This is a genomic window from Streptomyces justiciae (assembly GCF_015163075.1).
Classification (GTDB): Bacteria; Actinomycetota; Actinomycetes; order Streptomycetales; family Streptomycetaceae; genus Streptomyces; species Streptomyces justiciae.
Map to the genome: position 1 here is coordinate 1 of NZ_JADDXU010000026.1, position 57,671 is coordinate 57,671.

Annotated in this window: 47 protein-coding genes and 2 pseudogenes (1 of these 49 running past the window's edge); 10 read left to right on the plus strand and 39 right to left on the minus strand. The window is 71.1% G+C overall.

What is annotated here, in order from left to right; genetic code table 11:
• Positions 1–157 precede the first annotated feature (157 nt).
• From IQ210_RS42535 to thyX, 3 genes are all read right to left on the minus strand, one after another.
• On the minus strand, positions 158–1,843 hold the full coding sequence (locus tag IQ210_RS42535) for a ribonuclease J (RefSeq protein ID WP_194084629.1): 1,686 nt from the start codon (positions 1,841–1,843) through the stop codon (positions 158–160).
• A 156-nt stretch (positions 1,844–1,999) separates the two neighbouring features.
• Positions 2,000–2,899 carry a 4-hydroxy-tetrahydrodipicolinate synthase gene (gene dapA / locus IQ210_RS42540; protein ID WP_194084630.1) on the minus strand — a complete coding sequence of 300 codons (900 nt, stop codon included), beginning with the start codon at positions 2,897–2,899 and terminating at the stop codon, positions 2,000–2,002.
• Positions 2,900–3,110: 211 nt separating this feature from the next.
• Positions 3,111–3,851 carry an FAD-dependent thymidylate synthase gene (gene thyX, locus IQ210_RS42545; protein WP_194084631.1) on the minus strand — a complete coding sequence of 247 codons (741 nt, stop codon included), beginning with the start codon at positions 3,849–3,851 and terminating at the stop codon, positions 3,111–3,113.
• Between the two features lie 172 nt (positions 3,852–4,023).
• On the opposite strand from thyX, the gene IQ210_RS42550 reads away from it, so the two are divergent.
• Positions 4,024–4,263 (plus strand): hypothetical protein, encoded by a 240-nt coding sequence (locus IQ210_RS42550; protein WP_194084632.1) that lies wholly within the window; start codon positions 4,024–4,026, stop codon positions 4,261–4,263.
• 124 nt (positions 4,264–4,387) lie between these two features.
• Positions 4,388–4,942 (plus strand): hypothetical protein, encoded by a 555-nt coding sequence (locus tag IQ210_RS42555; protein WP_194084633.1) that lies wholly within the window; start codon positions 4,388–4,390, stop codon positions 4,940–4,942.
• A 70-nt stretch (positions 4,943–5,012) separates the two neighbouring features.
• On the opposite strand, the gene IQ210_RS42560 is transcribed toward IQ210_RS42555, so the two are convergent.
• The 5 genes from IQ210_RS42560 to rpsO form a co-directional block, all read right to left on the minus strand.
• Positions 5,013–5,465, minus strand: coding sequence for a tetratricopeptide repeat protein (locus IQ210_RS42560; protein ID WP_194084634.1), 453 nt, complete (start codon positions 5,463–5,465; stop codon positions 5,013–5,015).
• A gap of 7 nt (positions 5,466–5,472) precedes the next feature.
• On the minus strand, positions 5,473–6,225 hold the full coding sequence (gene dapB / locus IQ210_RS42565) for a 4-hydroxy-tetrahydrodipicolinate reductase (protein ID WP_194084635.1): 753 nt from the start codon (positions 6,223–6,225) through the stop codon (positions 5,473–5,475).
• Positions 6,226–6,257: 32 nt separating this feature from the next.
• On the minus strand, positions 6,258–7,637 hold the full coding sequence (locus IQ210_RS42570; RefSeq protein ID WP_194084636.1) for a M16 family metallopeptidase: 1,380 nt from the start codon (positions 7,635–7,637) through the stop codon (positions 6,258–6,260).
• Complete coding sequence (locus tag IQ210_RS42575) at positions 7,634–9,853, minus strand: polyribonucleotide nucleotidyltransferase (RefSeq protein WP_079312019.1); 2,220 nt, start codon at positions 9,851–9,853, stop codon at positions 7,634–7,636. The genes IQ210_RS42570 and IQ210_RS42575 overlap by 4 nt, the downstream gene beginning before the upstream one ends.
• 333 nt (positions 9,854–10,186) lie before the next feature.
• Positions 10,187–10,474 carry a 30S ribosomal protein S15 gene (gene rpsO, locus IQ210_RS42580; protein ID WP_059197935.1) on the minus strand — a complete coding sequence of 96 codons (288 nt, stop codon included), beginning with the start codon at positions 10,472–10,474 and terminating at the stop codon, positions 10,187–10,189.
• Positions 10,475–10,742: 268 nt separating this feature from the next.
• Here rpsO and IQ210_RS42585 point away from each other — a divergent pair, with 268 nt between their 5' ends.
• The gene (locus IQ210_RS42585; RefSeq protein WP_194084637.1) at positions 10,743–11,030 is read left to right on the plus strand and encodes a DUF397 domain-containing protein; all 288 of its coding nucleotides are present in this window, start codon (positions 10,743–10,745) and stop codon (positions 11,028–11,030) included.
• 43 nt (positions 11,031–11,073) lie between these two features.
• Here IQ210_RS42585 and IQ210_RS42590 read toward each other — a convergent pair whose 3' ends face one another.
• A complete protein-coding gene (locus IQ210_RS42590) occupies positions 11,074–12,573 on the minus strand; it encodes an outer membrane protein assembly factor BamB family protein (protein WP_194084638.1) in 1,500 nt (499 codons plus the stop codon).
• 483 nt (positions 12,574–13,056) lie between these two features.
• On the opposite strand from IQ210_RS42590, the pseudogene IQ210_RS48580 reads away from it, so the two are divergent.
• Both IQ210_RS48580 and IQ210_RS42595 read left to right on the plus strand, forming a co-directional pair.
• Positions 13,057–13,137, plus strand: a pseudogene (locus tag IQ210_RS48580) (SCO5717 family growth-regulating ATPase); the annotation flags it as partial.
• 876 nt (positions 13,138–14,013) lie between these two features.
• Complete coding sequence (locus IQ210_RS42595; protein WP_194084639.1) at positions 14,014–17,337, plus strand: AAA family ATPase; 3,324 nt, start codon at positions 14,014–14,016, stop codon at positions 17,335–17,337.
• Positions 17,338–17,416: 79 nt separating this feature from the next.
• Here the strand turns inward: IQ210_RS42595 and IQ210_RS42600 are convergent, their stop codons facing one another.
• The 9 genes from IQ210_RS42600 to rimP all read right to left on the minus strand — a co-directional run bounded on the left by IQ210_RS42600 (position 17,417) and on the right by rimP (position 29,855).
• Entirely contained in the window at positions 17,417–18,364 is a 948-nt protein-coding gene (locus IQ210_RS42600) for a bifunctional riboflavin kinase/FAD synthetase (RefSeq protein ID WP_194084640.1), read from the minus strand.
• A gap of 124 nt (positions 18,365–18,488) precedes the next feature.
• Positions 18,489–21,962 carry a trypsin-like peptidase domain-containing protein gene (locus IQ210_RS42605; protein ID WP_194084641.1) on the minus strand — a complete coding sequence of 1,158 codons (3,474 nt, stop codon included), beginning with the start codon at positions 21,960–21,962 and terminating at the stop codon, positions 18,489–18,491.
• Between the two features lie 916 nt (positions 21,963–22,878).
• On the minus strand, positions 22,879–23,784 hold the full coding sequence (gene truB / locus IQ210_RS42610) for a tRNA pseudouridine(55) synthase TruB (protein WP_194084642.1): 906 nt from the start codon (positions 23,782–23,784) through the stop codon (positions 22,879–22,881).
• Positions 23,781–24,227: a 30S ribosome-binding factor RbfA gene (gene rbfA / locus IQ210_RS42615; RefSeq protein WP_059197942.1), complete on the minus strand. Its 447-nt coding sequence runs from the start codon at positions 24,225–24,227 to the stop codon at positions 23,781–23,783. The genes truB and rbfA overlap by 4 nt, the downstream gene beginning before the upstream one ends.
• Before the next feature lie 37 nt (positions 24,228–24,264).
• Positions 24,265–24,558 (minus strand): DUF503 domain-containing protein, encoded by a 294-nt coding sequence (locus IQ210_RS42620; RefSeq protein WP_018531172.1) that lies wholly within the window; start codon positions 24,556–24,558, stop codon positions 24,265–24,267.
• Positions 24,559–24,709: 151 nt separating this feature from the next.
• The gene (gene infB / locus IQ210_RS48395) at positions 24,710–27,820 is read right to left on the minus strand and encodes a translation initiation factor IF-2 (RefSeq protein ID WP_194084643.1); all 3,111 of its coding nucleotides are present in this window, start codon (positions 27,818–27,820) and stop codon (positions 24,710–24,712) included.
• Between the two features lie 163 nt (positions 27,821–27,983).
• On the minus strand, positions 27,984–28,265 hold the full coding sequence (locus IQ210_RS42630; RefSeq protein WP_079313065.1) for a YlxR family protein: 282 nt from the start codon (positions 28,263–28,265) through the stop codon (positions 27,984–27,986).
• Between the two features lie 97 nt (positions 28,266–28,362).
• Positions 28,363–29,355: a transcription termination factor NusA gene (nusA, locus tag IQ210_RS42635; RefSeq protein WP_194084644.1), complete on the minus strand. Its 993-nt coding sequence runs from the start codon at positions 29,353–29,355 to the stop codon at positions 28,363–28,365.
• Positions 29,356–29,357: 2 nt separating this feature from the next.
• The gene (gene rimP / locus IQ210_RS42640; protein ID WP_194084645.1) at positions 29,358–29,855 is read right to left on the minus strand and encodes a ribosome maturation factor RimP; all 498 of its coding nucleotides are present in this window, start codon (positions 29,853–29,855) and stop codon (positions 29,358–29,360) included.
• A gap of 217 nt (positions 29,856–30,072) precedes the next feature.
• Between rimP and IQ210_RS42645 the strand changes: the two genes are divergently transcribed.
• The 3 genes from IQ210_RS42645 to IQ210_RS42655 are packed head-to-tail and all read left to right on the plus strand — an operon-like array spanning position 30,073 to position 32,032.
• Positions 30,073–30,630, plus strand: a complete 558-nt coding sequence (locus tag IQ210_RS42645) for a hypothetical protein (RefSeq protein WP_194084646.1) — start codon at positions 30,073–30,075, stop codon at positions 30,628–30,630.
• Entirely contained in the window at positions 30,627–31,106 is a 480-nt protein-coding gene (locus tag IQ210_RS42650; protein WP_194084647.1) for a ferritin-like domain-containing protein, read from the plus strand. The genes IQ210_RS42645 and IQ210_RS42650 overlap by 4 nt, the downstream gene beginning before the upstream one ends.
• 26 nt (positions 31,107–31,132) lie before the next feature.
• Positions 31,133–32,032, plus strand: a complete 900-nt coding sequence (locus IQ210_RS42655) for an aminoglycoside phosphotransferase family protein (protein WP_194084648.1) — start codon at positions 31,133–31,135, stop codon at positions 32,030–32,032.
• 33 nt (positions 32,033–32,065) lie between these two features.
• On the opposite strand, the gene IQ210_RS42660 is transcribed toward IQ210_RS42655, so the two are convergent.
• The 15 genes and pseudogenes from IQ210_RS42660 to IQ210_RS48585 all read right to left on the minus strand — a co-directional run.
• Positions 32,066–32,275 carry a ferredoxin gene (locus IQ210_RS42660; RefSeq protein ID WP_194084649.1) on the minus strand — a complete coding sequence of 70 codons (210 nt, stop codon included), beginning with the start codon at positions 32,273–32,275 and terminating at the stop codon, positions 32,066–32,068.
• Position 32,276: 1 nt separating this feature from the next.
• Positions 32,277–33,458 (minus strand): NADH-ubiquinone oxidoreductase-F iron-sulfur binding region domain-containing protein, encoded by a 1,182-nt coding sequence (locus IQ210_RS42665; protein WP_322658147.1) that lies wholly within the window; start codon positions 33,456–33,458, stop codon positions 32,277–32,279.
• Positions 33,455–34,015 carry a ferric reductase-like transmembrane domain-containing protein gene (locus tag IQ210_RS42670; RefSeq protein ID WP_194084650.1) on the minus strand — a complete coding sequence of 187 codons (561 nt, stop codon included), beginning with the start codon at positions 34,013–34,015 and terminating at the stop codon, positions 33,455–33,457. The genes IQ210_RS42665 and IQ210_RS42670 overlap by 4 nt, the downstream gene beginning before the upstream one ends.
• On the minus strand, positions 34,012–35,046 hold the full coding sequence (locus tag IQ210_RS42675) for an FAD:protein FMN transferase (RefSeq protein ID WP_194084651.1): 1,035 nt from the start codon (positions 35,044–35,046) through the stop codon (positions 34,012–34,014). Before IQ210_RS42675 ends, IQ210_RS42670 begins: the two co-directional genes overlap by 4 nt.
• On the minus strand, positions 35,046–35,390 hold the full coding sequence (locus IQ210_RS42680; protein WP_194084652.1) for a hypothetical protein: 345 nt from the start codon (positions 35,388–35,390) through the stop codon (positions 35,046–35,048). The genes IQ210_RS42675 and IQ210_RS42680 overlap by 1 nt, the downstream gene beginning before the upstream one ends.
• 110 nt (positions 35,391–35,500) lie before the next feature.
• Positions 35,501–37,204 carry a proline--tRNA ligase gene (locus IQ210_RS42685; RefSeq protein WP_194084653.1) on the minus strand — a complete coding sequence of 568 codons (1,704 nt, stop codon included), beginning with the start codon at positions 37,202–37,204 and terminating at the stop codon, positions 35,501–35,503.
• A gap of 74 nt (positions 37,205–37,278) precedes the next feature.
• Positions 37,279–37,848 carry a GNAT family N-acetyltransferase gene (locus tag IQ210_RS42690; protein WP_194084654.1) on the minus strand — a complete coding sequence of 190 codons (570 nt, stop codon included), beginning with the start codon at positions 37,846–37,848 and terminating at the stop codon, positions 37,279–37,281.
• Positions 37,849–37,901: 53 nt separating this feature from the next.
• On the minus strand, positions 37,902–38,750 hold the full coding sequence (locus IQ210_RS42695; protein WP_194084655.1) for a GNAT family N-acetyltransferase: 849 nt from the start codon (positions 38,748–38,750) through the stop codon (positions 37,902–37,904).
• Positions 38,751–38,967: 217 nt separating this feature from the next.
• The gene (gene ispG, locus IQ210_RS42700; protein ID WP_194084656.1) at positions 38,968–40,125 is read right to left on the minus strand and encodes a flavodoxin-dependent (E)-4-hydroxy-3-methylbut-2-enyl-diphosphate synthase; all 1,158 of its coding nucleotides are present in this window, start codon (positions 40,123–40,125) and stop codon (positions 38,968–38,970) included.
• A 170-nt stretch (positions 40,126–40,295) separates the two neighbouring features.
• The gene (locus tag IQ210_RS42705; RefSeq protein WP_194084696.1) at positions 40,296–41,588 is read right to left on the minus strand and encodes a M50 family metallopeptidase; all 1,293 of its coding nucleotides are present in this window, start codon (positions 41,586–41,588) and stop codon (positions 40,296–40,298) included.
• An 8-nt stretch (positions 41,589–41,596) separates the two neighbouring features.
• Positions 41,597–42,853 (minus strand): 1-deoxy-D-xylulose-5-phosphate reductoisomerase, encoded by a 1,257-nt coding sequence (gene dxr / locus IQ210_RS42710; protein ID WP_194084657.1) that lies wholly within the window; start codon positions 42,851–42,853, stop codon positions 41,597–41,599.
• An 86-nt stretch (positions 42,854–42,939) separates the two neighbouring features.
• Positions 42,940–44,871: an acyl-CoA dehydrogenase family protein gene (locus tag IQ210_RS42715; protein WP_194084658.1), complete on the minus strand. Its 1,932-nt coding sequence runs from the start codon at positions 44,869–44,871 to the stop codon at positions 42,940–42,942.
• 113 nt (positions 44,872–44,984) lie between these two features.
• Positions 44,985–45,794, minus strand: a complete 810-nt coding sequence (locus tag IQ210_RS42720; RefSeq protein ID WP_194084659.1) for a GH12 family glycosyl hydrolase domain-containing protein — start codon at positions 45,792–45,794, stop codon at positions 44,985–44,987.
• A 63-nt stretch (positions 45,795–45,857) separates the two neighbouring features.
• Entirely contained in the window at positions 45,858–46,178 is a 321-nt protein-coding gene (locus tag IQ210_RS48110; RefSeq protein ID WP_265584755.1) for a hypothetical protein, read from the minus strand.
• Positions 46,179–46,203: 25 nt separating this feature from the next.
• A pseudogene (locus tag IQ210_RS48585) lies at positions 46,204–46,746 on the minus strand (protein kinase domain-containing protein); the annotation flags it as partial.
• 88 nt (positions 46,747–46,834) lie between these two features.
• On the opposite strand from IQ210_RS48585, the gene IQ210_RS42730 reads away from it, so the two are divergent.
• The gene (locus tag IQ210_RS42730; RefSeq protein WP_194084661.1) at positions 46,835–47,842 is read left to right on the plus strand and encodes a LacI family DNA-binding transcriptional regulator; all 1,008 of its coding nucleotides are present in this window, start codon (positions 46,835–46,837) and stop codon (positions 47,840–47,842) included.
• 98 nt (positions 47,843–47,940) lie between these two features.
• Positions 47,941–49,989, plus strand: coding sequence for a glycoside hydrolase family 31 protein (locus tag IQ210_RS42735; protein ID WP_194084662.1), 2,049 nt, complete (start codon positions 47,941–47,943; stop codon positions 49,987–49,989).
• 83 nt (positions 49,990–50,072) lie between these two features.
• Here the strand turns inward: IQ210_RS42735 and aroQ are convergent, their stop codons facing one another.
• From aroQ to IQ210_RS42765, 6 genes are all read right to left on the minus strand, one after another.
• Positions 50,073–50,492 carry a gamma subclass chorismate mutase AroQ gene (gene aroQ / locus IQ210_RS42740; protein WP_194084663.1) on the minus strand — a complete coding sequence of 140 codons (420 nt, stop codon included), beginning with the start codon at positions 50,490–50,492 and terminating at the stop codon, positions 50,073–50,075.
• Positions 50,493–50,591: 99 nt separating this feature from the next.
• The gene (locus tag IQ210_RS42745; protein ID WP_194084664.1) at positions 50,592–50,816 is read right to left on the minus strand and encodes a hypothetical protein; all 225 of its coding nucleotides are present in this window, start codon (positions 50,814–50,816) and stop codon (positions 50,592–50,594) included.
• Between the two features lie 35 nt (positions 50,817–50,851).
• Entirely contained in the window at positions 50,852–51,568 is a 717-nt protein-coding gene (locus tag IQ210_RS42750) for a glycoside hydrolase family 12 protein (protein WP_194084665.1), read from the minus strand.
• Between the two features lie 38 nt (positions 51,569–51,606).
• Complete coding sequence (locus IQ210_RS42755) at positions 51,607–53,784, minus strand: glycosyl hydrolase family 95 catalytic domain-containing protein (RefSeq protein WP_194084666.1); 2,178 nt, start codon at positions 53,782–53,784, stop codon at positions 51,607–51,609.
• On the minus strand, positions 53,781–55,748 hold the full coding sequence (locus IQ210_RS42760; RefSeq protein ID WP_194084667.1) for a beta-galactosidase: 1,968 nt from the start codon (positions 55,746–55,748) through the stop codon (positions 53,781–53,783). The genes IQ210_RS42755 and IQ210_RS42760 overlap by 4 nt, the downstream gene beginning before the upstream one ends.
• On the minus strand, positions 55,748–57,671 hold the 3' portion of the coding sequence (locus IQ210_RS42765) for a sialidase family protein (RefSeq protein ID WP_194084668.1). It continues 284 nt past the right edge of the window; only the last 1,924 of its 2,208 coding nucleotides appear in the window; its start codon lies off the right edge, out of view; the stop codon is at positions 55,748–55,750. Before IQ210_RS42765 ends, IQ210_RS42760 begins: the two co-directional genes overlap by 1 nt.

The following is a 57,671-nucleotide window of genomic DNA, read 5'->3' on the forward strand; positions in this document are numbered from 1 at the left end:
CTGAGTCGGAATTCCCGCCCGCTTCGGGGACTGGTTCCGGCACGCGAGGCGGCCGGGTTCCCGTTCAGGCGGAGCCGTAAACGTACTGGAGCGGGGCGCCCCGATGCAAATCGAGGCGCCCCGCTCCGGGTTCACGCGTACGAGGGCCGACGGACCGTCAGACCTCCACCACCACCGGGAGGATCATCGGCCTGCGGCGATACGTGTCGGAGACCCACTTGCCGAGAGTCCGCCGCACCAGCTGCTGGAGCTGATGGGGCTCGACCACGCCGTCCTGCGCCGAGCGCTCCAGGACCTCCGTGATCCTCGGGATCACGTCGGCGAACGCCGAGTCCTCGATGCCGGAGCCGCGGGCGTGGACATGCGGCCCGCCCGTGATCTTGCCCGTCGACGAGTCGATGACGACGAAGACCGAGATGATGCCCTCGTCGCCGAGGATCTTGCGGTCCTTCAGGGCCGGCTCGCCCACATCGCCGACCGAGAGGCCGTCGACGTACACGTAACCCGCCTGGACCTTGCCGGAGATCTTGGCCTTGCCCGCGACGAGGTCGACGACGACGCCGTCCTCGGCGATGACGATCCGGTCGTGCGGGACGCCGGTCATGGCACCCAGTTCGGCGTTGGCCCGCAGGTGGCGCCATTCGCCGTGGACCGGCATCAGGTTCTTCGGGCGGCAGATGTTGTAGAAGTACAGCAGCTCGCCGGCCGAGGCGTGGCCCGAGACGTGGACCTTGGCGTTGCCCTTGTGGACGACGTTGGCGCCCCAGCGGGTCAGGCCGTTGATCACGCGGTAGACCGCGTTCTCGTTGCCGGGGATCAGGGACGACGCCAGGATCACCGTGTCGCCGGAGACGATGCGGATCTGGTGGTCCCGGTTGGCCATGCGGGACAGGGCCGCCATCGGCTCGCCCTGGGAACCCGTACAGACGAGGACCACCTCGCTGTCCGGGAGGTCGTCCAGGGTCTTCACGTCGACCACCAGGCCCGGCGGGACCTTCAGGTAGCCGAGGTCTCGCGCGATGCCCATGTTGCGGACCATCGAGCGGCCGACGAAGGCGACCCTGCGGCCGTACTCGTGGGCCGCGTCCAGGATCTGCTGGATGCGGTGGACGTGGCTCGCGAAGCTGGCCACGATGATCCGCTTGCGGGCGCTCGCGAAGACCTGGCGCAGGACGTTGGAGATGTCCCGCTCGTGCGGGGTGAAGCCGGGGACTTCCGCGTTCGTGGAGTCCGAGAGAAGGAGGTCGATGCCCTCCTCGCTCAGGCGTGCGAACGCGTGTAGATCCGTCAGACGGTTGTCCAGCGGAAGCTGGTCCATCTTGAAGTCGCCGGTGTGGACGACCATGCCGGCGGGCGTGCGGATGGCGACTGCCAGCGCGTCCGGGATGGAGTGGTTGACCGCGACGAACTCGCAGTCGAACGGGCCGATGCGCTCGCGGTTCCCCTCCGCCACCTCGAGGGTGTACGGGCGGATGCGGTGCTCCTGGAGCTTGGCCTCGATGAGAGCGAGGGTCAGCTTGGAGCCGATCAGCGGGATGTCCGGCTTCTCGCGGAGCAGGAAGGGGACGCCGCCGATGTGGTCCTCGTGGCCGTGCGTGAGCACGATGCCCTCGATGTCGTCGAGGCGGTCCCGGATGGACGAGAAGTCCGGCAGGATCAGGTCGATTCCGGGCTGCTCCTCCTCGGGGAAGAGCACTCCGCAGTCGACGATCAGAAGGCGGCCGCCGTACTCGAAGACCGTCATGTTTCGGCCGATCTCGCCGAGACCGCCGAGCGGGGTGACGCGCAGGCCGCCTTCGGGGAGCGGCGGGGGCGGGCCGAGTTCAGGATGCGGATGACTCAAAAGACTCTCCTCACCACACGCGCCACGTACCGGTAGGGCACGTGGCGCGCATGACGTTCGTGCGTGTAGCAGTTGTCGTTGTGTGGTGCGGGCACCGGTGGCCCGCGTATTCAGTTGTGAAGTCTGTTGCGCGCCGGGGGCGCACGAAGTCTGTTGTCAGAGCTGTACCCCGCCGGCGGCAAGATCGATCTTGAGCTGCTCGATCTCTTCCGGAGTGAGTTCCACCATGGGGGCGCGCAGCGGTCCGGCGGGCAGGCCCTGGAGGGCGAGCGCGGCCTTGGTCGTCATGACGCCCTGGGTGCGGAACATGCCGGTGTAGACCGGGAGCAGCTTCTGGTGGATCTCCGTGGCCTTCTGGACGTCGCCCGAGACGAAGGCGTCCACGAGGGCGCGCAGGTCCGGGGTGACCACATGGCCGACGACCGAGACGAAGCCGACCGCGCCCACGGAGAGGAGCGGCAGGTTCAGCATGTCGTCGCCGGAGTACCAGGCGAGGCCGGAGCGGGCGATGGCCCAGCTGGCGCGACCGAGGTCGCCCTTGGCGTCCTTGTTGGCGACGATGCGCGGGTGCTCGGCGAGCCGGACCAGCGTCTCGGTGTTGATCGGGACGCCGCTGCGGCCGGGGATGTCGTAGAGCATGACCGGCAGCTCGGTGGCGTCGGCGATGGCCTTGAAGTGCCGGTACAGGCCCTCCTGCGGGGGCTTGTTGTAGTACGGCGTGACCACCAGGAGGCCGTGGGCGCCGGTCTGTTCGGCGGCCTTGGCCAGTTCGAGGCTGTGGTGGGTGTCGTTGGTGCCGACGCCAGCGACGACATGGGCGCGGTCGCCGACCGCCTCCAGTACGGCTCGTACGAGGTCCGATTTCTCCGTGTCGCTGGTGGTGGGCGACTCACCGGTGGTGCCGTTGATGATCAGGCCGTCGTTGCCTGCGTCCACCAGGTGGGAAGCGAGCCGCTGCGCGCCGTCGAGGTCGAGTGCGCCGTCCGCCGTGAAGGGCGTGACCATGGCGGTGAGGACCCTCCCGAAGGGGGTCTGCGGAGTGGAGGTCGGAGCCATGGGTAACACGCTACTCGCTGCTCAAGACGTGGTCTGCCCTCGGGGGGCGCGAAAAGTCATGACAAAGGTGGAGCCCGGCACTGCCTGCTCGGGGGTTCAAGCAGTGCCGGGTCCGTTTGATCAGGCTAGATGAACTTCTCCAAATGCCGCAATACGGACACCTCGCGAGGCTGAACCGTACATCTGTGCCCGGTCGGGGAACGCGGGTGCGTTACGGCGCCACACGGCCGTTCGCATTGAAGGCGGCGTACGTGAGCGGCATGAGCTTGGCCCACTCGGCCTCCATCTTCTCGCCGACCATCTCGATCTCGCGCTGCGGGAAGGAGGGGACCTTCGCCAGTTCGTGCTGGGTGCGCAGGCCGAGGAAGTGCATCAGCGAGCGGGCGTTGCACGTGGCGTACATCGAGGAGAACAGGCCGACCGGGAGGACCGCGCGGGCGACCTCGCGGGCGACGCCGGCGGCGAGCATTTCCTGGTAGGAGCGGTAAGACTGGCGGTACGACTCCTCCATCGCCCGTGACACCGAGTCGTGCTGCTCGGGTGTCCCCTCTACGAACACATACTTGCCAGGTCGGCCCTGCTGAACGAGCTTGCGCGATGTGTCGGGCACGTAGAAGACAGGCTGCAGTTCCCTGTACCGGCCGGACTCCTCGTTGTACGACCACCCCACTCGGTGCCGCATGAACTCACGGAAGACGAAGATCGGGGCATTGATGAAGAAGGTCATGGAGTTGTGCTCGAACGGGCTGCCATGCCGGTCACGCATCAGGTAGTTGATCAGCCCTTTGGAACGCTCCGGGTCCTTGCCCAACTCGTCCAGGGACTGCTCCCCAATGGTCGACACACGGGCCGCGAACAGCACGTCCGAGTCTGTCGCACTGTGCTTGACCAGCTCGACGCTGACGTCACTGCGCAAGTCGATCTTGAACTCGTCATCGGGGGTGGGGGTCACGGTTCGAAGGGTCCTTCCATCGCGTCTTTCGGCGACGCCACTCTACGGCCCACCAAACAGGACGTTCGTTGTCGTGACCGAGGAAACTTGGTTAAACCGGGCACCTTTTCTGGAACTCGTGCGTCTGTATCAACAACAGTCACTTATTCGAGCTTGAGAGGAGCGCTCCCCCATGTTCAGCCGGCGTGAGCCCGTCCCGTTCGCCTTCGTCGCCGAGGCCGACAGGTTCCGCAGCAATGTCACTCCCCCGCCCCGGGAGAAGTCCTCCGCCGGGCAGATAGCCGGGCGTTGGCTGCTGGGGGTCACCATCATCGCCGCGCTGGTGGGTTCCCTGGTGCTCGGGATGCCGGCGCTGACCGTCGATCACTCCGCCACGGACACCCAGCAGTCACAGGCGTCCCAAGGACACTGACTCTCCCCCACTGCCCCAAATGGCGTGGGAGGGACCCCCATGAGCCCCCAAAGGTGGCTCGTAGGGACACTGGCGGATAGCCTCACCGGGCACAGCCCACGCATGCATTGAGTGAGGACCAGCCGTGCCCCTGCCCTTCCTGACGGCCGACCGCGCCTTCGAGACAGCCGACGACATCGCGCTGCCCTTCGACGACCGCGACCACTGGCGGCGCCCGTACCGTCCCGGTCCCTGGCGGGTGGGTGCGGCGGCGCTTCTGCTGCTGCTCGCGTCGTACGTGCTGTTCGCGGCGGTCATCATCGCCCTGACCGGTTCGGTGTCCGAGGGTGGTGTGGTCTTCGGGGGCGCGCTGGCCGTCATCGCCGTGTCGCTGCGGCTGTTGCGGATGGGCGTGTGGGTGAGCGCGCGCGGGGTGCGCCATGTCGGGTTCCTCCTCACGCGGACCGTGCGGTGGGAGCAGGTCGTCGCCGTGCGGACGGTGCAGCAGCCGGTGCGCTGGCTGGGCCTGCCGCGGACCGTTCAGGGGCAGGCGCTGACCGTCGTACGGCGTGATCGCGCGGCGGAGGACACCTCGCCGCTGCTGACCACGCACAACGCGGACTTCCTGGGGCGGGCCGAGGCGTTCGACCGGGCCGCGGACTCGGTGGAGGCGTGGGGCGCGGAGTATCAGCGGGGCTGAGTCGCCGACGAAGACGTCGAAGGGGCCGGTCCGCGGTGTGTGCGGGCCGGCCCCTTCGGCGTACGGCGTCTCAGGCCTGGACGGGTTTGCCGTCGTGCAGGGCGATCGCCCTCTGCATCGCCTTGCGGGCGCGCGGGGTGTCGCGGGCGTCGTGGTAGGCGACGGCGAGGCGGAACCAGCTGCGCCAGTCGTCGGGTTCGGCCTCGGTCTCGGCCTTGCGCTTGGCGAAGACCTCGTCGGCCGAGTCGCGGTCGATGCGGCCGCTGGGCAGGCGCTTCAACTCGTCGACGGGCAGGCCGCCTTCGGCGTCGAGTTCGGCGGCGAGCTGGTTGGCCTTGCGGACGAACTCGGTGTTCTTCCACAGGAACCACAGGCCGATGACCGGCAGGATCAGCACCGCCACGCCGAAGGTGACGGTGATGAGGGTGCCGGACTGGATGAGCATGACGCCGCGGCTGCCGACCAGGACGAAGTAGAAGACCAGGACGGCGGCCGTTATGGCGTAGGACAGCTTGGCGCGCATGGTGGTGTCAGCCCAGGTCCAGGAAGTTTTCCAGGCCGAAGGTCAGGCCCGGGGTCGTGACCACCTTGCGGGCGCCCAGCAGGATGCCCGGCATGAAGCTGCTGTGGTGGAGCGAGTCGTGGCGGATCGTCAGCGTCTCGCCCTCGCCGCCCAGGAGGACCTCCTGGTGGGCCAGGAGACCGCGCAGGCGGACGGAGTGGACGGGGACGCCGTCGACGTCCGCGCCGCGCGCGCCCTCGAGGGCCGTCTCGGTGGCGTCCGGCGCCTGAGCCGTGCCCGCCGCGCGCCGGGCCTCGGCGATGAGCTGGGCCGTGCGCGTGGCGGTGCCCGAAGGCGCGTCGACCTTCTTCGGGTGGTGGAGTTCGACGACCTCCACCGACTCGAAGTAGGGGGCCGCGATCTGCGCGAACTTCATGTTCAGGACGGCGCCGATGGAGAAGTTGGGCGCGATGAGGACGCCCGTCTCCGGGGACGCGGCCAGCCAGCCGTTCAGCTGCGCGAGGCGCTCGTCGGTCCAGCCCGTCGTACCGACGACGGCGTGGATGCCGTGGCCGACGCAGTACTCCAGGTTGTCCATCACCGAGGCGGGCGTGGTCAGTTCGACGGCGACCTGGGCGCCCGTCTCCGCCAGGGTCTCCAGCTTGTCGCCCCGGCTCAGGGCGGCGACCAGCTCCATGTCCTCGGCGGCCTCGACGGCCTTGACCGCCTCGGAGCCGATCCGGCCCTTGGCACCGAGGACCGCCACGCGCAGCTTGCTCATCTCTTGCTTCCTTAAGCCAGAACAGAAGGGGGTTAGGCCACGGCCTCGTGCAGTCGGGACGCCTGCTTGTCCTTGAGCGGGCCGATGACCGACAGCGAGGGCCGCTGCCCCAGGATGTCGCGGGCGACCGCGCGGACGTCGTCCGGGGTGACCGAGGCTATCCGGGTGAGCATGTCGTCGACGGACATCTGCTCGCCCCAGCACAGCTCGCTCTTGCCGATGCGGTTCATCAGCGCGCCGGTGTCCTCCAGGCCGAGGACCGTCGAACCCCGGAGCTGGCCGATGGCGCGGGCGATCTCGTCGTCGGACAGGCCGTGCTCGGCGACCTGGTCGAGTTCGTCGCGGCAGATCTTCAGCACGTCATGGACCTGCGAGGGCCGGCAGCCGGCGTAGACGCCGAAGAGGCCGCAGTCGGCGAAGCCCGAGGTGTACGAGTACACGCTGTAGGCCAGGCCGCGCTTCTCGCGGACCTCCTGGAACAGGCGGGAGGACATGCCGCCGCCCAGGGCCGTGTTGAGGACGCCGAGGGCCCAGCGGCGCTCGTCGGTGCGGGCGAGGCCCGGCATGCCGAGGACGACATGGGCCTGCTCGGTCTTGCGGCCGATCAGCTCCACGCGGCCCGCGGTGCGCAGGGCACGCCGGCCGTCGCGCGGGGCGATGGGCGTGGCGTCGGTGTTCTTGAGGGCGCCCGCCTTCTCGAAGGCCGCGCGGACCTGTCGTACGACCTTGTTGTGGTCGATGTTGCCCGCGGCGGCCACGACCAGGTGGGTGGGGTCGTAGTGCTTCTTGTAGAAGCGGCGGATGCGGTCGGCGGTCAGGGCGTTGACGGTGTCGACCGTGCCGAGGACCGGGCGGCCGAGGGGGTTGTCGCCGAACATGGTGTGCGCGAACAGGTCGTGCACGCAGTCGCCCGGGTCGTCCTCGGTCATGGCGATCTCTTCGAGGATCGCGCCCCGCTCGACGTTGACGTCCTCTTCGAGGATGAGGGAACCCGTGAGCATGTCGCAGACGACGTCTATGGCGAGCGGCAGGTCGGTGTCGAGCACGCGCGCGTAGTAGCACGTGTACTCCTTCGCCGTGAACGCGTTCATCTCGCCGCCGACCGCGTCGAGCGCCGAGGAGATGTCCAGGGCGGAGCGGCGCGTGGTGCCCTTGAAGAGCAGGTGCTCCAGGTAGTGCGTGGCGCCGTTCAGGGCCGGGGTCTCGTCGCGGGAGCCGACGTGGGCCCAGATGCCGAAGGTCGCGGAGCGGACCGAGGGCAGGGTCTCGGTGACGATGCGCAGGCCACCCGGGAGGGTGGTCTTACGGACCGTACCGATGCCGTTCTCGCCCTTGATCAGGGTTTGGGTACGGGCGACGGCCCGCGCCTCCGAGGAGGTGCGGGCCGTCGCCGTGGAGCTACTCGACGTCACTTGTCGGTGTCGTCCTTCTTGTCGTCAGCCGACTCCTCGCCCTCGATCACGGGGATCAGGGAGAGCTTGCCGCGGGAGTCGATCTCGGCGATCTCGACCTGGACCTTCTGGCCCACGCCGACGACGTCCTCGACGTTCTCCACGCGCTTGCCGCCGGCGAGCTTGCGGATCTGCGAGATGTGCAGCAGACCGTCCTTGCCGGGGAGCAGCGAGACGAACGCGCCGAAGGTGGTGGTCTTGACGACCGTACCCAGGTAGCGCTCGCCGACCTCCGGCATGGTCGGGTTGGCGATGCCGTTGATCGTGGCGCGGGCGGCCTCGGCGGCCGGGCCGTCGGCGGCACCGATGTAGATGGTGCCGTCGTCCTCGATCGTGATCTCGGCGCCGGTGTCCTCCTGGATCTGGTTGATCATCTTGCCCTTGGGGCCGATGACCTCACCGATCTTGTCCACGGGGATCTTGACGGTGATGATCCGCGGGGCGTTCGGGGACATCTCGTCCGGCGTGTCGATCGCTTCCATCATCACGTCGAGGATGTGGAGGCGGGCGTCACGGGCCTGCTTGAGGGCCGCGGCCAGGACGGAGGCCGGGATGCCGTCCAGCTTGGTGTCGAGCTGGAGGGCGGTCACGAACTCCTTGGTGCCGGCGACCTTGAAGTCCATGTCACCGAAGGCGTCCTCCGCACCGAGGATGTCGGTGAGGGTGACGTAGTGCGTCTCGCCCTCGATCTCCTGGGAGATCAGGCCCATGGCGATACCGGCGACGGGGGCCTTCAGCGGCACACCGGCGTTCAGCAGCGACATGGTGGAGGCGCAGACGGAGCCCATGGACGTCGAGCCGTTGGAGCCGAGGGCCTCGGACACCTGACGGATCGCGTAGGGGAACTCCTCGCGCGTCGGCAGGACCGGGACCAGGGCACGCTCGGCGAGCGCGCCGTGGCCGATCTCGCGGCGCTTCGGGGAGCCGACGCGGCCGGTCTCGCCGGTGGAGTACGGCGGGAAGTTGTAGTTGTGCATGTAGCGCTTGCGGGTCACCGGGGAGAGGGTGTCCAGCTGCTGCTCCATGCGGAGCATGTTGAGGGTGGTGACGCCCAGGATCTGGGTCTCGCCACGCTCGAACAGCGCCGAGCCGTGCACGCGCGGGATGGCCTCGACCTCGGCGGCGAGCGTACGGATGTCCGTGACGCCACGGCCGTCGATGCGCTTCTTCTCCTTGATCACGCGCTCGCGGACGAGCTGCTTGGTCAGGGAGCGGTACGCGGCGGAGATCTCCTTCTCGCGGCCCTCGAACTCCGGCAGGAGCTTCTCGGCGGCGAGCGCCTTGACGCGGTCCAGCTCGGCCTCGCGCTCCTGCTTGCCGGCGATGGTCAGCGCGGAGGCGAGCTCCGGGCGGACGGCGGCGGAGAGCGCCTCCAGGACGTCGTCCTGGTAGTCGAGGAAGATCGGGAACTCGCCGGTCGGCTTGGCGGCCTTCGACGCGAGGTCGGCCTGGGCCTTGCAGAGCACCTTGATGAAGGGCTTCGCGGCGTCCAGACCGGCGGCGACGACCTCCTCGGTCGGCGCCTCGGCGCCGCCCTTGACCAGCTGGATGGTCTTCTCGGTGGCCTCGGCCTCGACCATCATGATCGCGACGTCGCCGTCCTCCAGGACGCGACCGGCGACGACCATGTCGAAGACGGCGTCCTCGAGCTCGGAGTGCGTCGGGAAGGCCACCCACTGGTTGTTGATCAGCGCGACGCGGACGCCGCCGATCGGGCCCGAGAAGGGCAGGCCGGCCAGCTGCGTGGACGCGGACGCGGCGTTGATCGCCACGACGTCGTACAGGTGGTCCGGGTTGAGGGCCATGATCGTGGCGACGACCTGGATCTCGTTGCGCAGGCCCTTCTTGAAGGACGGGCGCAGCGGGCGGTCGATCAGGCGGCAGGTGAGGATCGCGTCCTCGGACGGCCGGCCCTCACGGCGGAAGAAGGAACCCGGGATCTTGCCGGCGGCGTACATCCGCTCCTCGACGTCCACCGTGAGGGGGAAGAAGTCGAGCTGGTCCTTGGGGTTCTTGGAGGCGGTGGTGGCCGACAGCACCATGGTGTCGTCGTCCAGGTAGGCCACGGCGGAGCCGGCGGCCTGGCGGGCCAGGCGGCCCGTCTCGAAGCGGATGGTGCGGGTGCCGAAGGAGCCGTTGTCGATGACGGCCTCGGCGTAGTGGGTCTCGTTCTCCACTAGCGTTTTCTCCTCGTCTTCGTCCCTCCCGCCCGTGTGGCGGGGGGACGGTTGCGGAGAAGCGCTCCGTTCAGTGCGGGCCGGTCTTCGATCGAAGCACCCGGGCTCACTTCCCCCGGGGGCCACTACCGAGGACCGGCGGCGGCGAGGTGCGCTTCTCCTCGTTCGTCTTGTTCTTCTTGTGATGTCGCCATACCCCTACGGGTACGCGCCATCACGCTGTGTCGTACGTATTGCGTTGTGCTACCACACTACAAAGAGGCAGTGACACTCCGCACGTACAGCAAAGGGAGCGGCCCCCGAACAAGTGGGAACCGCTCCCTTCACGGCGTCTTACTTGGCGCCCGCCGCACCACGGCGGATGCCGAGGCGGTCGACCAGCGCACGGAAGCGCTGGATGTCCTTCTTCGCCAGGTACTGGAGAAGGCGGCGACGCTGACCGACCAGGATCAGCAGACCACGGCGGGAGTGGTGGTCGTGCTTGTGGGTCTTGAGGTGCTCGGTCAGGTCGGAGATCCGGCGCGAAAGCATGGCGACCTGGACCTCGGGGGAGCCGGTGTCGCCCTCCTTCTGACCGAACTCGGCGATGATCTGCTTCTTCACTGCGGCGTCGAGCGGCACTCGAAACTCCTCGTAGTCTGAAAATGGCCACCGAGTGCCCCCGGTCTGTGTCTCGGGGGAGCTTCCGTTACTCGGGAGGCGGGGATCCGCTGGGCGCGGCCTCCAGGGTCCTTCGAGGGACTCCGGGGGTGCGTACACAAACGGCCGTCACTCAGGGTACCAGGCACAGGTGGGCACCTTCTCCCGGGTTCCACAACCACCTGGAGCGGGGATGCGGGGCCACTAGGGTGACGGCAGATCGTACGACGTCGGGAAGGGGTCGCTGGGCATGGCGGAGACGGCTGAGGAGATCAAGGCGCGCAAGGAGCGGGAGCGGGACGAGCTCTACGCGCTCGACATCTCCGGCGTCGAGTGGCACTGCGCGCCGGGCACGGAGGAGCACGAGGAGCGGGTCGAGATCGCGTACCTGCCCGAGGGTGCCGTGGCCATGCGGTCCTCGCTCGACCCGGACACCGTGCTGCGCTACACGGAGGCGGAGTGGACGGCCTTCGTGCTGGGGGCGCGGGACGGGGAGTTCGACCTCGATCCGACGCCGGAGGAATCGGCGGAGAAGTGAGAAGAGGGGCGGCACGCGCGCGTGCCGCCCCTCCATCCGTACGTCAGTGCTTCAGCCCGGCGCTGCCGAACGCGATGGCCATCAGCACCGGGTCGGCCGGGGACTTGTCGTCGCGGACCAGCTCGCGCTTGCCGAAGAAGACCCGGCCCTGCTGGTAGAGGATGTCCGACTCGTCCGGGTCGCTGAAGTCGGCGTCGTCCTCCTCCGGGAGGGTGAAGAGGAGGAGCGGGGTCTCCTTGTCCGTGCGCGGGTTCCAGCGCACCACGGCCGCCGGGGCGACGGTGCCCGCGCCGCGGCGGTAGATGAGGAGATCGTCGCCGCTCATGCGGAGGGGATAGACCTTCTGGAACTCGCGGCCCTCGAACTTGCCCGCCGTCTTGCCGGTCGCGAGGTCGAACGCCACGATCCAGTCCGAGGGCTCGCCGGTGGCGATGTTCTCCTCGCTCAGGAGATAGGCCTGGGTGCGGCCGACGACGATGCCGTCGCAGTTCTCGTACATGCCGAAGTACGGCGACCCGAAGTACCGCTCGCCGCATTTCGGGTCGTAGCCGTCGAGGGAGATGGTGGTGCGGTACTTGCCGTTCCCGTCGAGGGTGATGACGTCGGTCGGGAGGCTGTCCCCGGCGGCGACGGCGAGCACCGGCGGATCGGACGAGGGCAGGTAGACGCTCTGGACCCCGTCGGAGACCTTGTACGTCCACACGGGCTTGCCGGTGCGGGGGTCGACCTTCTGCACCTGGTACCTGACGTCGGGCAGCGAGCCGCAGCCGCGCAGGGCCAGCAGGGCGCGGCCGCCGGCGAAGGCCTTGTCCTGGCACTCGTCACCGAGGGCGCTGCTCCACAGCTTCGCGCCGGTCTTCATGTCGTACGCCACCGAGCCCTGCCCCCAGGCCACGGCGACGACACCCTTCGTCAGGGTGAGGTTGGTGTTGGTGACGAAGGCGGAGTTCGCGGCCGGCATCTGCTTCTGCCACAGCTTCTTGCCGGTGTTCAGGTCGAAGAAGACCACCTGGTCGCAGACGCCCGCCTTCTCCGAGCCGTCGGGCTGCGGGGGCTGGATCACGACGGCGGTACGACCGTCGGCGGTGACGTGCCGGCTGGTGGCGCAGAGGTGGCCGTCGAGCTTGAGGGTCCAGGCCTTCTCGTCGGCGTCGAGGGCGATGTTGTAGCCCTCCAGGCGGTTGGCGACGCCCTTGACCATGACCTTGTCGGTGGCCCAGGTGCCGGGGGCGTAGCGGGGAGCGGCGTCGGTGGTCTTGGAGAGGCCCTCCTCGTCGTGTTCCAGCATCAGTTGGCCCTCGGGTGAGCCGGGGACCTTCTCGGTCGTCTCCCTGACGGCGTCGGCGCTCTGTACGACGGGACCCTTGGCGTCGGCGGGGGCGCTGTCGTCGCCGGACGCGAGGTACCAGCCGCCTCCGGCCAGCACGAGAAGGGCCACGACGACCGCCACCGCGCCCAGCAGTTTCGTGCGGCGACGCTTGCGGGCGGTGTCGGCCGCGAGTGCGGATTGGGTGTAGATCGAGGGAGGCGGGCCGAAGCTCACGCGGAAGCGCCCTTTCTGTTTCTGGCCGGAATCTGACCTGATCAAGTTCGGATCGGCCCTACTATGCCCGCCGGCCGGTCGCGGGCCGGGAGTGGGGTGTCTCGCCGTTCCCCTCAACACCCTTGCGGGGCAAGGTGCTTCGGACTGCGTGCGGTGTCGGCCGCCGTCACCTTCCGTTTGTGTTCGGGGTATTCACCGACATCGCCCTTTTTCCTCACCGATGCGAAAGCTGTGTACGCCACTTCTGGGCAGGTTGTGACGCAGCGGACGGTTGCTCGGGGGCGGACGGGCCTGCCGGGGTGGGGCTTGTGGTGATTAGGCTGGTACCGGGCGCGACGCCAGAACCCGTGGACCGGGCGTCGGCGTCCCAGGGGGAGAGCCGGTGGATCGGACGACCTCGAACGACTTCGGACGACTAGAAGACGACAAGAACAGGTCGCCCCTGGCACGGCGTGAGGGTGCTCGACCACACCAGGAGGAATTGTGAGCAGCGATCGGGACGGGATCCGCGGGGGCTGGGCCACACCCGGCGATGACCAGCCCGACGCGGAGTCCGCCAGCGAGATGACGGGCGAGTTCACCATCGACTACGCACCGCCTGCCTGGTACACGCAGAACGCGTCCGCGGGGTCGAACGACGGGGGGAATTCGGGGGGTTCGTCGGGTTCTGCGGGTTCGGGAGGCTCTGCGGGTGCGGGGGGTTCTTCGGGTACGGCGGGGTCGGCGGCCGGGGGTGCGTCCGGTGGCGCTGCTGGTGGCGCTTCTGGTGGCGTTCCCTCCCCTGCCGACTGGGCCGCGTCCTCCTTGCCGGGGCTGACTCCTCCCGCGCATTCGCGTCCGCAGGGTGCTTCTTCGGGGCCGAGTGCTGTTCCGTCGCCGGCGCCTGGGGCTCCGTTCACGCCGCCTGCGCCTGCGTCTGGGCCGGGGGCGGGGCCGGTGGCTGGTCCGGGGGCTCCCTTCACTCCTCCGGCGCCGGCTTCTTCCGGGCCCGGGGCTCCTTTTACGCCGCCCGCGCCTCCGTCGTCGGGGCCGGGGGCGCCGTTCACTCCGCCGGCATCCTCCGGACCGGGGGCACCCTTCACTCCGCCCGCGTCCGCTCCCGGTGCGCCTTTCCAGCCGCCCGCGCCGCCGAACGGTGGGCCGGGGGCGGTGCCGAGGCTTCCGGTCGGCAGCGGGTTCGAGCCGCAGCCGCCGCAGGCTTCGCAGGCCGACGCCCGGACCGAGGCTCCTGCCGCGGACCCCGCCTCTCCCACGGCCGTGCCGAACATCCCGGGACCGCAGGGGCCGTGGGGCGCTCCGGCGTCGGCTCCCTCCTCGTCCCCGGCGAGCTTCACGTTGCCCGCACCGGCGCCGGCGCCTGCGCCTGAGGTGGCCCCTGCCGCTCCCACGGCCGAGGAACCGGAGGAGTCCGGCAACGGTGACCTCGAAAGTGGCGCGACCATGCGGTTCTCCGCTGTCGCCCTGAAGCGTGACATCGCGGAGCGGGCTGCCGCGGCGGAGGCGAAGCTGACGTCGGTCGACGACGAAGTTGAGGAGACCGAGGGGGCGTCAGTGGCGGAGGCCGACGAGGCCGATGCCGAGCTCGACGTGGATGCGGACCGTGTCGCTGACGGCGAGGACGGCGCCGACGAGGACTCCGGCCTCGACGCGGACTCCTTCAGCGACGTTCCGTCCAGCGAGGACGCTGACTTGGGGGCTTCGGTTGCCGAGGCGGAAGATGCCGAGGGCGAGACGGAGCGGGAAGGTGCCGCGCCGAAGAACGCCGCCGCGGTGGACGCGGACCTGACGGACAGCGACTCGACCGACGCCGAGCCTCATGACACCGTCGCGGCGGCCCCGGTCGCCGTGGCTCCGGAAGCCGATGCCGACGTGGGACCGGCGGACGTGCAGGAGTCGGACGCGGGGGCCGAGGACGCTCAGGAGCCTGACGCGGGAACGGTGAACGCGGAGGAGTCGGACGCGGGAGCTGTGGGCCCGGTGACTGCGGACGCGGAGGCGGTGGACACTGAGCGTGGTGCTGCCGCAACTGACGATGTGGAGCCGGTGGATGCGGTTGATGCGGTGCCTGCTGACGCCGAGCCGGTGAACTCCGTACGTGCCGACGCGGAACCGGTGGATGCCGTACCCGCTGACGCTGAGCCCAACGACTCGGGTCTCTCCGACTCCGGCCTCTCCGGCTCGGAACCCGCAGACGCCGTACCGGCTGACGCGAACCCTGAGGAGACTGCGCCTTCCGACGCCGCGCCGTCCGAGACTCCCTCCGACGCCGCGCCGTCCGAGACTCCCTCCGACGCCGCGCCGTCCGACGCCACCCCTGAGGACAGTGCGCCCCAGGACTCCGCCCCACAGGACGCTCCGCAGAACTCCGCCCCACAGGACGCTCCGCCCGCCTGGACTCCCCCGCCCGCGCCGCAGCCCGGCATGCCGCCGCTGCCGCCGTCGTACCAGCCCGCCGCGCCCGCGCCCGCGGCGCAGTGGCCCGCGCAGCCCCAGCCGCAGCAGCCGGCCCCGGCGGCGCCCGCCCAGCCGCAGCCCGCGGTCGCTCAGAACCAGCCGCCCGTGCCGCCGCAGCAGCCGCAGTTCCAGCCACAGGCACCGCAGCCCGCGCCCGCCGCCTGGAACCCGCCGGCCACACAACAGCCCGCAGGCCAGGCCCCGGCAGCACCGGGCCCGCAGGCCGGCTACGGCTTCCCGCAGCCCACGGCCACGCCGCCGACGGCCACCCAACAGCCCACTGACCAGCCCCCGGTAGCCCCGAACCCGCAGGCCGGCTACGGCTTCCCGCAGCCCTCCCCCTCGACCCCGCCGGCTGCCCAGCCCCCGGCAGCCCCAGGCCCACAGGCCGGGTACGGCTTCCCGCACCCCGGCGGAGCCCCCGCGCCCAACCCGCAGGCCGGCTATGGCTTCCCGCACCCCGGCGCCCCGGCCCCCACCCCCAACCCCCAAGCCGGCTACGGCTTCCCCCACCCGGGCGGAGCCCCCGCCCCCACCCCCGCCCCGCAGCCCGGCGGATACGGCTTCCCGCCCTCAGGCGCCGCCCCCGACAACGGCCAGCCCCTCGCACAGCCGGGCCAGCCGCAGCCGGGCGTACCGCAACCCCAGGCCCAGCCGCAGCCGCAGCCGCAGGCCGACGCGCCCGCCACCCCGGCTCCCGCGCCCCAGGCCCCGCAGCCCCCCGTACCTCCGACCCCCCAGGGCGGTTACGGCTTCCCCCAGCCCCCGGCGCAACCAGACCAGCCCGGCCAGCCCGGCCAGCCGCAGCCCCCCGCACCCCAGCCGCAGCCCACCCCCACCCCCAACCCGCAGGCCGGCTACGGCTTCCCGCACCCCGGCGCCCCGGCCCCCACCCCCAACCCCCAAGGCGGCTACGGCTTCCCCCAGCCCCCCGCACAGCCGGGCCAGCCGGGCCAGCCCCAAGCCGACGCACAACCCCCGGCCAACGCTCCCGCCCCCACACCCACCCCCCAGGTCCCCCCGACCGACCCCCGCACCGGCACCGCCTGGCCTCAGCCCATGCAGCATGACCAGCGGCAGATGACCAACCCCGGTGCCGCGCCGCTCGGTTACACGGCGGCCGTGGAGCTGTCGTCCGACCGGCTGCTCAACAACAAGAAGCAGAAGGCGAAGAGCAGCCGCCCGGCTGCCCAGCCCTCCCGCTTCAAGATCGGCGGCAAGAAGGAAGAGGCCGAGCGGCAGCGGAAGTTGGAGCTGATCCGGACGCCCGTGCTGTCCTGCTACCGGATCGCCGTCATCAGTCTCAAGGGCGGCGTCGGCAAGACCACCACGACCACCGCGCTCGGCTCCACCCTCGCCACCGAGCGGCAGGACAAGATCCTCGCGATCGACGCCAACCCCGACGCCGGTACGCTCGGGCGGCGCGTCCGGCGGGAGACCGGGGCCACCATCCGTGACCTCGTCCAGGCGATCCCGTACCTCAACTCGTACATGGACATCAGGCGGTTCACCTCCCAGGCCCCGTCCGGGCTGGAGATCATCGCCAACGACGTCGACCCGGCCGTGTCCACGACGTTCAACGACGAGGACTACCGGCGCGCCATCGACGTGCTGGGCAAGCAGTACCCGGTGATCCTGACCGACTCGGGTACCGGTCTGCTCTACTCCGCCATGCGCGGTGTGCTCGACCTCGCCGACCAGCTGATCATCATCTCCACCCCGTCCGTCGACGGCGCCTCCAGCGCCAGTACGACCCTGGACTGGCTGTCCGCGCACGGGTACGCCGACCTCGTCTCCCGCTCCATCACCGTCATCTCCGGTGTCCGCGAGACCGGCAAGATGATCAAGGTGGAGGACATCGTCAGCCACTTCGAGACCCGCTGCCGCGGCGTCGTCGTGGTGCCCTTCGACGAGCACCTCGCCGCCGGTGCCGAGGTCGACCTCGACATGATGCGGCCCAAGGTGCGCGAGGCGTACTTCAACCTCGCGGCGATGGTCGCCGAGGACTTCGTACGCCACCAGCAGTCCCACGGCCTGTGGACCAGCGACGGCAACCCGCCCCCGGTGGCGGCCCCGCCGATGCCGGGCCAGCAGCAGTACGCCCAGCCCGGCCAGGCATATCCGCAGCAGCCGTACCCGCAACAGCAGCAGCCCGGCCCCGGCTACCCCCAGCAGGGCCAGCCGTACCCGCAGCCGCAGCCCGGTCAGCCGTACCCACCGCAGCAGCCGTACCCGCAACAGCAGCAGCCCGGTCCCGGCTATCCCCAGCCCGGGCAGCCGGGGCAGCCCCCGCAGCCGCCCCAGCAGTAAGCGGTCGTCACGACACAGAAGGGCGGCCGGTGCTCATCCGCACCGGCCGCCCTTCGGCGTTCTCACATCCGCAACGCCGTCAGCCGGCCTCCGCCACCAGCTCCCGGCAGCGCTTCACGTCCTCCGCCATCTGCTCCAGCAGAGCCTCCAGCGAGTCGAACTTCGCCTGCCCGCGGACGTACGCGAGGAAGTCCACGGCGACATGCAGCCCGTACAGGTCGAGGCCGACGCGGTCGATGGCGTACGCCTCCACCGTGCGCTCGGTGCCGTCGAACTGCGGGTTGGTGCCGACGGAGATGGCGGCCGGCATGGCCTCGCCCGCCACGTGCAGCCAGCCGGCGTACACGCCGTCGGCGGGGATGGCGGTGTGCGGGAGGGTCTCGACGTTGGCGGTCGGGAAGCCGAGTTCGCGGCCGCGCTGTGCGCCGCGTACGACCACGCCCTCCACCCGGTGCGGGCGGCCCAGGATCTCGCGGGCGCCTTCCAGGTCGCCCTCGGCGACCAGGCGGCGGGTGAGGGTGGAGGAGAAGGGCTCGCCGCCGCCCGCCGCGCCGGAGACGAACAGGTCGACGATCTCGACCTCGAAGTCATAGGTCTTGCCCTGCTCGGCGAGGAACTCCACGTTCCCCGCGGCCTTGTGGCCGAAGCGGAAGTTGGGGCCCTCGACGACCGCCTTGGCGTGCAGCTTGTCGACCAGGACCTTGACGACGAAGTCGGCCGGAGAGAGCTTCGAGAACTCCGTCGTGAAGGGGAGGATCAGGACCGCGTCCACGCCCAGCTCCGCCATCAGCTCCGCGCGGCGGTGGTGCGGGGCCAGCAGCGGCGGGTGGCTGCCGGGGCGGACGACCTCGCTGGGGTGCGGGTCGAAGGTGACGACGACCGAGGGAACGCCCAGCTCACGGGCGCGGTCGACGGCGTGCCGGATGATCAGCTGGTGTCCGCGGTGGACTCCGTCGTAGGAGCCGATGGTGACGACGCTGCGTCCCCAGTCCTCGGGGATGTCCTCCAAGCCACGCCAGCGCTGCACTGTGACCGCTCCTCATCGAACCCGTGTCCGTATTTACGGCTTACCTCTTACGCAGGTCTAAGGGTGCCATGCCGCGCCCGTCCGGCCCGCATCGGCATCGGCGCTGTGACTCGACGCACGTGGGTCAGGCGGGGACCCTGACCCCGGCCAGGTTCTCGATCATGCGGCGGCTGCTAGGGCCGACCACGGCCGCCCACTGCCGTGGAGCGTCGGTCAGCCAGCCCGCCACCTGGGCGGCGAAGCCGGGGGTCCGCCGCCCCAGGTCGACCAGCGCACGGTCGAAACGGGCCGCTCCGTGCGGGGTGCGCACGAGCAGGACGCCGATGCGGTGCACGAGTTCGCGCAGGCCGTCGCCTTCTTCGGGGTGGCGAGCGGCGGCGCGCAGGAGTGCGTCCAGCACGGCCGGCTCGCGCTCCTGGCTCAACAGGTGTTCGAGCAGTTCTCGACGGAGAGGGTGGGAGGCGGCTGTTCCGGGGGTGACGAGTACGGCGGCCAGGGCCGTCCGTACCTCCTCCGGGCCGTCGTCCAGCAGTCCGGTGACGAGCGGGAAGAGCACGGCCCGGGTGCCCGGGCCCTGGTCGAGGCGCCGGTCGACGTACGCGGCCACGTCCGCCGCGGTCTCCGGGCGCTGCTCCACGGCCTCCCGTACAAGTACGGCGATCCGGCGGGCCGGCGTGGGCAGCGTGACGTCGGCGAGCGTACGCAGCGCTTCTCCGGCACCCGGGCGGCGCAGCCGCGCCCGGAACGCGTCGAGCACCGGCTCGGGGTGAGTGGCGAGGGCGGCGACCAGCGCGCTCGGCGGGAAGTGCGGGTCGCCGGCCGCGAAGTGGCCGAGGGCCTGCGGGAGATGGCGGGCCCGCGTGTGCGGGTCGCGGACGAGCAGCGCGAGCGCGCCGCCGTGCAGGGTGCAGTCGGCGGGGCGGGCGAGGAGGGTGAGGGCGGCGTAGCGGAGCAGTTCGCGGTCGGCCTCGGTGGTCACGTGCGGGGCGGCGCGCAGACCGTAGGCGACCGCCGCGACGCGTCGGTCCGGGCGCTCGTCGTGCGCCCACCGGTCCACCGCCCGGCACACCGCCGACGGCTCGTCCTCCGCGAGCACCGCCAGCAACTCGTCGGCCCGCCGGTGGGCGCAGTCGACCAGCACCTCCGTCAGGTCGTCCAGCGCCAGCCGCCGGTGCGTGTGCAGCAGCGCCTGCGCCGCCTTCGCGACGGTCGCGTGCGGGGTCGCGGGCAGCGGGCGCTCGTCGTCGAACCAGCGGGTGAGATGGGGCTGTACGGCACCGGGGGCGTCGGCGAGGAGGCGCGAGGCGGCGTCCAGGAAACGGGGGGCGGTGTCCTGCGGGGGGCCGTCGGCGAGGACGAGACGGCGGAGGAGGTCGAGGAGGGTGACCGGGGGGAGGGGGAGGGCCAGCCAGAAGGTGGGCGGGAAGTGGGAGGTGGTGGTGAGAGGCGCGGACTCCCGTTTCTGCTCCCGTTCCCGTCCCCGCCAGTCCACCACCCGGTCCGCCAGCAGCCGCAGCACCCCCGTGTACGGGGTCGCGTCGGGCACCCGTAGGAGGGACTCGGTGAGGAGGCGGGCCGCCCACCAGGAGTGCGGGTCGGCGTCCAGTGCCCGGATCAGTTCCTCCAGGCGGAGGGCGAGGCTCGGGGTGCCCTGCTGGCGGGCGAGGAGGAGCAGGGACTGGACGACCGGTCCAATGCGGTGGTGCGGTACGGGGAGCGGGTGGCGGTCCGCCGGGTGGGTACGGCGGCGGTGGACGAGGGCGCGCAGGGCCTCGTCCAGGTCGAGGTGGATGCCCTGGATCCAGTCGGCGAGTTCCTCGTGGGCGAAGCGGTAGCCGCTGCCGGCGGGGACGAGGAGGCCCTCGGTGAGGACGGCGGAGGCCCAGCCGGTGCCGCCGCCGAGGCGGGCCGGGGCGGGGCCCCAGGGGAACACCGCCTCGAACGACTCCCGGTCCAGTTCACCCTGTCCGGGGCCGAGGCTGCGGCGGGCGGCCTCGTGGACCTGGCCGGAGACCTTGGCCGCGAGGCGGCGTACGGCGGTGCCGCGCAGGCCGTTCTCGGCGGCGAGGCGGACGGCGATGCGGAGGCACATCAGGTCGAGGTAGGCCGCGAAGACGTCGTCGCGGTCGACGTGGGCGTGGGGGGCGTCGGGGAGGGCGGCGCGGACCTCGGCGAGGAGGCGGAGGGTGAGGGGGTGGCGGGCGTCGGGGGTGTGCAGGGTGCCGTCGGGGATGCGGTAGCGGGCGCGCGCTGTACGGGCCTCGTCGTCCTGGAGGTCGGTGAGGTGGACGCAGGGGGTGTCGGGGTCCTCGGACGCCGGACGGGCTGCAACAGCTGAGCCCGCGTCAGGGGCAGCGCCAGGGTCAAGGGAGGCACTCCCGTAGAGCATCTCCCCCGGAAACCCGGCCCCCGCCCCCTCCCAGTACTCCGCCCGGCACGCCACCACGAGCCTCGCCCCCGACTCCCGTAGCCAACGGGCCGTGCCGTCGGTCCACTCGGGCAGGCGGTGGGCCAGTACGGGGGGCATCTCCTCGGGGCCGTCCAGGAGCAGGAGCAGGGGGCGGCCCTCGGTGCGGGCCAGCCGGGAGAGGCGGGCGGGGGTGAGGTCGCCCAGGTCGGTCACGTCCGCGGAGTGCGATGCGGCGACGATCCTCGCGGCGCGCGTCAACGCCCTTTCGGCGGCGTCGGCGACCGACGTGTCCTCGTCCCTCAGGTCGGCGCCGCGCAGCCAGAGGGTGGGAGCGGGGCGGGCACCCCGGTTGCGGCGGGCGGCGAGGGACGCGAGTTCCGTCGTACGGCCGCTGCCGGGCGGTCCGACGAGCGCGAGGACGGCGGCGTCGCCCTCGACGAACGCCTCGAACTCCGCTGCCGTGGCCGCCCGTTGGACCGGTTCCACCGCGCCGGGACCGACGGTGTCCGCGGCCCGGCCCACGTACCCGGCCAACGCGCCCGGCGGCCCGTCCTGGCCCACCGAGGTGGCCGTCAGTTCCAGGACTCCCGCCAGGTTGAGGTCGGTGCCGTACGCGGGGACGGTCGCCGCGTTCTCGGCGAGCAGGTCGGCGAGGGGGCCGTCCGGGGGCGGGAAGAGGGGCACCGCGAAACCGGTCTCGCGCCGGCCGCTCTGCAGTGCGGTCCCCAGTACGGCGACCACCGCGCCGGTCGCGGCGTCGAGGACCGGGCCCCCGGCCGCGCCGCCGCCGAGCCGCAGCGCGTCCCGCCCTGCCGTGCCGATCGCCAACTCCAGTACGCCGTCGAGGAGATGGAAGCGGTCCGTCGCCGTGTACGTCACGGAACCGGTCCCGAGCACCCGCGCCTCGCGCCAGCACCCGGCGGCGATCCGCACATAGGCACCGGTCTCGACGCCGCCCCGCCCGCCGACGGGCAACGGATCGACACCGAGCCCCTCGGTCCGTACGAGCGCCAGATTCAACTCGGGCAGCGCGGTCACCGCGTCGGCGCTCACCACACAGTGCCGGTCCTCGGCGGCGTACATCAACAGCCGGGGCAGCCCGTCGACGACCTCATGACTGGTGATGACGGTGCCCCGATGATCAGCAACGAACCCGACACCCCTGGGCCGCCCGGCCAGATCACGCACCCGAACGAGTACATGATCGGCCCCCGATCCCGACCCGAGGCCGTGCGACTCCCCTGCCGGAACATCACGCTCGCTCCCTGGCCGAGCTCCACGCTCAAACCCTGCCGAGGCCCCACGTTCGCGTCCCGCACCTGGCCGCCGCGCCTGCCTCGCCCCTGAGTTGTACGCCCGCCCCGGCTCCGAGCCCGGCGCCGAGCCCGCCCCCGGGGCATACGCCTGGTCCGCCCCTGCGCCGTACCCTCGCTCCTCCGCCGAATCGCCCGCGGCACCCGGCCCGGAGCCACGTGCCTGGCCCGTCCCCGAGTCATCCCCATAGCCCTGCCGAGAGTCCCGGGCGCGTCCCCGACCCGCGTCCCGCGCCCGGCCCGTCCCGGCAGCACGCCCAGGACCCGACGCCGAGGCTCCTGCCCCGATGCCCGGCGCCGAAAGCCCTGCCTCGCGGCACGACTCCGAGATTCCTGCCTCGCGGCCCGACTCGGAAAGCCTTGCCCCGAGGCCCGACTCCGGGGGCCCTGCCTGACTCCCCGGCTCCGAGCCCCCGCGCCCCGCCGGCCCCCGAACTCCCCCGTCCCCCCGTCCCGCGTCCCGCCCACGGCCCCCCGCCGTCCGTGAGCCCCGTCCCGTCATGGTGGAACCTCCCCGCCGTGGTGCTGTCGTGCTCGCGGGGCCGTCTCTCGGTCGGGTGGTCCGTGGGACAGGCCCGTCTTCGACGGTAGGCACCGGCTGATCGGCGGGACAGATCGCGTGGTGAACGCGCCCCCTTCCGCTCCCCCGGTTCACTCCGAGCGCCTGCCCGGACGGGTGAATGGGTGGGGGCGGGTGGATACACCCTAGGGGTGGGGGAACCGAGGGGGGACCGTGGAGCGGCGGAGTACTCCGTGACCGCCGCTCCACGGACGGGGCGTGATCGAGCGGCTCAGCCGAAGACGGCCAGGCTCTTCGCCTTGCCCTTCTGTTCCTCGACCAGGGCGAGGAAGCGGCCCTCGGGGTCGAAGACGGCGACCGCGCCGCGGCCCGCGTACTCGTCGGGCATCTCCAGGCGTACGCCGTTCAGCAGCAGCCTCGCCCGCTTGGCGTCCACGTCCCAGCGCGGGAACGCGGCCGCGGCGGCCTCGGCGATCGGCATGACCGTCAGCTCCTGCTGGAGCTGATCCAGGGTCTTCGCCGAGTCCAGCTTGTACGGGCCGACGCGGGTGCGGCGCAGCGCGGTGAGATGGCCGCCCACCCCCAGGTCCGCGCCCAGGTCCCGGGCCAGCGCCCGGATGTACGTGCCCGAGGAGCAGACCACGGACACCACCAGGTCCATCACCGGCGTGCCGTCCGCCGCGACCGCGTCCCGGACGTCGTACACCGCGAAGGACGAGATCCGCACCGGGCGGGCCGGGATCTCGAACTCCTCGCCCTCGCGCGCCCGCTTGTAGGAGCGCACGCCGTCGATCTTGATGGCGCTGACCTTGGACGGCACCTGCATGATGTCGCCGCTCAGCTTGGCGATCCCGGCGTCGACGGCCTCGCGGGTGACCTTCGAGGCGTCTGTCGACCCCGTGATCTCGCCCTCTGCGTCGTCGGTCAGGGTCGTCTGGCCGAGCCGGATCGTGCCCAGGTACTCCTTCTCGGTGAGGGCGAGATGCCCCAGGAGCTTGGTCGCCTTCTCGACGCCGAGGACGAGCACGCCCGTCGCCATGGGGTCGAGGGTGCCGGCGTGGCCGACGCGTCGGGTCCTGGCGATCCCGCGCATCTTGGCGACCACGTCGTGCGAAGTGAAGCCCGACGGCTTGTCGACGATGACAAGGCCGTCGGGCGTGGTGCTCTTCCGGTTCATTCGGAGGTGTCGTCCTCGTCCTCGCCCGGCTTCCGGTACGGGTCCGCCTCGCCGGCGTAGGTCGCGCCGGCCGAGACCTCGCGCACCTTCTCGTCGGACTGGCGGGCCTTGTCGAGGAGGTCCTCGATGGTCCGGGCGTTGTCCGGGAGGGCGTCGGCCACGAAGGTGAGCGTCGGGGTGAACTTCACGCCCGCCGCCGCGCCGACCGCGGAACGGAGCACGCCCTTGGCGCTCTCCAGCCCGGCCGCCGCCGCCGCTCGCTCCTCGTCGTCCCCGTACACCGTGTAGAAGACGGTTGCCTCCCGGAGGTCACCGGTGACCCTGGTGTCCGTGATGGTGACGTGGGTGCCGAGCCGCGGGTCCTTGATCCCCCGTTGCAGCTTCTGGGCCACCACCTCCCGGATGAGGTCCGCCAGCCTCTTCGCCCGCGCGTTGTCGGCCACTGGTCCGTCTCCTTAGTTACTTCTCTTGCCGCTTGCTTCAGTCTTCGTCGCTGTGGAGCCTGCGTCGAACCGAGAGCAGTTCCACCTCGGGCCGTCCGGCCACCAGCCGCTCACAGCGGTCCAATACGTCGGTGAGGTGGCCTGTGTCCCCGGATACCACCGCGAGCCCGATCTCGGCCCGGCGATGGAGGTCCTGATTGCCCGTCTCCGCCGCACTCACCGCGTACTTGCGCTGGAGCTCGGCCACGATCGGACGGACGAGTGAGCGTTTCTCCTTCAGCGAGTGGACGTCGCCGAGGAGCAGGTCGAAGGACAGAGTCCCCACATACATGTGTGTGTCCGGATGTCCCGCCGGTTCGGGGTACGGGCGCCGCGCTTGGACGCCGATACGGGAACCGTACACGCAACGGCCGGGGCCGATCGACGGAAATTCCCGCAAGGGAACTTCCCCGCCGATCGGCCCCGATCGCGTGCTGTGACGGTCAGACGCGCGGCTTCTCGCGCATCTCGTACGTCGCGATGACGTCGTCGACCTTGATGTCGTTGAAGTTTCCGAGGTTGATACCACCCTCGTAGCCTTCGCGGATCTCGGTGACGTCGTCCTTGAAGCGACGCAGACCCTCGATGTTGAGGTTCTCCGCGATGACCTTGCCATCGCGGACCAGGCGCGCCTTGGTGTTGCGCTTGACCTCGCCGGAGCGGATGAGAACACCCGCGATGTTGCCCAGCTTGGACGACTTGAAGACCTCGCGGATCTCCGCCGTACCGAGCTCGACCTCTTCGTACTCCGGCTTGAGCATGCCCTTGAGGGCCGCCTCGATCTCCTCGATCGCCTGGTAGATGACCGAGTAGTACCGGACGTCCACGCCCTCGCGCTCGGCCATCTGCGCCGCGCGGCCGGCCGCGCGGACGTTGAAGCCGATCACGATGGCGTCGGAGCCCATCGCCAGGTCGATGTCCGACTCCGTGACCGCACCGACGCCTCGGTGCAGGACGCGGATGTCGACCTCTTCGCCGACGTCCAGCTGGAGCAGGGAGGACTCGAGCGCCTCGACGGAACCAGAAGCGTCACCCTTGATGATGAGGTTGAGCTGCTGGACCTCGCCGGCCTTGAGCACCTTGTCCAGGTCCTCGAGGGAGACGCGGCGCGTGCGCTTGGCGAACGCGGCGTTGCGCTCACGGGCGGCGCGCTTCTCGGCGATCTGACGGGCCGTACGGTCCTCGTCGACCACCAGGAAGTTGTCGCCCGCGCCCGGGACGTTGGTCAGGCCCAGGACCTGGACCGGCGTCGACGGGCCGGCCTCGGCCACGCTGTTGCCGTTGTCGTCGTGCATCGCCCGGACTCGGCCGTACGCGTCGCCGACCACCATGGTGTCGCCGACCCGCAGCGTGCCGCGCTGGACGAGGACCGTCGACACGGCACCGCGGCCGCGGTCGAGACGGGACTCGATCGAGATGCCCTGCGCGTCCTGGTGCGGGTTGGCCCGCAGGTCGAGCGAGGCATCGGCGGTGAGGATCACGGCCTCCAGCAGGGAGTCGATGTGCAGACCCTGCTTGGCGGAGATGTCGACGAACATCGTGTCGCCGCCGTACTCCTCGGCCACCAGCCCGTACTCGGTGAGCTGACCGCGCACCTTGGTCGGGTCGGCGCCCTCGACGTCGATCTTGTTGACCGCGACGACGATCGGCACGTCGGCCGCCTTGGCGTGGTTCAGCGCCTCGACCGTCTGCGGCATGACGCCGTCGTTGGCCGCGACGACGAGGATCGCGATGTCCGTCGACCGCGCACCACGGGCACGCATGGCGGTGAACGCCTCGTGACCCGGGGTGTCGATGAAGGTGATCTTGCGCTCTTCGTCGTTGACCTCGGTCGCGACCTGGTAGGCACCGATGTGCTGGGTGATGCCGCCGGCCTCGCCCGCGATGACGTTGGTCTTGCGGATGGCGTCGAGCAGTCGGGTCTTTCCGTGGTCGACGTGACCCATGACGGTGACGACCGGCGGGCGGACCACCAGGTCCTCCTCGTCGCCCTCGTCCTCGCCGAACTCGATGTCGAAGGACTCGAGCAGCTCGCGGTCCTCCTCCTCCGGGCTGACGATCTGAACCGTGTAGTTCATCTCGTCGGCGAGGAGCTGGAGCGTCTCGTCGGAGACGGACTGCGTGGCGGTGACCATCTCGCCGAGGTTCATCATGACCGCGACGAGCGACGCCGGGTTGGCGTTGATCTTCTCCGCGAAGTCGGTGAGCGAGGCACCGCGCGACAGGCGAACGGTCTCGCCGTTGCCGCGAGGCAGCATCACACCGCCGACCGACGGGGCCTGCATGGCCTCGTACTCCTGGCGCCTCTGCCGCTTCGACTTGCGACCGCGACGCGCGGGACCGCCGGGACGACCGAAGGCGCCCTGCGTGCCACCACGGCCACCCGGACCACCGGGACGACCGCCGAAGCCGGGACGACCGCCGCCGCCCGCACCGGCACCCGGACCACCGGGACGGCCGGCGAAACCGCCGCCACCGCCACCGGGACCGCCCGGACGGCCGGCGAAACCGCCGCCGCCACCGGGACGGCCGGCGAAGCCGCCGCCGCCACCCGGACGACCGCCGCCGCCACCGGGACGACCGCCGCCACCGGGACCACGGCCACCGGGGCCACCGCCGCCGGGACGCGGGCCGGCAGCAGGACGCTGCGGCATCATGCCGGGGTTCGGACGCGGGCCGCCGGGGCCGCCGCCGGGACGGGGACCGCCCTGCGGACGAGGCATGCCGCCCGGGGTCGGACGCGCGCCACCCGGAGCCTGCGGACGGGGACCGCCCGCCGCACCCTGGGGACGAGGACCGCCCTGGCCCTGCGGACGCGGGGCACCGCCGGGACGCTCACCGGGGGCACCGGGGCCGCCGGGACGCGGGGCACCGCCCGGACGGGGCGCCTGCGGGCGCGCCATGCCGGTGGAGCCACCAGAGGTGAAGGGGTTGTTGCCCGGACGGGGACCGGCCGGACGGGCACCGGGACGCGGCGCCTGGCCACCCGGACGCTGACCGCCGGGAGCCGGACGGTCGCCACGGCCCTGGCCGCCCTGTGCGGGGCCACCGGGACGGGCACCCGGACGCGGGGCCTGCTGGCCGGCCGGACGCGGGGCACCCGGACGCGGGCCGGAGCCCTGCGCGGGAGCCGGCGCGGCGGGAGCCGACGGGGGTGCCGTGAACTCGGGCGTGGTCGGAGCCGGGGACGCCGGCGCGGGGCGCGGCGCGGGCTTCGGGCCCGGGGTCGGACGGGGGCCGGAAGGCGCCGGCGCGGCGGGAGCCGCGGGCGTCTCGGCGGCGGCCGGCTTGGGGGCCGGCGGGCGCGGGGCGGCCGGACGGGCAGCCTGCGCCGGAGAGGGGGCTGCCGGCTTCGCCGGGGCAGCCTTGCGCGGGGCGGGCTTGCCGCCTCCGTTGCCCTGCTGGAGGGCGTCCGTCAACTTGCGGACGACGGGCGCTTCGATGGTCGAAGACGCCGAACGGACGAATTCACCGAGTTCCTGGAGCTTGGCCATGACGACCTTGCTCTCAACCCCGAACTCCTTGGCGAGTTCGTATACCCGGACCTTAGCCACTTCGCTCCTTTTAGGTCCGGGTTGCGTCCGGACCGTCGCTACTTCATGGGCGTACTCATCGCGTGCTCATCGAGTGCTCATCGCAATCTCGACCTACTTCCAACTCGCGGGGTACCAGGGCCGCACGGGGGTTCCGTACGACACTCCTTGCGGTGTTGCCTGCTCAGCAACTGTCTGTCTGCTCGACGTACTGGCGCAACGCCTTTACGTCGAGCGCTCCCGGGGCGCGCAGCGCCCGCGTGAACGCCCGGCGGCGTACCGCCTGGTCGAGACAGACCAGGGCGGGGTGCACATAGGCGCCCCGGCCGGGCAGCGTACCGCTTGGATCGGGGACGCATGCGTCCTTGATCGCCACGGTGCGCAGCAGATCGGTCTTGGCCGCTCGCTGCCTGCACCCCACACAGGTGCGTTCAGGGCATGCGCGGGCGCGCGTCCGGCCAGACACTGCTAAGTCTACCTCCCCGTACCGACCTCACCCCTTTGGGGCAGGAATCGAACGGTTGTTGTCGTGATCTAAGCCAACCGCGGCTTGGATCTATTCCTCAGTCCTGCTCGGCGGGCTGCTCGGTGTCCGGACGGATGTCGATCCGCCAGCCGGTCAGGCGGGCCGCAAGCCGGGCATTCTGCCCTTCCTTGCCGATCGCCAGGGACAGCTGGTAGTCCGGCACGGTCACGCGCGCGGAGCGGGCCGCGAGGTCCACGACCTCGACCTTGGAGACACGGGCCGGGGACAGCGCGTTCGCCACCATCTCGGCCGGGTCGTCCGACCAGTCGACGATGTCGATCTTCTCGCCGTTCAGCTCGCCCATGACGTTGCGCACACGGCCGCCCATGGGGCCGATGCAGGCGCCCTTGGCGTTCAACCCGGAACGGGTGGACCGTACGGCGATCTTGGTGCGGTGACCGGCCTCACGCGCGATGGCGGCGATCTCGACGGACCCGTCGGCGATCTCCGGCACCTCGAGCGCGAAGAGCTTCTTCACCAGGTTGGGGTGGGTGCGCGACAGGGTGACGGACGGACCGCGCACGCCCTTCGCCACTCGGACGACGTACGACCGCAGCCGCATGCCGTGCTGGTAGGTCTCGCCCGGGACCTGCTCCTGCACCGGCAGGATGGCCTCCAGCTTGCCGATGTCGACGAGCACGTTCTTCGGGTCGCGGCCCTGCTGGACCACGCCGGTGACGATGTCGCCCTCGCGGCCGGCGTACTCGCCGAGCGTCGCGTCGTCCTCGGCGTCGCGCAGCCGCTGCAGGATGACCTGCTTGGCGGTGGTGGCGGCGATACGGCCGAAGTCGGACGGGGTGTCGTCGAACTCGCGGGGCTCCTGGCCCTCCTCGAGGTCCTCGGGGTCTTCCTTCGCCCACACGACCACATGGCCGGATTCCCGGTCGAGGCGCACGCGCGCGTGGCGGTGGCTTCCCTCGGTGCGGTGGTAGGCGATGAGGAGGGCCGACTCGATCGCCTCGACCAACAGGTCGAAGGAGATCTCCTTCTCCCGTACCAAGCCCCGCAGGGCACTCATGTCGATGTCCACGGCTACGCCTCCTCTTCCTTCTTGTCCTTGCGGTTGAACTCGACCTGGACGCGCGCCTTGTCGATCTCGGCGAAGCCGAGCCTGCGGGCGGTGGCCTTGCGGCCCTTCACTCCGGGCACCTCGACGTCGAGGCCCTCGTCGTCGACCTCGAGGATCCGGGCGACCAGTTCCCCGCCCTCGGCCAGTTGGAACTTCACCAGCCGGTCGACGGCGCGGGCGTAGTGCCGGTGCTCGGTGAGGAGGCGCTCCGCGCCCGGGGTGCCGACCTCGAGGGTGTACTCGCCCTCGCCCATCGCGTCCGTCTCGTCGAGCTTCGCCGAGAGCGCGCGGCTCACATCGGCGATGGCGTCCAGATCGGCGCCCTGGTCGGAGTCGACGACGACACGCAGCACGCGCTTTCGTCCGACGGAGTCCACGGCGATCTCTTCGAGATCCAGTCCCTGGGAGGTGACGAGCGGTTCCAGGAGCTCTCGCAGCCTCTCGCTCTGGGTGGTGCTCATCCGGGTGACTCCTCGGCCGCGTGTGCTGTTGTGGGAAGGTCGCGTGTCTGGTCAAAGGGTATCCGGTCCGAAGGACTGTTGCCGTCCATCGTGCGCCCCCAGGGGCCCGCGAACGGTGCCGATGAGTGGCTGCGGACCGGTGCGCGGGTACCGTGATCACCGGCGGGGCCGCCCTTCCCGCCCGTATGTTCGTACGAGCCCCCCGAGGACGTCTGCCGTGCCGTACCCCCCGCCGCCGCGCACCCCCTCGGGGCCGCGCAGAAGAACCCTTCTCGCCTCGGCCGCCGGAGCCGCCCTCCTGGTGGGCTGCTCCTCCGGGTCCGACGACTCGGACTCCGAGGAGAGCACCGGAGGCAGCCCGTCGGTCACCGAGCGGGCACGCACGCGTGCGGCGCGGGACAGCAGGGGGATCGTCGAGCGGTACGACGCCGTCCTCGCCGCCCATCCGACGCTCGCGGAGCGCCTGGCACCGCTGCGGGCGGAGGCGGTACGGCATGTGGAGGCGTTCGGCGGAACGGGGGCGGCGGGCGCGACGGCGTCTCCCTCGGCTTCCGCATCCGCGTCAGCGAGTGGCACGGCGGCGCCGTCGCCGGCCGTCACCGCGCCGGCGAACGAGAAGGACGCCCTGGCCGAGCTCGCCACCGCGGAGCGCGCGCTCGCGGACGCGCGCGCGAAGTCGCTGCTCGACCTGCCGGGCGAGCTGGCCCGGCTGCTGGCCTCGGTGGCCGCGGCCGGGGCGGCGCACGCGTATCTGCTGACGGAGGCGGCCAAGTGAGCGACAAGGAAGAGAAGCGGACCCTGACCGCCCTCCAGGCGGCCCTGGCGGCCGAGCACGCGGCGGTCTACGGCTACGGCGTCGTCGGCGGCCGCATCCGCGAGGGCCGGCGCACCGAGGCGCGTTCCGCCTACGACGCCCATCGCGCCCGGCGTGACCAGCTGGTCCGTGAGGTGCGGGACCTGGGCGGCAAGCCGGTCGCCGCGGCGGCCGGGTACGCGCTGCCGTTCCCGGTGCCGGACTCGGAGGCGGCCGTGCGGCTCGCCGCCGAGCTGGAGGACCGGGTCGCCGGGGTGTACTCCGACCTGGTGCGGGCAACCGTGGACGGGCGGCGGGCCATGGCCACGGAGGCGCTGCGGGAGGCGGCGGTGCGGGCGGTGCGCTGGCGCGGGGAGAGCGTAGCCTTCCCTGGTCTCGCCGAGCGGGCGGCGACGGCCACGGCCACCGCCACGGCCGCGCCGACTCCTACGGCGTAACGCGTACTGAAGGGAAGAACTCGGGTATGGCTTTCGAACCGCCGCGGCGTCTGGTCAGGGCGCTCGGTGAGACGGCACCTGACGGTGACGACTGGTTGGAGAAGCTGCCCGAGGCGGCTCAGCAGGCCGTCGCGCTACGCGAGTTGACGGTGGAGCGGGTGCAGGTGCCGGGCGGTCGCAGCAGCCTGGTCGTGCTGGTCCGGCGTGCCGACGGCTCCCCCGCCGTGCTCAAGCTGGCCCCGCCCAGGTTCCGGCCGGAGGCGGAGCGGGCGGCGCTGGCGCACTGGGACGGGCTGGGTGCCGTACAGCTGCTGGAGCCGTTCGCGGGGGAAGGGGTGCTGCTGCTGGAGCGGCTGCATCCCGATGTGTCGGTGCGGTCGTTGCCCGAGGCGAAGGCGTTGCTGGAGGCGGCCGGTACCTTGCGGCGGCTCTGGGTCGAGCCGCCTGCGGGGCATGTGTTCGAGACGGTGGCCGAGCGGACGGGGCGGCAGGCGGAGGCGATGCGGGCGACCGCGTCGGGCCTGGCCGAGGTCGGTCCGCTGGTGTCCGCGGCGGTGGCGGCGCGTGAGGAGCTGCTGAGTGCGCCGCCTGAGGAGCGGTTGCTGCATGGCACGTTCCGGCAGAGCAAGGTGTTGGCCGGGGAGCGGATGCCGTGGCTGGCGGTGGGGCCGGATCCGGTGGTGGGTGAGTGTGCGTTCGATCTCGCGCGGTTGGTGCGGGATCGGGTGGAGGATCTGATCGCCTCGCCGTCGGGGGCGTCCATCACTCGGCGGCGGGTGAAGCGGCTTGCGGAGTCGTTGGATGTGGATCAGGAGCGGTTGCGGGGGTGGGCGTTGTTCCGGGCGGTGGAGTCCGGAGTGCGGGCCCTCCGGGTGGGGAGGCCGCAGGATGCCGAGCTGTTGCTTGAATTCGCCGGGTGGCTTTAGGGGTTGAGTTTTTGGTGATACAGCCCCGCGCCCCTAGGTATCCCGTACAACCCTTAGTTTCAGAGCCAGAGCTGGACAGTCTGACGCTGCTCTGCGGGCCCGTTTGAGGGTGTGGGGCGGGAGTGGCATGTTCGCCACCAGGGGGTAGCCCCATTCGTCCAACTCGATGTGCTCCGGCAGGAGTTCCGCGCACAGGCCATGGGCCTCGCAACCCGTCCAGTCGATGTCGATCCGCTCGTTCATGTCAGTGGTTCTCCGTGCAGAAGCCCCTTGCGTGGGCGTCAAGTTCGGGGGCGAAAGTCGTCAGGGCGCTGCGGACCAGGCGGACTGTCCCGTCGGGGTGGTGGCAGGCGCCCCGGCCCTCCACCAGGCCTGACCAGCGGGCGACGTCCGTGCGGGTGCTGCCCTGCGGGCCCGGCTCGGCCAGGGTCGTGAAGGCCGCCGAGATGCGGGGCAGGCCGTTGAGGCAGGGGCCGCACTGGCCCGCCGACTGCGATGCCAGGTACCGCAGGATTCCGGCCGTCTCCTTCAGACCGCAGCGGTCGGCCGGGAGGCCCATCAGGACGCCGGCGCCCATGGTCGTCGCGTCCAGCGTCCGGGACGCCGCCTCCGGCGTCGGGAGCCAGGTGCCGTGGTAGCCGCCGAGCAGGACCGCGGACGTGCCGTGCAGGGGCATGAGGCGGTGCAGAGGGGTTCCGAACGGGGCTTCCACCACGTGGGGTTCATGCCCGGGCGTGTGGATCGTGCACAGGGCGCTGCCGGGCTGGGCCTGGGTGCCGGCCGTGCGGAACCAGTCGGGGCCGTAGCGGGCGATCAGAGCCAGGTGGGCGAGGGTCTCGACGTTCTGGACCAGGGTCGGGGCGCGGTGGACGCCCCGTTCGCGGATCGGGGGGTTCTGGTACGCCGGGAGCGCGGCGCCTCCTCCGACGTACCGGGCGAGTGCCGAGGACTGGCCGGAGAGGAAGCGCGCGGGGAGGCGTACGACCTTGACGGGGACCGGGTCGCGGCGGTGGGTCAGCGCCGATTCGAGGTCGGGTGCGCCTTCCTCCACCGCGAGGTGGGCCTCCCCCGCGCCCGTCGCCGCCGCGGCGAGCTGGATGCCGTCCAGGACCAGGTGCGGTGACAGGCGCAGCAGCGTCCTGTCCTTGCGGCTGGCGGGTTCGCCCTCGGCGCCGTTGGCGATGACGACCGGGGTTCGGCCGGTGCGGTGGCCTGCGGCGGCGACCGAGAGGAGCTTGCGGTGGACGGGGAACGCGGCGCCGCCTCGGCCGGTGAGGCCCGATTCGGCGACCAGGCGGAGGAGGTCGTCCGCGGCGGCCTGGGGGACGGGGCCGTAGCGGTCCTGGTGCGTCCGCAGGTCCGTCGGGGTGCCGCCGGGGGCCAGCAGGCGTGGGGGCATGTGGAGGTCCGGGAACGTCGCGGTCACGGGTGGGCTCCTTCACGGATACGGGTGCCGGTGCGAGTGTTGGCGCGCATGCGCGTGGCTGCGGCGGCCAGGACCGTGGTGGCGCAGGCGATCGTCAGCCACGTCATCCAGTCGGTGCCGGTGTCCGTGCCGATGCCCAGGCCGTGGATCAGGGCGAACGGCCAGGACGCGTATGCCAGCCAGTGCGTCGTGCGCCAGGCGCGGTGGCCGATGCGGTTGCGGAGGAGGCTGGTGATGACCACCGCCAGCATGAGGTCGAAGGCGACGGTGCCCAGGCCCAGCCAGAGGGGTTGGTAGTCGGAGACGAACGGGATGAGGACGTCGGTCAGCGTGATGGTGACGTAGGTGTCGACGATCGCCGTGGTGATGTGCAGGGCCAGGAAGGCGGTGGCGGAGAGGGAGAGGGTGCGGTGGAGGCGGATGGTGCCGAAGCGAGGGAGACCGGGGAGGCGGGTGCGGAGGCGTACGGCGATTCCTAGTACGACCACGATCGTGAAGAGGATCAGGCAGACGGCACCTGTTGCTCTGTTGGCGTACCAGAGGGTTTCGGTCGTCATGCGGCTGACCGCCGGTGGGGGCTTGTCGCGCCCTGCGGCGGAGCCGCTGATCGATACAGCCCCGCGCCCCTTAGGTTCGTCGGCCAACCCGGAGTTGTTATGACCAGGCCCTCTCGGCTCACCAGGCGGGCCGGGAGGCCCATCCCCGTCAGCCAGCGCTCTGCCCCCGCGCCCTTCACCAACGCCGCTGTGCTTGCCGCGTTCGCCTCGGCGCACGTGGCTGCCGCCACCGAGACCGTGCGCCACGGAGTGCGGGCCGGGAGGCCGGTGCTGGGGTCGATGATGTGGTGGAGGGCCTGGTCACCTCGGTGCCAGCGGCGGGCCGCTGTGCCGGAGGTCGCCAGGCCGCCGCTGTGGAGTCCCACCGAGTCGTACGAGCCGTACGCGGGTGTCTCGTCCACCGGGCCCGTGATGTCCTGGACGCGGATCTGCCAGCCGCCCGCCGGGGATTCGCCCGCCACGGCCGTGTCGCCGCCGAGGGCTACCAGGACGCCGCAGCCCGCAGCCTCGGCCAGCATGTTCGCGGCTCGGTCGGCGGCCCATGCCTTGGCGGTGGCGCCCAGGTCGAGGCGGACGCCGGGCGGGAGGGTCACCGTGCCGGTGTCGTCGTCGAGGTCGACGAGGCGCCAGCCGGGGGCGCGCTTCACGGTGAGGCGGACCGGGCGGTCGTTCTCCCGTACGAGGGTGAAGTCGCGGTCGTAGCCGATCGCGTCCATCGCCGAGCCGACCGTCGGGTCGACCGCGCCGTCCGTTGCCTCGGCCGCGCGCAGGGCAACCGACAGGGCTTCCGCGAGGAGCGGGCTGACCTGGACCGGGCGGCCGGTCGTGGTGTCGAGGGCGGCCAGTTCCGAGTCCTTGCGGAAGCGGGAGCAGGCCGCGTCGACCTCGGCGAGGTGGCGGGCGAGGAGGAGGTTGCAGGAGTCCAGCAGGGCCGGGTCGGTGACGACGAGACGGACGCTGGTGCCGAGGGCACGCCAGTCGGCGGCGGCCGTGGTGCGTGGTGCGCGGCGCTGCTTGAGGGAGACGGCCATCACGACGCCCCCGAGGTGGAGTCGGCGGAGCCGCTGCCGGAGGTGAGACCGGGGGACGAAGTACTCGTGCCCGTCGAGGAGTTGGCCGAGCTGTCCGAAGACGAGGTGTCCGACGACGAGCTGTCCGACGACGAGGTGTCCGACGACGAAGTGGACGAGTCCGTGGAGCTGCTCGTGCTGGAGCTCGTACCGCTGCTCGCCGTCGTGTGCGCGTCCGCCTGCATCGTGCCGACCAGGGCGAAGACCCCGGCCGCCGCGGCGAGTGTGACGGCTGCGGCGAGTGAGGCCGTGCGGCGGGCGCCCCTGCGGACCGCGGCGGCGGCACCTCGTTCCGTGGTTCTCATGACCGTTCCCCTCCGTAGTGACGTTCTGTCACGTCCTACGGTCGGGGAACGGCCTGAGAGAAGTCTGTGGGCTCTCTTTAGGGACCCAGAGACGTTTCTGAGGAGTTCCTTTACGCGGAGAGGCGGGCGATCGCCTCGTCCACCGTCAGCTCCTCGCGCTCACCGGTCTTGCGGTCCTTCAGCTCCAGGACGCCCTCGGCGGAGCGGCGGCCCGCGACGAGGATCTTCGGTACGCCGATGAGCTCGGCGTCCGTGAACTTCACGCCCGGGGAGACGCCCGCGCGGTCGTCGACCAGGACGCGCAGGCCCGCGGCGCGCAGCTTCTCGGAGACCTCCAGGGCGAGCTCGGTCTGGAGGGCCTTGCCCGCGGCGACGACGTGGACGTCGGCCGGGGCGACCTCGGCCGGCCAGCACAGGCCCTGCTCGTCGGCGGTCTGCTCGGCGAGGGCGGCGACGGCGCGGGAGACGCCGATGCCGTAGGAGCCCATGGTCACGCGGACCGGCTTTCCGTGCTGGCCGAGGACGTCGAGCTTCAGGGCGTCCGCGTACTTGCGGCCCAGCTGGAAGATGTGGCCGATCTCGATGGCGCGGTCGAGGACGAGGCCGGTGCCGCACTTGGGGCACGGGTCGCCGTCCTGCACGACCACGACGTCGACGTACTCGCCGACCTCGAAGTCACGGCCGGCGACGACGTTCTTGGCGTGCATGCCCTCCTTGTTCGCACCGGTGATCCAGGAGGTGCCGGGGGCCACGCGCGGGTCGGCGATGTACTTGACCTTCTCCCCCAGGCCCTGCGGGCCGACGTAGCCGCGGACCAGGTCCGGGCGGCCCGCGAAGTCGGCCTCGGTGACCATCTCGACGACCGCCGGGGCGAAGTGCGCCTCGACCTTGTCCATGTCGACCTCACGGTCGCCCGGCACACCGACGGCGACGATCTCGCCGTCGACCTTCACCAGCAGGTTCTTCAGGGTGTCGGAGGCCTGGACGCCGAGGGAGGCGGCGAGGGTCTCGATGGTGGGGGTGTCGGGGGTCGGGATGTCCTCGGCGGCGGGTACGTCGGTGGCGTCCACGGGCTTCAGCTCGTACGTGATCGCCTCGGTGTTGGCCGCGAAGTCGCAGTTCGGACAGTCGGCGAAGGTGTCCTCGCCGGCGCCGGCCGGGGCGAGGAACTCCTCGGACTTCGAGCCGCCCATCGCGCCGGCGGTCGCGGCGCAGATGCGGTAGTCGAGGCCGAGGCGCTCGAAGACGCGCTGGTAGGCCTGGCGGTGCAGGGCGTAGGACTGGGCCAGGCCCTCGTCCTCGGTGTCGAAGGAGTACGAGTCCTTCATGAGGAACTCACGGCCGCGCAGGATGCCGGCGCGGGGGCGGGCCTCGTCACGGTACTTGTGCTGGATCTGGTAGAGGATGACCGGCAGGTCCTTGTAGGAGGACGCCTGGTCCTTCACCAGCAGGGTGAAGATCTCCTCGTGGGTGGGGCCGAGGAGGTAGTCGCCGCCCTTGCGGTCCTGGAGGCGGAAGAGCTCGGCGCCGTACTCGTCCCAGCGGCCGGTCGCCTCGTACGGCTCCCTCGGCAGCAGGGCGGGGAGCAGCACCTCCTGGGCGCCGATCGCGTCCATCTCCTCACGCACGATGCGCTCGACGTTGGCGAGCACCTTCTTGCCGAGGGGCAGCCAGCTCCAGATGCCGGCGGCGGTGCGGCGGACGTAGCCGGCGCGGACGAGGAGCTTGTGGCTGAGGACCTCGGCGTCCGCCGGGTCGTCGCGCAGCGTCTTCGCCATCAACTGGGACATGCGCTGGACCGGTGCGTTGGCCATGGTTCTCGTACTCCTGCCGGGAAAACGGTGATGGCAAGGAGGTTAGCCGGGGGGCCGGTGGTGGCGGAAATCCGTTACCGGCGGCGCAGGGGCAAGGGGGCACCCATCACGGCGTACGGCTTCGGGGCGCTGGGGAAGAGGACCTGGCGGGCGAGGTCCATGTAGCCGAGGGAGTGGTAGAGGCCGCGGGCCGGGCTGTCGATGTCGATCGCGGAGAGGATCGAGCGGGGTTCGGCGGCGCCGTCGGTGATCGTGGTGATCAGGGAGCGGCCGATGCCGCGGTTCTGGTGGTGCGGGTGGACGTGCAGCTCCGTGATCACGAAGGAGTCGTCCAGCCAGGCCTCGTGGCCCTGGGCGCGGAGGTACGGCTCCACGACCGTGGACCACCAGTGGGCGCGGTCGTTGGGCATGCCGTAGACGAAACCGACGAGCCGCCCCGCCGAGGTGGCGCCGAGCGCCCTTGCGCCGGGGTAGGTCATGTGGCGGAGGACGATCTGGCGTCTTACGGCGACTTCGTCCGCGCCGAGGCCGAAGGCGACGGCCTGGACGGCCAGGGCCTCGTCGACGCGGGCGGAGAGGTCCAGGGGGCCGATCACGATGTCGTCGTCGGGGTGGCGGCGGTGTCCGTGACCGGGGAATCGCATGTGGGGAGCGTACAGGGCGCTTCGCCGGATGAGGCCGGGTACTTCAGGGGCCTTCAGAACAGGACGCTCATGAACGCGCCGACCTCTTCGAAGCCCACCCTTCGGTACGTCCTTCTCGCCGCCGTGTTGAAGTCGTTCACGTACAGGCTGACCACGGGGGCGACGTCCGCGAGGGCGTAGCGCAGGACCGCCGACATGCCGGGGGCCGCGTAGCCCTGACCCCTGTATTCGGGGGCCACCCACACGCCCTGGATCTGGCAGGCGCGGTCCGTCGCGGCGCCGATCTCCGCCTTGAAGACGACCTTGCCGTCCGCGTCGAGGCGGGCGAACGAACGGCCGGAGCCCACGAGTTCGGCGACCCGGGCCTGGTAGAGGAGGCCGCCGTCGCCGGCCAGCGGGGAGACGCCGACCTCCTCGGTGAACATCGCCACGCACGCCGGCATGATCGTCTCCATCTCGTCCTTGCGGACGCGGCGGACGTACGGATCGGGGGCGATGTCGGCGGAGAGCCGGTCGGTGACCATCAGGGGCTGGTGGGCACGGACGTCACGGGCGGGGCCCCAGCTGGGTTCCAGCAGCCGCCACAGCTCCGCGGTGGGTTCGGCGGGGCCGACGATCGAGGAGCAGCGGCGGCCCGCGCGCCGGGCGCGGTCGGCGAAGGCGCGGACGGCTCGCGGGGTGGCGCAGATGGGGACCAGGTTCGCGCCGGCGTAGCAGAGGGACGTCAGCATGCCGTCCTCGTACCAGCCCCACATCTCGCCGCCGAGCCGCCACGGGTCGAGTCCTGCGACCTGCACGCGGGACGTCACGAAGGCGTTCGCGACCGGCTCGCGGTCGAGGACGGCGAGCGCGGCGTCCAGGTCGCTCGGTTCGAGGACCCGGGAGGTCGTCTGGGTCAACACGGGCGGGGCCTCACACTGGGGACTGCGCTGATCTCCGCACTGTACCTGCGGAAGCTGAGCAGCGTCGCCCTGTGGTGGTGCCGGGTGCTATCAGGTGCCCGGGGTTGGTGTTGCCGGGCGCCCAATAGCTCGGGGGGTGCGTGATGTTCGCGGGTGCGGGTCGTACGGGGCTGGTCGCGCAGTTCCCCGCGCCCCTAAGGCGTTGCCGCCAGGTCTCTCAGCCGGCTACCGAAATCTGCGGCTCGCCCGATGCCACGCCGTCCTCCTGCATCTGCTCGGCGATCTTCATCGCCTCCTCGATCAGGGTTTCGACGATCTTCGACTCCGGGACCGTCTTGATGACCTCGCCCTTGACGAAGATCTGGCCCTTGCCGTTGCCGGAGGCGACGCCCAGGTCGGCCTCGCGGGCCTCGCCGGGGCCGTTCACGACGCAGCCCATGACGGCGACGCGGAGGGGGACCTCCATGCCGGTCAGGCCCGCGGTGACTTCCTCCGCCAGCTTGTAGACGTCGACCTGGGCGCGGCCGCAGGACGGGCAGGAGACGATCTCCAGGCCGCGCTGCTTGAGGTTGAGGGACTCCAGGATCTGGTTGCCGACCTTGACCTCCTCCACGGGAGGCGCGCTCAACGACACTCGGATCGTGTCGCCGATGCCCTGGCTCAGCAGCGCGCCGAAGGCCACCGCGCTCTTGATCGTGCCCTGGAACGCCGGGCCCGCCTCGGTGACGCCGAGGTGGAGGGGGTATTCGCACTGGGCGGCGAGCTGCTTGTAGGCCTCGATCATGACGACCGGGTCGTTGTGCTTGACGGAGATCTTGATGTCCCGGAAGTCGTGCTCCTCGAAGAGCGAGGCCTCCCAGAGGGCGGACTCGACGAGGGCCTCCGGGGTGGCCTTGCCGTACTTCTGGAGCAGGCGGCGGTCCAGGGAGCCGGCGTTGACGCCGATGCGGATCGGGGTGCCGTGGTCCTTGGCGGCCCGCGCGATCTCCTTGACCTTGTCGTCGAACTGCTTGATGTTGCCGGGGTTCACACGGACCGCGGCGCAGCCGGCCTCGATGGCGGCGAAGACGTACTTGGGCTGGAAGTGGATGTCCGCGATGACCGGGATCTGGGACTTCTTCGCGATCGTCGACAGGGCGTCGGCGTCGTCCTGGGTCGGGCAGGCGACGCGCACGATCTGGCAGCCGGACGCCGTCAGCTCGGCGATCTGCTGGAGGGTGGCGCCGATGTCGGACGTACGGGTCGTGGTCATCGACTGGACGGAGACCGGGGCGTCGCCGCCGACGGCGACGGTGCCGACCTGGATCTGCCGGCTCTTGCGGCGCTCGGCAACCCTGGTCGGAACGGACGGCATGCCGAGAGAAATCGCAGTCATCTGCTGTGCAACCCCAAGTCGTGGATCAAGGTCCGGCGCCAACGGAACAGTGGCCTCCAGGCTTCGAGATTACGGCACGCGCGCGGGCCGCAGCACATCCGTCCCGCCGAGCCACCCGAACGATGACGGCCCGGCACAGAGCGTGCCGGGCCGTGACCAACGCCGTATGGCTAGGAGATTCTCACCGGGTTAACCACGTCCGCGATCAGGACCAGGATCGTGAAGCAGACGAAGATGCCCGCGACCACGTACGCGACCGGCATCAGCTTCGCCACGTCGAACGGGCCCGGGTCGGGGCGGCGGAAGAGCTTGGCCAGGTTGCGGCGCAGCGACTCCCACAGGGCGCCCGCGATGTGGCCGCCGTCGAGCGGCAGCAGCGGGAGCATGTTGAACAGGAACAGGGAGAGGTTGAAGCCCGCGAGGAGCATCACGAACATCGCCAGTTGCTGGGACGCCGGGATGTCGAGGGTGGCGATCTCGCCGCCGACCCTTGCCGCGCCGACCACGCCCATCGGGGAGTCCGGTTCGCGGGGGCCGTCGCCGAAGGCGGCGTCCCACAGGGCCGGGATCTTGGAGGGCAGGGCGGCGAGGGAGTCGACGGCGTCGCCGACACGGTCCGTCATCCAGGTCACCGACTCGCCGAAGTCCTGTTTGACGACGCCGGTGGCGGCGCTGAAGCCGAGGAAGCCGGCCTTGACGTACTCGCCCTGGACGTAGGCCCCGCTGGAGTCCTTCTTCGCGACGAGGTTGGTGGCGATCTTGGCGGTGAGGGAGACCTGCTTGCCGTCGCGGTCGACGACGATCGGGACCGTCTTGCCGGCGCTGTCGCGGATGAGGTCGGAGAGCGTGTTCCAGTCGTCGGTCCGCACCCCGGCGAAGGAGACGATCTTGTCGCCCTTCTTCATGCCGGCCGCCGCGGCCGGGGAGGCCTTGTCGGTGCTCTTGCAGGTGTCGCGGTTCTCGCTCTGCGCGATGACGCAGGGCGAGACGGAGGCGACGTCGGTGGTCTGCTGCTGGATGCCGAAGCCCATCAGGACCGTCAGGAACAGGCCGATCGCGAGGATCAGGTTCATGAACGGGCCCGCGAACATCACGATCACGCGCTTCCACGGCTTGCGCGTGTAGAAGAGGCGGGAGTCGTCACCGGGCTGGAGTTCCTCGAAGGCGGCCGAGCGGGCGTCCTCGATCATGCCGCGCCAGGGTGAGGTGGAGCGGGCCTCCAGGCGGCCGTCCGGGCCGGGCGGGAACATGCCGATCATGCGGATGTAGCCGCCGAAGGGGATGGCCTTGACGCCGTACTCCGTGTCGCCCTTCTTCCTCGACCAGATGGTCGGGCCGAAGCCGACCATGTACTGGGGCACGCGGATGCCGAAGAGCTTGGCCGTGGAGAGGTGGCCGAGCTCGTGCCACGCGATCGAGACGAGGAGTCCGAACGCGAAGACCGCTATGCCGAGGATGAACATCAGGGTCGTCATGCACGGGCCTCCGCCGTCTGTGCCGCCAGTTCCCGGGCCCGGGTGCGGGCCCAGGTCTCCGCTTCGAGGACGTCCGACACGGTGAGTGAGGTTCCCGTGGCCGGCGTGCCGTGTTCGTCCACCACGCGTGTCACGGTCTCCAGGATTCCGTTGAAGGGCAGCGCGCCGACCCGAAATGCCTCCACGCACTCCTCGTTGGCGGCATTGAACACCGCCGGGGCCGTGCCCGCGAGCTCTCCCACGCGCCTCGCAAGGTTGACCGAAGGAAACGCGTCGTTGTCGAGGGGGAAGAACTCCCACGTCGACGCCTTGCTCCAGTCGAAGGCGGGGGCCGCGTCGGGGACGCGCTCGGGCCAGCCGAGGCCGATGGCGATCGGCCCGCGCATGTCGGGGGGCGTCGCCTGGGCGATTGTCGATCCGTCCGTGAACTCAACCATCGAGTGGACATACGACTGGGGATGCACGACGACCTCAATGCGGTCGAAGGGAATGTCGTAGAGGAGGTGTGCCTCGATGACTTCCAGGCCCTTGTTGACGAGGGTCGCGGAGTTGATGGTGATGACCGGGCCCATGGCCCAGGTGGGGTGCGCGAGGGCGTCCTCGACGCTGACGTTCGCCAGTTCTTCCTTCGTACGGCCGCGGAAGGGGCCGCCGGACGCGGTGACGACCAGCTTGCGCACGTCGGCCCGCGTCCCGGACGCCAGGGCCTGGAACAGCGCCGCGTGCTCGGAGTCGACCGGGATGATCTGCCCGGGCTTGGCGAGGGCCTTGACCAACGGGCCGCCGACGATGAGCGACTCCTTGTTGGCGAGCGCGAGGGTGCGGCCCGCTTCCAGGGCGGCGAGGGTCGGGGCGAGGCCGATCGAGCCGGTGATGCCGTTGAGGACGGTGTGGCAGTCGGAGGCGGCGACCTGGGTGGCCGCGTCGGGCCCCGCAAGGATCTCGGGGAGCGGCTCGCCGGTGCCGTACCGGGCCTCGAGTGACTCCCGCAGCGCCGGTACGACGTCCTCGCGGGCGACCGCGACGGTCCGTACCCCGAGCCGGTGGGCCTGCTCGGCGAGCAGGGAGACCCGGCCGCCGTTGGCGGACAGCGCGGTGACCCGGAACCGGTCAGGGTTGCGCAGGACGAGGTCGATGGCCTGGGTGCCGATCGAGCCGGTGGAGCCGAGGATCACCACGTCCTTGGGGCCGTCGCCCGCCACGGGGTCGTAGACAAGGTGGGGGTCGGCGAGAGGGGCTGGACTGTCACTCATCCCCCCATTGTTGCCGTAAGGACGGTGTGTGAGGACAGCGCGTCCCCCGAAGGGGGTCCTCCGGGAGACGCGGTGTCATGGGCCGGTCAGCGGATCGGGCGGTGGACGTTGTCCTTCTCGCTCGCCCCCGGCGTGGCGTCGGCGATCCACGGGCCCTCGCCCGACGGGTCGACGATGCCGTCCTCCAGCCATGTGTAGGTGCCGGACATGACGCCCTTGACGACCTTGCGGTCCAAGTCGTCGGTGTTGGTCCACAGGCGGCCGAAGAGCTCCTCGATCCGGATGCGGGACTGGCGGCAGAAGGTGTCCGCGAGCTGGTAGGCCTCGCGGCCGTGGGCCTCGGTGGTGCGGAGGAGTTCGGCGCGGACGCAGACCGCGCTCATCGCGAACAGTTCCGCGCCGATGTCGACGATCCGGCCCAGGAAGCCCTGTTTGGTCTCCATTCGGCCCTGCCAGCGGGACATGGCGTAGAAGGTGGAGCGGGCGAGTTTGCGGGCCGTGCGTTCGACGTAGCGGAGATGGACGGAGAGGTCTACCCCGTGTTTGAACTCGCTGTAGGAGTAGGGGAGTTGGCCCTGGCCTGCGACCAGTTTCGGGAGCCACTTGGCGTAGAACACGCCCGCGTTGGCGCCCGCCTTCGCCTTGTCCGACAGGGACTTGTCCGGGTCGATGAGGTCACCCGCGACCGAGAGGTGGGCGTCGACCGCCTCTCGGGCGATCAGCAGGTGCATGATCTCGGTCGAGCCCTCGAAGATGCGGTTGATGCGGAGGTCGCGGAGGACCTGTTCGGCGGGGACCGCCCGTTCGCCGCGGGCCGCCAGGGACGCCGCCGTCTCGAAGCCTCGGCCGCCGCGGATCTGGACCAGTTCGTCGGCCATCAGCCACGCCTGCTCGGAGGCGAAGAGCTTGGCCAGGGCGCCCTCGATGCGGATGTCGTTGCGGTCCTCGTCGGCCATCTGGCTCGCCAGGTCCGTCACCGCTTCCAGGGCGAAGGTGGTGGCCGCGATGAAGCTGATCTTCGAGCCGACCGCCTCGTGCTGGGCGATGGGCTTGCCCCACTGCTCGCGCGCCGCCGACCATTCGCGGGCGATCTTCAGGCACCATTTGCCGGCCGCCACGCAGGAGGCGGGAAGGGAGAGCCGGCCGGTGTTGAGGGTCGTCAGGGCGATCTTCAGGCCCGCCCCTTCCGGGCCGATGCGGTTCGCGGCCGGGACCCTGACCTGGTGGAAGCGGGTCACGCCGTTCTCGATGCCGCGCAGGCCCATGAAGGCGTTGCGGTTCTCGACGGTGATGCCGGGCGAGTTGGTCTCGACGACGAAGGCGGTGATGCCGCCCCGGTGGTCCTCGGACTTGGGCACCCGGGCCATGACGACGAGGAGGTCGGCGACCACGCCGTTGGTGGTCCACAGCTTCACGCCGTCGAGGACGTAGTCGTCGCCGTCGGGGACCGCGGTGGTGGCGAGGCGGGCTGGGTCGGAGCCGACGTCGGGCTCGGTCAGCAGGAACGCGCTGATGTCGGTGCGGGCGCACCGGGGCAGGAACGTCTCCTTCTGCTCGTCCGTGCCGAACAGCTTCAGCGGCTGCGGTACGCCGATCGACTGATGGGCGGAGAGCAGCACGCCGATCGCGGGGCTGGCCGAGCCCGCCAGGGCCAGCGCCTTGTTGTAGTACACCTGGGTGAGGCCGAGCCCGCCGTACTTGGTGTCGATCTTCATGCCGAGGGCGCCGAGTTCCTTGAGGCCGTTGATGACCTCGTCGGGAATGCGGGCCTCGCGCTCGATGAGGGCGCCGTCGACCTTCGTCTCGCAGAAGTCGCGGAGTTTGGCGAGGAACTCCTCGCCGCGCTCGGCTGCCTCCGCGGACGGCATGGGGTGCGGGTGGACCAGGTCGAGCCGGAAGCGGCCGAGGAACAGTTCCTTGGCGAAGCTGGGCTTGCGCCACTCCTGTTCCCGGGCCGCCTCGGCGACCTCGCGGGCCTCACGTTCGGAGACGGTGGGTTGGCTGGATGGGGCGGACATGAGGCTCACCTCGCCGCGAATCGGGATCTTGGACCGTTATCGTTACCGACCGGTGCTACTCGATCGTATGTACCCGATCCCGGGCGACCCCACCACCCCTGGCGCGCGCCCGGTCAGCCGATGTTGACGGAGTACGACTTCGTGTCCAGGCGTCCGGTGCCCTTGAAGACCTCGGTGCCGGACTCGATGCCGGAGACGTATTTGTCGTTGCCGAGCAGCTTGCGCCGGACGAGTGCCTGGGTGAAGTCGTCCAGGTTCAGGGAGGCCTTGGTGGTGTTGGTGCGGCGGACGAACGAGTAGACCTTCCAGCCGATGTCGCCCTGGTAGATGTCCCACATGGCGCCGCCGAGACTGACGCTGCCGTACTTGGTGCCGAGCGGTCCGGCGCCGCCCTGGCGGTTGAGCCAGATCATGATCTCGTCGGTGGGCTGGTCCTGCCAGTCGGCGGTGTTCTTGGCGTGCAGCCACAGGTCGTAGGCGACGTTCATGGTGCCGGGGTTCGAGCTGACCGTGAACTCCCAGTTGGTCTTCACGGGCTTGCGGTCACCGACGCGGATGGGCAGCTGGGTGGCGGCCTTGTCGGTCTTCCAGCCCCAGTGCCAGCCGAGGACGGTGGAGGCATACGACTTCACGTCGTAGTCCCGGCCGGTGGCGCTGTTGGCCAGGCTGTAGTCGGTGCCCCATGAAATGGTCGACCCCGCCTGGGAGTTGGACCACACGCACTGGGTGCCGGTGTACTTCCCCTCGTTCCAGAGGTTGTTGTTCACGTAGTACTTGCCGAGCGTGATGATGTCGAACGCCGTGCACTTCTTGCTCGACTCGTCGGCCTGCGCGACGGTCACGCCGACGGCGGCGGCGAGCGCGACCGTGCCGGAGAGCAGGGTCTTCGCCTTCTTGGAGAAGCGGGGGCGGCGGTGCTGCATGGGGGTCCTTCCGAGGGGGCTGTTACGTCCCCTCAGTGGCCGCCGCCCGGTGAAAGGTTGCCGTCAGGTCAGGGGGTGGACGCGCAGCCGGGTGCCGCGCAGGACGTACAAGGTGCGGCCGTCGGTGAGGAGTTGGACGTCGTCGGCCTCGGCGTCCACCGTCTTGAGGGTCCAGGCCGTCCGGCGGGTGCGCAGGCCGACGGCGATCGCGTCCTCGACGGAGGCGCCGCCCCGCCGCGGGAAGACGTAACCGCCCGCGAGGAGCGGGGGTTCGCCCGGGTTGTCGAGGAAGCTCGTGTCGCTGTGCCACTCCCAGCCCTTGCGGCGGTCGTCGCGCCGGATGACGGCGAGGTCCTTGCCGAGGCCGCTGAGATGGATCGGCACGCCGTCCCGTGGCGCCCTTGCGGGTGAGGACGATGTTGGAGGGCTTGAGGTCCCGGTGGACCAGGCCCGCGTCGTGGATGACCGAGACCGCGCGGGCGACCTCGGCCGGCAGCGCGCGTGCCGCGTCCTCCGTGAAGACCCCGAGTTCCGTCACCGCCTCGTGCAGTGTCGGCCCGGCCAGATACTCGGCGGCGATCCGCGGCACGGGGGCCGTCGAGGTCGTACGCCAGGACGGGTGCCACCCCCGGTCCGCGCACCGCCGACGCCGCGTCCGCCTCCCGCCGGAAGCGCCGCAGCATCGACTCGTCGCGGCCGTCCCGTCCCGCAGCGCCTTCACGGCCGCGATCTGCCCGCGCGTGTCCCGGCCCAGGTACACGGCGCCCGTCCCTCCTTCACCGAGCGTCGCGACGACCCGGTACGGGCCGATCCGCCGGACAGGCTCCCCCGATTCCGTTCCGTGGCCCCCCGCGATCGGCCATGGTAGGGAGGAAGCCGACACCCCGGAACCCCACCGGACAGGCTTCGGCAAGTCGATGTCGAAGCGCTTCGACAGCCTATGGACACCCACTCCCGGTACAGCTACTGTCGAACCACCCTCACCCGCCCTTATTCACCCTGCGCACTGTCGAAGCGCTTCACAAAGCTTGGAGAGCTGGATGGTCACCCTCGCCGAGGTCGCCCAGCACGCCGGAGTCTCGGCGAGCACGGTGAGCTATGTCCTCAGTGGCAAGCGGTCCATCTCCACGACCACCCGGCAGCGGGTCGAGCAGAGCATCCGCGAGCTCGGCTACCACCCGAACGCGGGCGCCCGCGCCCTGGCCAGCAGCAGGTCCAACATCATCGCGCTGATGGTGCCGCTGCGGACGGACATGTACGTGCCGGTGATGATGGAGATCGCCATCGCCGTCGCCACCACCGCCCGGACGCACGGGTACGACGTGCTGCTGCTGACCGGCGAGGAGGGCCCGGACGCGGTGCGCCGCGTCACCGGCAGCGGGCTCGCCGACGCGATGATCCTGATGGACGTCGAACTCGACGACGAACGGCTGCCGTTGCTGCGCGGCACGGACCAGCCGTCCGTGCTCATCGGCCTGCCCGCCGACACCTCCGGGCTGACCTGCGTCGACCTCGACTTCCGGGCGACGGGCGCGCTCTGTGTCGAGCACCTCGCGATGCTCGGCCACCGCGACATCGCTGTCATCGGCGAGGCCCCCGCGGTCTACGAACGGCACACCGGTTTCGCCGAGCGCACCCTTGACGGACTGCGGTCCCGGGCCCAGGAGTTGGGCGTACGGCTGCTGCACCGGCCGTGCGAGGGCGGGTACGACGCGATGGCCGTGACGCTCGCCCGCATCCTCGACGAGCGCCCCGGCACCACGGGGTTCGTCGTGCAGAACGAGTCGGCCGTCGAGCCGCTGCTCGCCCTGCTGCGCCAGCAGGGCCGCGCCGTACCGGAGGACGTGTCGGTCGTCGCGATCTGCCCCGACCAGGTCGCCACCCAGGCCTCGGTGCGGCTGACCTCGGTCGCCATCCCCGCGCAGGAGATGGGCCGCAACGCCGTGGAGCGGCTGGTGGCCAAGCTCGACGGCCGCGGCAGCGACGAAGTCGTCCTGATCACCCCTGAGTTGACGGTCCGGGCGAGCACGGGCCCGGTACCGGCGTAACACCTCATGCGTCCGCCCCTGCCGGGGCACCCCCATGTCTGCCACTCCGCCAGGAGTATCGGAGCCCAGGAGCGCCTCAAGTGCCTCAAGTGCCTCAAGTGCCTCAGCTTGCCGAGAACCAGCCCCCGACCGGCGCGGTGAGCCTCGCGCAGTCGTCCCCGACCGTCGGTACGTTCCGTGAGCGGGACGGCGCGCTGGAGTGGAGCGGCCGTCAGGAGACCGTACGGATCGAGCCCTGGGGCCCGGACGCGGTCCGGGTCCGCACGCGGCTCGGCGGGCCGATCCTGGAGGGGCTGCCGGGTGCGCTGCTCGACGACGCGCCCCCCACCTCGTCCACGGTCAAGATCGAGGACGGGCAAGGGCAGTTGACCGTCGGCGCGCTCACCGTCGAGGTCAGCGCCGAGGGCCTGATCCGCTTCCTGCGCACCGAGGACTCCGCCGAGCTGCTCTCGGAAGCCCGCGCCCATTTCTGGTGGCCGGGCTCGCGCCTCTACACGGCGGTCGGCAACGGCCACCACCGCCTGGAACAGCGGTTCGCCGCCTACGACGACGAGAAGCTGTACGGCCTCGGTCAGCACCAGCACGGCCGCTTCGACCAGAAGGGCCTGGTCCTGGACCTGGTCCAGCGCAACGCCGAGGTCGGCATCCCGGTGCTGACGTCGAGCCGGGGCTACACCCTGCTGTGGAACAACCCGGCGATCGGCCGGGTGGAGCTGGCCCACAACGGCACCCGCTGGGTGGCCGACTCGGCCCGGCAGATCGACTACTGGATCACCGCCGGCGCCCCCGCCGACGGGCAGCGCCGCTACTCCGCCGTCACCGGCCGTACGCCGATGATGCCGGAGTGGGCGGCGGGCTTCTGGCAGTGCAAGCTGCGCTACCGCACCCAGGACGAACTCCTGGAGGTGGCACGGGAGTACAAGCGGCGCGGGCTGCCGATCTCGGCGATCGTGTGCGACTTCTTCCACTGGACGCACCTCGGCGAGTGGAAGTTCGACCCGGCGGAGTGGCCCGACCCGGCCGCGATGGTGCGGGAGTTGGCCGACATGGGCATCAAACTCGTCGTCTCCGTCTGGCCGTCGGTGTCCCCGCTGAGCGAGAACCACCCGGTGATGGAGCAGCGCGGCTACTTCATCGGCACCCAGTACGGGCCGATGGCCCACGCGGACTGGCCGGACAAGGAGGTGGCGTCGACGGTCCAGGTGGCCTTCTACGACGCCACGAACCCGGAGGCGCGGGAGTTCCTCTGGTCGAAGATCAAGGAGAACTACCTCGACCCGTACGGCATCACGGCCTTCTGGCTGGACGCCTGCGAGCCCGAACTGAAGCCCGGCTTCCCGGAGAACCTGCGCTACTGGGCGGGCCCCGGCCTGGAGGTCGGCAACATCTACCCGGCGGACAACGCCCGCACCTTCCACGAAGGCCTGAGCGCCGAGGGCGAGGAGGTCATCACCCTCAACCGCTCGGCGTGGGCGGGCAGTCAGCGCTACGGCGCCGCCCTGTGGTCCGGCGACATCGGCACCGACTTCCCGACCCTGCGCCGCCAGATCGCGGCCGGCCTCAACACCGCGCTGTCCGGCATCCCCTGGTGGAACACGGACATCGGCGGCTTCCACGGCGGCGACCCGTCCGACCCGGCGTACCAGGAGGTCATGGTCCGCTGGTTCCAGTTCGGCGCGCTGTCCCCGCTGATGCGGCTGCACGGCTTCCGCGACCCGGGCATGCCGCTGGGCCCGGAGATGACCGGCGGCCCCAACGAGGTGTGGTCGTACGGCGAGCAGGCCGGGGCCGTGCTGGAGAAGTACCTGCGGCTGCGCGAGCGCCTGAAGCCGTACGTCCTGGACGTCATGCGCGAGGCCCACGAGGAGGGCCTGCCGCCCATGCGGCCGCTGTTCCTGGAGTTCCCGGACGACCCGGCGGCCTGGTCGGTGGACGACGCCTATCTCTTCGGCGCGGACCTGCTGGTGGCGCCGGTGCTGACGGCGGGCGCGACGGCCCGCACGACCTATCTCCCGGCGGGCGCGACCTGGACGGACGCGTGGACCGGCGACTCGTACGAGGGCGGCACGACCGTGACGGTCGACGCCCCGCTGGACCGCATCCCGCTGTTCCTGCGGGACGGGGCGCGGCTGCCCGTAGCGGAGTAGCCGCGTGAGCCGTGCGGCCGGTCCCGGTAGGGGAGGGACCGGCCGCACGCGCATGTCAGCGACGGCGTGTCAGCGACCTTGTGTCAGCGGCAGACGGAGGCCAGCGAGCGGACGAGTGCGGCGGTGTGCAGCGGGTCCGGGTGCTTCTCGTGGTGGATCTCGACCACGGCGAGGGCGAGTCCGGGGCGGCAGCCGATCGAGGACCGATCCGGGGTGGTGTCGGCCAGGGCGGTGACCAGGCCGGTGTTGATGCGGTTGATGGTCTGCCGTACGACGTTGAGGTCCGGCTTGGTCGTCGGGGCCTCGTCGGGATGGGCGGCCCAGCGGCGGAACAGACCGCGCTGGACGGTCTTGTTGGCCTCGATCTGGTCGCGGAAGACGGCCCGGATCTCGTCAGGGTCTGCGCCGATCCGCTCGGCCTGGGCGGCGACGGTGTCGAGGACCTGCTGTTCACGGGCGGGATCGTCGATGGGGCTGTCGGTGCCCCACTTGGCGGCAGCCACTGGGCCCTGTCGTCAAATTCCCGTCGTCCGCCCGGAGGGCGGGCATCGCGGCGTCCGGTGCGTGCGATCGCAAGGCGCCGGAGTGTCCGCGTGGCGGAGTCACGTGGGCGCTCCGGCAACGCGGCGAGCGCGCGTGCCGGACGCCGCGAGGCAGGCGGGAATTTGACGACAGGGCCCAGGGTCGGCGGTGGCGAGGCGGTCGGCGGACAGGGAGGCGACGGGCAGCAGGCCCGGGGACGTGGGAGCCGCCGCCGCGCTGCCCGGGGAGGTGAGCAGCGCGGCGGCGGCGAGCGCGGTGGTGATGAGGGGGGTGGTGGTACGCATGGGTTCATATAACCCCGTGCCCCCACCGCGTTGGGTCAACTGCTGCTGACGGTCAGGTTGTTGGTCTGGAAATCAAGGCCGCCGGACGAGGACGTGATCTCGTAGCCGAACTGGACGTCCCCGATGGTCTCGCTGCTGGACATCCAGCCCTTGGTGCCCGAGATCCAGGTGAGGATCGGCTTGATGTTCACGGTGCCGGAGGTGGAATCGGAGGTCCGCAGGAACGAGAAGACCTCGTTGGCGCCGTTGTTGCCCTTGTAGACGGTCCAGGTGTGGCCGCCGAGGGTGACGTTGCCCTGGGAGGTGCCGAGCGGGCCCACGGCTCCGTTGTAGTTGACCCAGAGCATGATCTCGTAGTCGTAGTCGGTGTCCCAGATGTCGTACGACGTGTTGTACGCGCCGGACGACGGGACGGTGACGTTGTAGCTGCTGGACAGCGAACCGAGCGAGGATATGGTCTTGTTGACCACCTTCTTGGAGTTCGGGTACGACTTGATGCCGCCGGTGTTGGGGTGGTTGGCCCAGACCCCCCAGTTGGTACCGGAGTTGGCCCAGATGCACTGGCTGCCGGCGCCGGAGCCCCAGATGTTGTTGTAGAGGGTGTAGCCGTTCAGGCTGGTGTTGCCCCACTGGTCGCAGGAGTTCCACACGGCCGCCGAGGCGGGTGCGGAGGCGAGGCCGACGGTGGCGCCGAGGGCCATCGCCGGGGCGAGTACGGCCATGGTGACTTTACGGAGCGTGCTCTTTGCCATGGTGTCCCTTCCATGGGTGGGGGGAATTGCGGGGGTGGTTACCACGCCTCCAGACGCAGGACGTGGTCTTCTCCGGCGACGAGGTCGAGCGGCCGGATGCCGGAGGAAGTCCTGAGTTCGACGCGGTGGGTGCGGGTGGGGCGCAGTACCGCGGTCGCTTGCTGTGGGGTCCAGGTGAGGTCGAGTGCGGCGCCGAACCGGGTGCGCACGCCGAGGAGTCGGCCCTTGGGGCACCGGCCGGGCACCGCGGGCAGCAGCACCAGCCGGTCCGGCGTCGACTGCACGAGCATCTCGATGAGCACGGCCGGCAGGGTGTGGGCGGCGTCGGCGTTGTAGACGTCGCGGTTCGGGTAGTGGGCGCTCATCAGCGAGCTGTGGAAGAAGTCGCCCTTGAGGACCTGGCCGAGGGCGTGCGCGACCCGTTCGCCGTCCCGCAGGCGGGCCGCGATCAGGGCGTGGTGGAGATGGCCGTGGGCGGAGTCGTTCTCGGCGCCGCGCAGTTCGAGGGCGCGGTGGGCGGCGTCGGCGAGGTCAGGGGTGTCGTAGGGGTTGATCTCGTCGAGGGGCCAGACGCCGTAGAGGTGGCTGAGGTGGCGGTGGTCGTAGGTGTCCTCCAGGCCCGGCCAGGCCCATTCGGCGAGGGCGCCGTCGTCGTTGATCCGGTGCGGCGGCAGACGGTCGGCGAGGGCGCGCAGGCGGTCCGCGTCGTCCGGGTGGTAGGCGGCGGCCGTGTACAGGGCGTGCCGGGCGGCCGAGAGGTCCATCGCCGCGTTGATCGCGCCCCAACTGGCGTTGGCCGGACGGTTCTCGGGCGAGTAGGAGGGGACGACGACGAGGTGGCCGTCGGCGTCGGTGCGGGTGAGGAAGTCCTCGTAGAACAGGGCGACTTCGGCGAGCGCGGCGGCGGTGCGCGGGTCGCGGGTGCCGGTGGTCTCGTCGTGGTCGACGAGCGGCTTGAGCAGCCAGTCGGCGCCCGCCGTCCACAGGTGCAGCGGGTACTCGCGCTCGAAGTGGTACGTCAGCCCGGACTCGCCGTCGCTGTGCGGCGGGGCGACGATCCCGCGGGCGCCGAAGATCGCTCGGGCGTTGTCCCGCCAGTCGGCCAGCTGCCCCTGGATCAGGGCGGCGAGCGCCTCGGTGACCTCGGGGAGGGCGGCGGACGCGGCGGACGCGGTCTGGAGGTTGACGTTGGCGTCGTTGGTGAACGCGCCCGACCAGGCGGTGTCCCAGTCGCCGGTCCACAGGCCGGTGAGACGGGGCGGGAAGAGGCCGCTCGCGGAGAGCAGGTGGTAGCGGCCGGCGGCGAAGAGCCGCTCCATGAGGGCGGGGCTGTCGGGGTGCTCCAGCAACTCCGAGCCGGACAGGGCGCGTTCGGCGGGGTCGGCGTCCAGGTCGAGGGTGACGCGCTCGTAGGCGGTGCGGTGGAGAGGCGTGTGGCGGTCGAGGAGGGCGGTGTGGTCGAGGGGCAGGTCGCGCAGGGCGCGGGCCTCCTCCATCACGTCCAGCTCGCCGGTGTGCCGGACGACGCGGGTCAGCAGCAGCACCGACTCCGGGCCGGTGATCCGCAGGCCGGGCGGGGTGAGCGTGGCGGTGCCGCCGGTGACCTGCACGAGGGTGACGCCGGTGTAGGCGCGGTCGCTGCCGGGGTAGCGGGCGCGCAGGGTGAGTAGGGCGCCCTCGGGGGTGAGGACGGCACCCTGGCCGACGCCGAGGTCCTTGGGGGCGCCGGGCAGCCGGTGGTCCAGGGAGATGTCGAGGTCGCCGGCGGTGACGCGCTGGACGATGACGTCGTCGGCGCGGGAGACGAAGACCTCGCTGTCCCAGCCCTCGTACCAGGTGCGGGTGACGCCGGTGGCGAAGTCGACGGACCGGTGGTAGCCGGGCGCTTCGCCGGTCGCTGTGCCGCGCAGCCGGATCTGGAAGGCCGGGTGGAAGGGCTGCACCCACTGCAGGTCCCGGCCGTCCGTGAAGCGTTCGGCGGCATCGAGTTCGCCGGCGAGCAACCGGTCCTGGAGGGCCGGGAGTTCGGCGGCCAGCTCCGGCGGGCGGGCGTGCTCGGACCCGTTGGGGCGGACCAGGGTGTGATGGGTGACGACGACCCGCTCGTCGTTCGGCTCGCCGAACACAAGGGTGCCGTGACGGCCGTTGCCGCTCAGGAAGCCGTCCTCCCAGCGGGCGGCCGGTCGGGGTTCCCAGGTGCCGTGCGCAAGGCTCATGGCTTCAGCACCGCCACTCCGTAGCGGTCGAGGGTGAGTTCGTCCGTGACGTTCATGCCGGTCAGCAGATCACGGAAGGCGCCCGGAACTCGAACGGCCACCGACTCGCGCCCGTGGTTGAGCACGAACAGCAGCTCACCCCGCCGTACGGCCTCGACCCCCGCCGGAAGCCCCTCCAGCACCGGCCGCACGCCCGCCTCGGCCGCGAACTCGGCGAGCATCGCGCGCAGTTGATCCGATTCGGGAAGGGTCGCGAGATAGCGGGCCCGGCCCTTGCGCAGCACGGCGGGCAGCCCGTCGAGTTCGCCGCCCTTGAAGGCGGCGGCCACGACCGCCTCCCCGTCCGTCTCGATCTCCTCCGACCACAGGGTGCCGCGGAACCCGTCGCACTCGACGGCCTCCCCCGCGTCCAGCGGCCACCACTCGTGCAGAGTGCGGATGCCGAACAGCTCCCGCAGGCGTACGTCCATGCCGCCGGGCCTGACCCGGTCGTCCTGGTCGGCGACGCCGGTCAGGAAGCCGGAGACGAGGGTGCCGCCCTGGCGGACGTAGGAGAGGAGGTTCTCGATCGCCGCGTCGGTGAGGGCGTACAGCTGCGGGACGACGACGAGCTTGTACGCGCTCAGGTCGTGTTCGGGGTGGGCGAAGTCCGTGGCGAGGTGGGCCTCCCAGAGGGCCCGGTGCCAGGCGGTCAGGACCTGCGGATAGTCGACCTCGCCGGAGAGCCGGCCCTCGTGGGCGCCGGCCCACCAGGAGTGCCAGTCGTGCAGGATCGCGATGTCGTTCCCGGTATGACTCTCCGTCACCTCGGCGCCGATCCGGCCGAGTTCCGCGCCGAGTCGCTTGACCTCCTGGTACGTGCGCCCCCGCTCCCCCGCGTGGCTGACCATTCCGGAGTGGAACTTCTCGGCGCCCTGCCGGGACTGCCGCCACTGGAAGTAGCAGACGGCGTCGGCGCCGCGGGCGACGGCCTGGAGCGACCAGAGCCGGTTGAGGCCGGCCGGCTTGGGATGGTTCACGCCCCGCCAGTTGACGGGCCCGGCCGCCTGCTCCATCAGCATCCAGGGGCCCCGGGCCTGCGAGCGGGTCATGTCCTGCACGAGCGCCGCCTGTTGGGCGCCGAGCGGGTCCCGCGGGTCGGGATAGAGGTCGACGGAGACGACGTCCTCCTCCTCGGCCCACCGCCAGGCGTCCTGCCCCGTCCACAGCGGCATGAAGTTGGTGGTGACCGGGAGGTGCGGGGTGTGCCGCCGCACGATGTCCCGTTCGGCGAGGAAGCACTCCAGGAGCATGTCGGAGGTGAACCGCTTGAAGTCGAGGACCTGGGTCGGGTTCTTCAGATAGTGGGCGTGGCGCGGGGTGTGCACCTCGGCCCAGTCGCCGTAGCCCTGGCTCCAGAAGGCGGTGCCCCAGGCGGAGTTGAGGGCGTCGAGCGTGCCGTACCGCCGCCGGAGCCAGTCCCGGAAGCGGGCGGCGGCCTCGTCGCCCCAGTCGAAGGTGCAGTACTCGTTGTTGATGTGCCACATCGTGAGGGCGGGGTGGCCGCCGTAGCGGGCGGCGAGGTCCTCGGTGATGGCGGCGGCGTGGCGCCGGTAGACGGCGCTGGAGTGCGAGAAGTGCTGGCGGCCGCCCCACCACTCGGTGCGGCCGTCCTCATCGACGGGCAGGGTGTCGGGGTGCAGATGCCCCAGCCAGGGCGGCGGCGAGGCGGTCGGGGTGGCGAGGACGGCCCCGATGCCGTGCTCGTGCATGAGGTCCATGATCCGGTCGAGCCAGCCAAAGTCCCGTTCCCCGGGCCGGGGTTCGAGCCTGGCCCAGGAGAAGACGCCGAGTGTGACGGAGTTGACGCCGGCGTCCTTCATCAGCCGGACGTCCTCGTACCAGGTCTCCTCGGGCCACTGCTCGGGGTTGTAGTCACCGCCGAAGAGGATGCGGCCCCGGGTGGCGTCGGCGAGGCCGGGCATCAGGCGGGCTCCCCGTACTGGATACCGCGCCCGTTGGTGGCGAGGTACACGCGCCCGTGGACGCGGGGGTCACCGGCGATCGCCTCACCGGTCCAGCCCCACTGGTGCCGGTCGTCGTTGATCCGCACCCAGGACTTCGCCTCGTCGTCGGAGCGGTACACGGCGGTGATCGACTCGGTGGAGCCGACCATGTAGACGGCCGGGTAGTCGGCCCCCTCGGCGGCCTTGCCGAAGCCGAGGGCGTACGAGGCCCAGCAACTGGCGACCTTGGAGAAGCTGACACCTCCGTCAGTGGACCGGTACAGCCCGTTCCCCTTCAGGCTGAGCCAGAGGTCACCGGAGCGTCCGGGTGCCGCGACGAGCTCGAACTGGCTGTCACCGGACGGCAGCCCGCCCGCACGCGCGGTGAAGGTACGGCCACTGTCAGTGCTGGCGAGTAGCGTTCCTGTGTCGCTGTCGTATGCGTAGAAGAGCGTCGGGTCGGCCGGGTCGGCGACCGGCGTGGCGCCCTTCGGGAAGGAGGGGACCTCGGTCCAGGTGGCCCCGTTGTCGGTGGAGCGGTGGGCCGGGTATTTGGTGCCGTCCCAGTGCACGAAGACCCACAGCAGGGCGGTGCCGTCGGCGTTGACGGCGATCGGCCCCGGTGCGTCCTTGGCGAGGGAGGGCTGGGCCGCGAAGGGCGCCCAGGTCTGCCCGCCGTCGTTCGAGTACGCCCCGTTGCCGTGGTCGCCCCACCCGGTGCGCACGACGTACGCCGGCTTCGCCGCGGCCTGCGCGAGTCCCGTCGCCGTCCCGAACACGGGGTTCGACGCCATGCCGCGCGAGGGGGACGCGGTGAGCTTCTCGTGGTACATCACGCCGATGTCCCCGGACCCGCTGAGCAGGTGCGCCTCCCCGACCGGGGGCGAGATCAGCAGCCGCGCGGAGGCCTCTTCGATCCCGCGGATCTGCGGGGCCCAGTTCTTCAGGTCCCGGGTGCCGTAGAGGGTGGCGCCGGTGCCGTAGACGACGTGCCGGGAGTCGTACGGGTCGAGCGCGAGCGCCTGGATCCACCAGCCGAACTTGGGCGCGTCCGCGCCCCACTTGAGATAGGGGGTCTCGGACACGTCGAAGACAGCGGAGTCCTTGAGGGACGTCCAGGAGCGACCGCCGTCGGTGGACCGGAAGACGGTGTCGACGAGGGCCCACCGGTTGTTGGTGGACACGACGAGGGTGCCTGGCCGCCGGGCGTCGACGGCGACCCCGCCGTACCCGAAGGAGTCGGTGCCACCGTCGTCGGTCGTCCCGCCGGGCTTCACCGGCGTGACCTCACGCCACTTCCCGTTGGCGGTGCACAACGCGTGCACACTGCCGTCCGACTGCCCGTTGGGTCCGGGTGCGTTGGCGTACGTCAGATACAGCTCACGGGTGTGCTTGTCGTACGCGGCCCGGATCGGCACCTTGGCGGCGGCACCGGAGGGCTGCCCAGGCACGGCCTCCCACGTGACCCCGTCGCCGGTGCGGTACAGGTTGGCGGCGGTCCCGTCGGAGTCGCCCCAGCCGGCGTAGAGGACCCGCCCGGCGGCGACGAGCAGGGTGACGCCCTGCCCCGAGGCGCTCGGCGTGCCCGGGAATCCGCCGGCAGCGGCCCAAGTAGCGCCCCGGTCCGTGGACTTGAGCAGCCCGTCATGTCTGGTCCCGAGCCAGAGGGTGTCACTGTCACGCGGGTCGACCAGCAGGCGCTCGCCGCACCCACGCCCGTCCTCATTGGCCCCGAGTTTGACGTCGAGATCGGTACGGGCCCAGGTGGCCCCCCGGTCGTCGGACCGCAGAACGGCCCCGTTGGAGGCCCAGGACTGCGCGTACGTACCGAGGGCGAGATAGACCCGGTTCGGATGAGCGGGGTCGACCGCCATCGCCTCGACCCCGAGCAGGTTCCAGTCG

Coding starts and splice junctions, on each gene's coding strand:
- dapA (WP_194084630.1), bottom strand. CDS start 2,899: ATGGCTCCGACCTCCACTCCGCAGACCCCCTTCGGGAGGGTCCTCACC.
- IQ210_RS42550 (WP_194084632.1), top strand. CDS start 4,024: ATGTTCAGCCGGCGTGAGCCCGTCCCGTTCGCCTTCGTCGCCGAGGCC.
- IQ210_RS42560 (WP_194084634.1), bottom strand. CDS start 5,465: ATGCGCGCCAAGCTGTCCTACGCCATAACGGCCGCCGTCCTGGTCTTC.
- dapB (WP_194084635.1), bottom strand. CDS start 6,225: ATGAGCAAGCTGCGCGTGGCGGTCCTCGGTGCCAAGGGCCGGATCGGC.
- IQ210_RS42585 (WP_194084637.1), top strand. CDS start 10,743: ATGGCGGAGACGGCTGAGGAGATCAAGGCGCGCAAGGAGCGGGAGCGG.
- IQ210_RS42595 (WP_194084639.1), top strand. CDS start 14,014: ATGCGGTTCTCCGCTGTCGCCCTGAAGCGTGACATCGCGGAGCGGGCT.
- truB (WP_194084642.1), bottom strand. CDS start 23,784: ATGAACCGGAAGAGCACCACGCCCGACGGCCTTGTCATCGTCGACAAG.
- IQ210_RS42620 (WP_018531172.1), bottom strand. CDS start 24,558: ATGTATGTGGGGACTCTGTCCTTCGACCTGCTCCTCGGCGACGTCCAC.
- rimP (WP_194084645.1), bottom strand. CDS start 29,855: ATGAGCACCACCCAGAGCGAGAGGCTGCGAGAGCTCCTGGAACCGCTC.
- IQ210_RS42655 (WP_194084648.1), top strand. CDS start 31,133: ATGGCTTTCGAACCGCCGCGGCGTCTGGTCAGGGCGCTCGGTGAGACG.
- IQ210_RS42660 (WP_194084649.1), bottom strand. CDS start 32,275: ATGAACGAGCGGATCGACATCGACTGGACGGGTTGCGAGGCCCATGGC.
- IQ210_RS42670 (WP_194084650.1), bottom strand. CDS start 34,015: ATGACGACCGAAACCCTCTGGTACGCCAACAGAGCAACAGGTGCCGTC.
- IQ210_RS42675 (WP_194084651.1), bottom strand. CDS start 35,046: ATGGCCGTCTCCCTCAAGCAGCGCCGCGCACCACGCACCACGGCCGCC.
- IQ210_RS42680 (WP_194084652.1), bottom strand. CDS start 35,390: ATGAGAACCACGGAACGAGGTGCCGCCGCCGCGGTCCGCAGGGGCGCC.
- IQ210_RS42685 (WP_194084653.1), bottom strand. CDS start 37,204: ATGGCCAACGCACCGGTCCAGCGCATGTCCCAGTTGATGGCGAAGACG.
- IQ210_RS42690 (WP_194084654.1), bottom strand. CDS start 37,848: ATGCGATTCCCCGGTCACGGACACCGCCGCCACCCCGACGACGACATC.
- ispG (WP_194084656.1), bottom strand. CDS start 40,125: ATGACTGCGATTTCTCTCGGCATGCCGTCCGTTCCGACCAGGGTTGCC.
- IQ210_RS42705 (WP_194084696.1), bottom strand. CDS start 41,588: ATGTTCATCCTCGGCATAGCGGTCTTCGCGTTCGGACTCCTCGTCTCG.
- dxr (WP_194084657.1), bottom strand. CDS start 42,853: ATGAGTGACAGTCCAGCCCCTCTCGCCGACCCCCACCTTGTCTACGAC.
- IQ210_RS42715 (WP_194084658.1), bottom strand. CDS start 44,871: ATGTCCGCCCCATCCAGCCAACCCACCGTCTCCGAACGTGAGGCCCGC.
- IQ210_RS42720 (WP_194084659.1), bottom strand. CDS start 45,794: ATGCAGCACCGCCGCCCCCGCTTCTCCAAGAAGGCGAAGACCCTGCTC.
- IQ210_RS42730 (WP_194084661.1), top strand. CDS start 46,835: ATGGTCACCCTCGCCGAGGTCGCCCAGCACGCCGGAGTCTCGGCGAGC.
- IQ210_RS42745 (WP_194084664.1), bottom strand. CDS start 50,816: ATGCGTACCACCACCCCCCTCATCACCACCGCGCTCGCCGCCGCCGCG.
- IQ210_RS42750 (WP_194084665.1), bottom strand. CDS start 51,568: ATGGCAAAGAGCACGCTCCGTAAAGTCACCATGGCCGTACTCGCCCCG.
- IQ210_RS42755 (WP_194084666.1), bottom strand. CDS start 53,784: ATGAGCCTTGCGCACGGCACCTGGGAACCCCGACCGGCCGCCCGCTGG.
- IQ210_RS42760 (WP_194084667.1), bottom strand. CDS start 55,748: ATGCCCGGCCTCGCCGACGCCACCCGGGGCCGCATCCTCTTCGGCGGT.